Genomic DNA, 56,167 nt, shown 5'->3' with positions numbered 1-56,167 from the left:
GTCGCGTAAGCGACTCAGTACGGTCGCGTCTGCACCTGCATTCGCATCCGACCGCATAGCGGCAGAGTGCGGAAAGACGTGCAGACGCGACCGTAATGTCGCGCACCCGGGTTCTCCGTTTCCTCATCGCTCCCTAGCGGGACTACTCGGAACGGGGACTAAAGGTGCGCAGTTGAACTAACGCGCCGGGACAAAAGAGGGTTCCGACCCGACCGGTGCGCGGCCGGTTCAGACCGTGTACTCGGACTCGTTCAACTGGACGTACTTCCCCTTTCGGTACTTGAACTTCGCCTTCTTGTAGGACGTGACGAGGCGGGCGGCGTTGAGGCCCGCCCCGATTTTCGACGTTTTGAACAGTTCCGGTCCCGACTCCACCTGCAGTTTCTTCGCCGTCGAGAACGCCCAGTCCCAGTCGTCCGGGCCGTAGTCGCGGACGATATCGGCGAAGGAGACGTTTCGCAGGACTTCCTCGCCGATGGCGTCCTTCCAGCGAGCGTTGTACGGAGTCAGGTCGCCCTCCGCGGCGAGTTCGCCCGCGATTGCCCCCGTCCTGACGGCCACGTGGTCGCCGCCCTCGTGGAACGCCGAGGTTGCGCCCATCGCGCCGCCGACGACCGCGATTCCGGCCGTCGTCGGCGAGTCGATCGGTCGCGTCGAGGAGATGGCGTACGTCTCCGTCCCCTTCGTCTTCCCGCGGTCCTCGACGAGGGGGAAGTCCTCGTCGACGTCGTACTCGTCGCCGTACTCCTGTTCGAGGAGGCGGCGGACGTACTCCTTCCCCTGCGGGATTCGCTCGTCGTCCTCGCGGAGGAGGGCGTACTTCTCTCCGTCCTCGATTTCGTCGATGTCGAGGCCGATGGGCATCGTCAGGCCGACGCGGGCGACGTTGCCGTCGTTCGGGAATATCCACGGGTAGGCGGTGTGGCCCGGCATGTACCCCCACCAGAACTTGATGGCGCCCGACACCTCGTCGTACACCTCCTCGGGGAGGCGTCTGTGCTCTTGGTAGGCGATGTGGTTGACCTTCGTCGTCGCCAGTCGGTCCGTGATGTCGAACGGGACGAACCGGTCGAGTACCTTGTTCGTCACCGTCCGTTGGGGACCGTCCGCGAGGACGACGAAGTCGGCGGCGATATCCTCACCGGACGCGAGGCGGACGACGTGGCGCGGGCCGTCCGAATCGCCGTCGGGGTCCGTCTCCACGTCGCGGACGGACGCCTTCACGCGGTACGCCGCGCCCGCCTCCTCGGCCCTGTCGCGCATCCAGTCGTCGAACTTCGCGCGGTGGAAGCAGTAGCCGAACTCGTCGTACGACGACTCGATGCCCGTCTTCCGCAGGACGATGGACTCGTTGGGACCGACGAACTCCGCGCGGTCGAGGTGGCTGAGCACGACGTCGTCGGGCATCTCGTCGGGATGGATACCCATGATATCCACCCAGTAGTCGAGGATTCCCGCCGCGTCCGTCGAGTCGGGGCCGAGTCGGTCGGGCCGGTCGGCCCGGGGAACCCCCTTCTCTAACACCACCGCCGACGCGCCCCGCGACGCCGCGGCGTGCGCGGCGGACGACCCTGCGGGGCCACCGCCGACGATGGCTACGTCGAATCGCTCCATACCGCTAACCGAACCCTGCGGCGATAATAAACCCCCTGAACTGGCACGCGTACTGACGGGTTCGGCCCGGACGACGCCCCCGGTCGGCGCGTTCGAGGGAGGGGGTCGCTCCGACGGGCGGTCGGTTCGGCGAGTAGTCGGTTCGACGGGCGGACGCCGTTCGCCCGGGGTGAACATTTACCACCCCTCCCGGAGCGTATTCTACCCGATGAGCGACGCCGACATCGTCGTCTTACGGCAGAAGATTCACGGACTGTCCGCCGAGGGCTACGCCGAGGAACTCCGCGCGCGACTTCCCGAGAAGAACGTCGTCCTCGCGCGCACCCCCGCCGAAGAGCGCGAACTCCTGCGCGAGACGTCGGTTGCGACGGGCCTCTCCCTCGAGGAGGGCGCTCTCGCGGCGGCGGAGAACCTGCGCCTGTTCGCGTGCGTCTACGCCGGGACGGGCCACCTCCCGATGGACGCCCTCGAAGAACGGGGCGTCGCCGTCACCAACGCTTCGGGCGTCCACGGCCCCAACATCGGCGAACACGTCGTCGGAGCCATCCTCTCGTTCACGCGCCGGTTCCACGTCGCGTGGCGGCAACAGCAACGGCGTCAGTGGCGGTCGTTCCACACCCGCGAACTGCAGGGCTCGACGGTGACCGTCGTCGGACTCGGCGCACTCGGGCGGGCCATCGTCGAACGACTCGACTCCTTCGGCGTCGAAACCATCGGCGTGCGCTACTCGCCGGAGAAGGGCGGCCCGACCGACGAGGTGGTCGGCCTCGAAGACGAACGGGGCTTCCACGACGCCCTCGCCCGGAGCGACTACGTCGTCGTCGCCTGCCCCCTGACGGAGACGACGCGCGGTCTTATCGACGCCGACGCCCTCCGGTCGATGCCGCCGGACGCCGTCCTCGTCAACGTCGGGCGGGGCCCCATCGTAGAGACGGACGCCCTCTTGGACGCACTCCGGTCGAACGCCGTCCGCGGCGCGGCACTCGACGTGACCGACCCCGAACCCCTCCCGGAGGACCACGAACTGTGGAACTTCGAGAACGTCCTCATCACGCCCCACAACGCGGGCCACACGCCGAAGTACTGGGAGCGACTGGCCGGCATCGTCGCACGAAACGTCGAACGCGCCGACGAGACGGGCGCGTTCGAGGAGTTGGAGAATCAGGTGATATAGCGTCGCCCGCCGCCTCGTAAACGCAGGGAGACGCCGCTCACGTCGCGTTCCGCGACTCGGTGAACACGAGCACCACGTACAACCACGCGAGAACCATCCCGGCGAGCAAATCGACGCGAACGTACGTCTCGACGCGCAACGGGCCGCCGATGAAGAACAGAAGCCCCGCGAAGTAGACGAGTAGGAGGCCGACAGCGGCCGCGATTCCGAACTTTGTGTCTTCGCGTATTTGTCGAATATCTAAATGGATACGTAAGTTCTTACTCTATTGTCAACTGAGTGTCGTAACATGGTAGTCGCACCCGAATCGATCTGGGAGATGTTCGAGGACCTCTTCGTCCGCGAATACGAGAACGCCGTCGTGTACGCGGATTTCGACCGGGAGACGGTCCTCCACGAGGGGGAGGTGCGCGTCCTCGCGAACGGATGGGTCGAACTGCCGACCGGTCGCGTCCTCTCGCCGGAGTCGGTCCACCACATCGACGCGAAGTGAGGCGGCCGTCGGGGCGGCGCGGTCGGACGCGGTGACGGCCTCATCTTATCCGTCTCACGGACGAGATAACGGTATGGACGAGCACACGGCGACGTTCGAGATCGAGTCGAAAACGGACGCGAGAGCCGTCGAACGACTGCTGAGTCAGCTCTACGACTCGGTCCGCGAGGAATCGAGGACGGTTCGCGACGAGACCGGCGATTCGACGGCGACGTTAGCCCAGTTCGAGACGCTCCGCGAGGCCGCCAAGGACGGGAAGCCCGGCACACTGACCGTCGTACTCGAACAACGGGAGGAAACGTTCGGCGGGGGCGACGACTCGTAATCCGTCGTTCGTCGCGGGACCCGACTCAGTCGGCGTCCTCGGTGAGGTTCCGGAGGTAACGGTCGCCGAACGCGACGACGAGGCCCGCGCCGACGACGTTGAACAGGAGGTCCTTGACGGTGTCGTAGGGGCCGTAGTAGACGAGTACGGGTTCGATGCCGAGGCGGTCCGACACCGAGTGGACGGTGTACTCCATCGCCTCCCAGAGGAGGCCGCCGCCGACGACGGCCGCGAAAACGTCCCGTGGGGAGTTGCGGCCGCGGCGGCGTGAGACGACGTGGGTGAGGCCGCCGAGGAGGGTCGCAGAGAACGCGTGCGTGACGTGGTCCCACCACCACGTTTCGTCGTAGGGACCGAGCATCCCGACGGCGTGAGCGAGCATCGCGGCGTCCGCGTACGCTCGCTGCCACGGCCGAAACTCGACGTCGTACAGACGTTCGGCGATGTCGGGGAGAAACGTCGCCGCGAACATCAGAACGCCGTTCACCACCGCGTTCGGGTCCCGTCGGCGAAAACCCTCGACGAACACGGCGAGCGTCGCGCCTTTGATACCCTTCTCCGCCGGGGTTCGCGTGTCTCTCGTCATGAGACTCACCGATACGAACGACGCCGGGACGGATAGCCCCGTCGGCCCCCGCGGCGCGGTTCGCGCCGCGGCGGCGGCGGGGCGAGAGACGCTTAGAGGTAGCCCTCTTCCACGAGGAGTTCGCCGTTGAGGACCGAGGCGCCGGCCGCGCCGCGAATCGTGTTGTGCGCGAGGCAGTTGTACTTCAGGCCGTCCGCCGTCTTCTGGATGCCGCCCGCCGAAATCTGCATGCCGTCGCCGCGTTCGCGGTCCATGCGGGGTTGCGGCCGACCGGGGTCCTCGAAGACGTGGATGAGTTGGTCCGGCGAACTGTGGAGGTCGACGCTCGGATACTCGCGCATCGCCTCCGCGGCCTCCTCGGGCGAGACGTCCTCCGTCGTCTCCGCGAAGACGTTCTCCAAGTGGCCGTCGAGCGTCGGGATGCGGTTACAGGAGGCGGCGACGTCCATCTCGTGGAGGTGCAGTTCCGCGCCGTCGAAGTCGCCGAGCAGTTTCCGGGACTCGGTCTCCATCTTGTCCTCCTCGCCGCCGATGTGCGGGATGGCGTTGTCGATAATCTCCATCGACGTGACGCCGGAGTAGCCCGCGCCGGAGACGGCCTGCAGCGTCGAGACGTTGACGTTCTCCAGACCGAACTGATCGAGGGCGGCCAGCGTCGGCACCATCGTGATGGTCGAGCAGTTCGGATTCTTCACGAGTGCGCCGTCCCACCCGCGTTCCTCGCGTTGCACCTCGATGAGTTCGAGGTGGCCCGGGTTCACCTCCGGGATGGTGAGGGGAACGTCGGGGGCCATCCGGTCGTTCGAGGAGTTCGAGGAGACGACGTAGCCCTCCTCTAAGAACCCGGGTTCGACGTCCGCGGCGACGCCCGACGGGAGCGAAGAGAAGAGTAAATCCACGCCGTCGGGAACCGCCTCGGGCGTGGTCTCCGTGACGGTCATCTCCGCCACGTCCTCGGGAATCGGCGTGTTGACGCGCCACTTCGCAGCCTCCTTGTACGTCTTGCCCGCGCTCGATTCACTCGCGGTCAGCGCCGCGAGTTCGAAGGTCGGGTGATCTTCGAGTAGTTGGATGAATCGCTGTCCGACCGCCCCGGTTGCGCCGAGAATACCGACTCGTACTGCCATTACCGTGAGGTACCGTACCACGGCCATAAGGCCGTTTGGATTCGGGACGTATTTCACGAACGTTCAGAACGCTCGCTCGTCGGCCGCGGAATCAGGACGTTCGTCCACCACTCTCCTGTCCGGTAGTTCGACGAACGTCGAACCCCGTTACGTACGGAACCGATAGAATGAGGTGCCGCGTTCATGAATACGTCCGTAAATGTTCAGTAAGGTTCTCGTCGCCAACCGAGGGGAGATAGCCGTCCGCGTGATGCGGGCCTGCGAGGAGTTGGGCGTCCGGACCGTCGCCATCTACAGCGACGCCGACAAACACAGCGGGCACGTCCGGTACGCCGACGAGGCCTACAACGTCGGCCCCGCCCGTGCCGCGGACTCCTACCTCGACCACGAGGCGGTCATCGACGCCGCGCGGAAGGCCGGCGCGGACGCAATCCACCCCGGGTACGGCTTCCTCGCGGAGAACGCCGAGTTCGCCCGCAAAGTCGAGCAGACGGACATCAAGTGGGTCGGTCCCTCCGCCGACGCGATGGAACGACTCGGCGAGAAGACGAAGGCGCGCGCCCTGATGCAGGAGGCCGACGTGCCCGTCGTCCCCGGAACGACCGAACCCGTCGAGTCCGTCGAGGAGGTAAAGGAGGTGGCCGCAGAGTTCGGCTACCCCGTCGCCATCAAGGCCGAGGGCGGCGGCGGCGGCCGCGGCCTGAAGGTCGTTCGCAACGAGGAAGAGGCCGAAGAGCAGTTGGAGACGGCCAAGCGCGAGGGCGAGGCGTACTTCGACAACGCCTCCGTCTACGTCGAGAAGTACCTGGAAGCGCCGCGCCACATCGAGGTGCAGATTCTCGCCGACGAACACGGCAACGTCCGCCACCTCGGCGAACGCGACTGCTCGCTTCAGCGTCGCCACCAGAAGGTCATCGAGGAGGCACCCTCGCCCGCCTTGGACGAGGACCTCCGGGAGCGAATCGGCGAGGCGGCGCGCCGCGGCGTCCGCGAGGCCGACTACTACAACGCCGGGACGGTGGAGTTCCTCGTCGAGGACGGGAACTTCTACTTCATGGAGGTCAACACCCGGATTCAGGTCGAACACACCGTCACCGAACAGGTGACGGGCATCGACGTGGTGAAGTGGCAACTGCGCGTCGCCGCCGGCGAGGAACTGACCTTCGAACAGGACGACGTGGAGATAGAGGGTCACTCCATCGAGTTCCGCATCAACGCGGAGAAGGCCGACAAGGAGTTCGCGCCCGCGACAGGCGGTACCCTCGACACGTACGACCCGCCGGGCGGCATCGGCGTCCGCATGGACGACGCCCTGCGGCAGGGCGACGAACTCGTGACGGATTACGACTCGATGGTCGCCAAACTCATCGTCACCGCCTCGGACCGCGAGGAGTGTCTCGCGCGGTCCGAACGCGCCCTCGCGGAGTACGACATCGAGGGCATCGAGACCATCATCCCGTTCCACCGCCTCATGCTGACCGACGAGGCGTTCCGCGCGGGCGAGCACACGACGAAGTACCTCGACGAGGAGTTAGATAGAGAGCGCATCGCCCAAGCCGTCGAGAAGTGGGGTCCCGAGGAGAGGGGCGGCGAGGAGGAAGACGAGGAGGTGACCGAACGCGAGTTCACCGTCGAGGTCAACGGCAAGCGCTTCGAGGTGAGCCTCGAAGAACGCGGCGCGCCCGCCATCCCGACGCCGGACGTGAGCGCCGGTGCCGCAAACGGCGGGTCGGCCACCCGTTCGCGCCCCGACGAGGCGACGAGCGACGACGGCGGCGAGGTCACAATCGAGGGCGACGGCGAGCAGATTACCGCCGAGATGCAGGGGACCATCCTCTCGGTGGACGTCGAGGAGGGCGACGAAGTCGCCTCGGGCGACGTCGTCTGCGTACTGGAGGCGATGAAGATGGAGAACGACGTCGTCGCCGAACGCGGCGGCACCGTCTCGCAGGTTCTCGTAGGGGAGGGCGAGAGCGTCGACATGGGAGACCCCCTCGTCGTCCTCGAATAGGCGCGTCGGCCCCGATTTCAGTCTAGTTCTTTCACCACTTTCGCGGGATTTCCCCGCACGACGACGTTGTCGGGCACGTCCTCGGTCACCACCGCGCCGGAGGCCACCACCGCGTCGTCGCCTATCGTCACGCCCGGATTCACCACCGCCCGCCCGCCGAACCACACCCTGTCGCCGACGGTGACCGGCTTTCCGTACTCCCTGCCGGAGACGCGCTTCTCGGCGTCCAACGGGTGCGTGGCGGTGTAGACGTGGACGCCCGGCCCGAGCATGCAGTCGTCGCCGAACGCGATTTCGCAGACGTCCAAGAACACGCAGTCGAAGTTCGCGTAGAAGTCGTCGCCGACGCCGATGTTGTAGCCGTAGTCGCACTTCAGCGTCGGTTCGACGAGAGGGTTCTCGCCGACAGACCCGAACAGTTCGGAGAGCAGTCGCTCCCGTTCCTCGTCCTCGCCGACGTCCGTCGCGTTGTAGCGGTCGGTCAGGCGGCGCGCCTCGCGCCGTTCGGCGAGAAGCGTCTCGTCCGCGGGGTCGTACATCTCGCCCGCGAGCATCTTCTCCTTCTCGGAGGACATCGTTCCCTCCACCCACGGCGGACGCGGAGATAGGTCTGGCGGAGGCCGACCCGCCGACTCCCGGCCGGAGCGAATCCCCGATATTCATCCCGTTGCGCCGGCTTCCCCCGCGTATGAACGAGACGCGACGCGCCCTCCTCGACGCCCTCGCGGACGGACCGGTCGCCGGGCCGGAACTCGCCGACCGACTCGGCGTCTCTCGCGCGGCGGTGTGGAAACAGGTCGAGGCCCTCCGCGAGGACGGATTCGGCGTCGAGAGCGGCGACGGCGGCTACCGCGTGACCGACGTGCCCGAGTACGGCGAGTCGGCCATCGCGTTCGGTCTGGACGCTCCCTTCGAGATAGAGTACCACGACTCGTTCGGGAGCACGAACGACCGGGCCCGGGACCTCGCCGTCGAAGGACGCTCGGATATCGCCATCGTCACCGACGAACAGACCGGCGCACGGGGCCGCCTCGAACGCCAGTGGACCGCGCCCTCGGGCGGCGTCTGGATGAGTCTCCTCGTCCGGCCGGACCGCCCGCCCGCGCACGTTCCGGTGTTCACGTTGGCGGCGGCGGTGGCGACGACGCGCGCCGCGCGCGAGGCGGGCGTGGACGCCCACATCAAGTGGCCCAACGACGTGCTCGTCGGTGACGGCGGCGGCCCGGACGCCGCCGATTCGGTGGCGACGGGCCGCGGCGGCCGGAAACTCGCGGGCGTCCTCACGGAGATGGAGGGGGAGGCCGACCGAGTCTCGTGGTTGATCGTCGGCATCGGCGTCAACGCGAACGTCGATACGGCCGACCTCCCGCCGGGCGCGACGAGCATCCGCGAGGAGGTTGGCGACGTGGACCGCCGCGCGTTCGTCCAACGACTCTTAGAGGAGTTTCACGCGCTTCGGGCGGACACCGAGGCCGTGCTCCCGGCGTGGCGCGAGTACGCTTCGACGCTCGGGCGGCGGGTGCGCGTCGAGACGCCCGGCGGAACGGTCGAAGGAGAGGCGGTGGACGTGCGGTTCCCCGGCGCGTTGGTCGTCCGAACCGACGACGGGGAGGAAGTCGTCCACGCGGGCGACTGCGAGCACCTCCGCTCTGCGTGACTCGAACTGGGGTTCGGACTCCGACGACTCTCCGGCGCGGGGTCAGTCGGCTTCGACGCCCGGCCCGGCGTCGGGTTCGCGTTCGCCGTCGGTCCCGACGGGTTCCTCCCCGGTGGCCCGACTCGGAGTCGCCGCTTTCTCGTCGCTCTCGCCGACGTCGGGACCGACTCTGACGGTGAGGACCGGCACGTTCGAGGCGCGAACGACCTTCTCGGCGACGCTCCCGAGCAGGAGTCTGTCGATTCCGCCGCGTCCGTGGGTGCCCATCGCGACGAGGTCACAGCCCTCCCGTTCGGCGTACTCGACTATCTCTCGACTCGGTGCGCCCTCGATGACGTTCGTCTCCACCGGGACGCCCGCGTCCGTCGCGACGCGCCGCACCTCGCCCACCGCCTCCGCGGCGTCCGCGCGGAGCATCTCGTCTAACCCCTCCCACGACGACTCCATCGGAAGCCCGGCGAAGCTTCCGCTATTGACGACGTAGAGGGCGTGAACGGCGGCCCCGTGGACGTCCGCGAGACGGACGGCGTGTTCGACCACTCGATCCGACCCCTTCGAACCGTCCGTCGGGACGAGTATCCGTTCGTACATCACCATTGTTAACTCATCTCACACTCTGTCGCTCACGGTCTTAACTGTTCGCGTCGTCGAGTTTCGAAACGAAGTCGTCGGGTCCGCGCCGGGTGCGGAACTGCGTCTCTCGGTTACAGAATCACGTCTTTCACGTCGTCGACGCCCGCGCGTCGGACGACGGCGCGGACGGTGTCCTGCGCGCCCGCGAGGTTGTCGGAGTCGCCGTCCAACACGAGGAGTTTCGCCTCCCGGCCGGGTTCGATGCACCCGTAGTCGAGTCCGGCGATGTCCGCGCCGTTGACCGTCGCCATCTGCAGAACTTCCCGCGCCGACACGTCGCCTAACTTCGCGGCGAACTCCATCTCGCGGAACATCGACGGCGAGTTCAACATCACGTTGTCCGTCCCGAGGGCGACGGTGGTGCGGTCCACCAGTTCGCGCATCGGCGGGACGCCGACGTCGGTGACGAGGTTCGACCGCGGGCAGACGACGACGGGGATTTCGCTGTCCTCGATGCGTTCCAGATGGAGGGGTTCGGGGTGGACCATGTGGACGAGGAAGTCCGGGTCCAAATCGAGTGCGGGGTTGACGTCGTGGGAGTCGCGTTCGCCCGCGTGGATGCCGAACAGTTTGCCCGCCTCCCGCGTCGCGTTACGGTGGCGTTCGAAGTCGCCGTCCCGCGCGCCGGACGCGCCGAACCCGTCGGCCTCCCGCATCGCATCGACGGTTTCGCGGCCAAGCACCACCGGGTCGACGTCGAGTCCGGCCGTCGCCTCCCGGATGAGTTCGACGCCCTCGACGCCGCCCTCGCGGAACTCGACGCACGTCGCCGTCCCGGAGGCCTCCATGAACCGGAGCGACCGGCGCATCGCCTCCACTTTCTCCTCGCGACTCGCCTGCCGAAGGAGGCGGTGCTTCAGGCCGTCCGGCGGCGCGACGAGTTCGTCGAGCGACAGTCCCGCGCCGGCCTCCTTGGCTATCGAGTCGCCGATGTGCGTGTGCGCGTTGACGAAGGCCGGAAGGACGATGTCGTCGGAGTAGACGTCCGCCTCCTCGACGGCGTCGATTCGTCCGTCCTCGACGACGACCCGGCCCTTCACAGGTTCGAGCGTTCGTCCGCGTAAGATTGTCCCCTCGACGATCATGCTCGAATCTCCCGCGGGGAGACGCTTGAAACTCCCGAATCGGCGACTCTCCTGTCGGTTCGAAGAGGGGTTTCTCGCTCGCGGAGTGCCCCCGACGCCGCGCGGGGAGGCGACTCCAAACACGCCGAACGCGGTTCCGAGGCGCTACTCCGCGAACTCGTCCAACGTCGCGTGGACGCCATGGCGAACGTCGGTGACGAGGGCGCCGTCCACGTCGAGGCCCAACGCGTCCGCCGCCGCGCGCCCGACGGCGTCCGTCTCGTCGCCGGGGGCGTACACGCCGAGTCGCCACTGCTGTCGTTGGGCCGTCCGCAACGCGGAGACGAGGGGCGACTGCTTGCCGAGTTGTCGCATCTCGCCGCCGACCATCACCCGCGTCGTCGATTCGGTCATCGACGGTCGGCCGGGCACGTCCACGATGACCGACCCGGACTCGACGCCCGCGCGGTTCGCGATTCGGCGTTCGAGTTCCGCTATCTCCTCGTAGTCGGCGTCGATGACGCGGTCCGGAACGTCCGCCATCTCGGCCCACACCGCGCGCTTGAACAGGTCGCGGCAGTCGAGTCGGCGGGCGAACTCTTCCGTCTCCGGCGTCGTGCGGAGGGCCGTTATCAGGTCGGGGTCGTCCATCCGGCGGAGTCGTTCGGCCGTCAGGTCCGGTTGGTCGAGCAGTCGTTCCGACGCGCGGCGCAGCATCGCCTTCGAGATGCGGGCGACGTGGTGCTGATAGACGGTCGGGTTCATAAGGGCGCGCGCGAGGAGGAGGCTCTCGGCCGTCTGGACGTTCCCCTCGTCTAAGACGAGTTCGCCGTCCACGAACGTCAGTTCCCGAACGAGGCGTTCGGTGTCGATGGTGCCGTAGGGGACGCCCGTGTGGTGGGCGTCGCGGACGAGGTAGTCCATCCGGTCGACGTCGAGTTCGCCCGAGACGAGTTGGCCGTACTGGCCGTCGCCCGCGACGAGTTCCGCGACGCGCGAGGGTTCGAGGCCCTCCGACCTGAGCACGTCGCCGACTTCGCCCGTCGCGAGGAGTTCCTCGACGTCGTCGTGGTACTTGCCGGTGTGGCGGTGCGTGACCGACTCGACGTTGTGACTGTACGGGCCGTGACCCACGTCGTGGAGGAGGGCCGCCGCGCGGATTCGTTCGCCCAAGATGCCGTCGATGCCGAGGTGGTCGAGGGCGCGGGAGGCGAGGTGGTAGACGCCCAACGAGTGCTCGAAGCGCGTGTGGTTCGCCGAGGGGTAGACGAGTTGCACCGTCCCCAACTGCTTGATGCGGCGCAGGCGTTGGACCTCCTCGGTGTCCAAAAGCGCCTCCGCGACGCCCTCGACCTCGATGTGGTCGTGGACGCTGTCTTTGATGGTCGTCATACCGGGGGTTCGGCCGCCATCCGATAAAAGGCTCAGGGCGAGACGGTCGAGTGCGAGAAAAGGTGTCCGGTCGGTGGTCGGCGTCTTACGCGGTGGTTCGGGTGGCGTCGTCCCTGCGGCCGCCGTTGAGGTAGCCGCCGATTGCGCCGCCGATCGCGCCGGGGATGGCCGCGATGGCGACGGCGACGAGGAGGGCGATACCCGCGCCCAGACCGAAGACGCCGGCGCCTAACGTGCCGACGAAGGTCAGGACGAGGGCGACGACGAGAGCGCCGACGACGGTGGCGACGCCGCCGTGGAGGGCGTCGCTTCCGAGCGTCCAGTTGTTGACGTACCCGGCGACTGCGCCGGCGATGAGGCCGGTGACGCCCGCCCCGATGGCGGGAAGAGTCGCGTCCGTGAGGGGGAGGCCGAGTCCGCTGACGAGGCCGATGACGATGCTGGCGAGGAACCCGTAGAGCACTGCTTTCCAGTTCATGTTACTTATAAGGACTCCTCAGGGGATAACCTGTGTTCTCCTACCCCCGGAACGTCAGGGATAACGCTCCGTTTCTCGGGACGGTGAACGCCGGCGGCGGTGCCTGCGGACCGCCGGAGGAACCGGCCGCCGAAGGAACTTTCAAACCGACGGTCGCCGTACCGCGGAGCATGACTACCTTCCTCGCCGGCGGGACGGGGACGCCCAAACTGTTGGACGGTGCGGAGGGCGTCTTCGACCCCGCGGAGACGACAGTCGTCGCCAACACCGGCGACGACGTGGAACTCGGCGGTCACCTCGTCTGCCCGGACGTGGACACGGTGTTGTTCCACGGCGGCGGCGTCCTCGACACCGACCGGTGGTGGGGGATCGAGGGCGACACGACCGAAACCGACGAGGAACTGCACCGACTCGCCGACGCCGCGGGCCTCGAATCGGGGCCGCGCTACCTCCCCGAGGAGGCCCAGACGACCGGCCGCGACATCGCGCGCTGGCGGCGGTTCTCCGGCGTCTCGGAGTTCATGGAGATAGGCGACAGGGACCGGGCCGTCCACATCACCCGCACGTCGCTTCTCGACGAGGGACACAGCCTGACGGAGGTGACGCGAACCCTCGCCGAGGCGTTCGGACTCGACATCGACCTCCTGCCGATGAGCGACGACCCCGTGGCCTCCATCGTCCACACCGACGAAGGCGAGATGCACTTTCAGGAGTTCTGGGTCCACCGACGGGCGGACCCCGCGGTGGAGGACGTGGAGTTCCGGGGCACGGACGGCGCCGAACCGACTCCGGCGGTCCGCGACGCCCTCGCGGACCCCGTCGTCGTCGGCCCGTCGAACCCCGTCACGAGCATCGGCCCGATGCGTTCGCTTCAGGGGTTCGAGGAGGCGCTTTCGGAGACGCCCGTCGTCGCCGTCTCGCCGTTCGTCGAGGACCGCGTGTTCTCCGGCCCCGCCGCCGAGTTGATGCGCGGCGTCGGGTACGAGGCGTCCACCGCGGGCGTCGCGGAGGCGTACCCCTTCGCGGACGCGTTCGTCTTGGACGACGCCGACGGCACCGAACTCGACCGACCGGTCGTCCGAACCGACACGCGAATCGACGGCCCCGAGGACGCCGCGCGGGTCTGCCGCGCCGTCCGCGAGGCGTTGGAGGTGGTGTCGTAGTGTTCGAACCGCGCGTCGCCCTCGCCAGTCTGAGCGGCGAGTCCGACGCCGAGTGGGCGCGCGTCGGGTCCGAGTTCGCGGGCGCGGCGTTCCTCGGCGGCGTCGCACTCGACGAGAAGTCCCGCGCCGCCGCGCGGAAACTGGTCGAACGCGACAGGGAGGAGTTCCTCCCCGAGGACCCCCTCTCGTTCGTCGCCGCCGAACTCGACGCACTCGGGGACGAACCGGTCCGACCCGCGGTCAACGTCCGAAGCGCGACGCTCCCGCCCGTTCGGGAGGCGGCGCGACTCTGCGCGGACCGGGACGCGATTCTCGAAGTCAACGCCCACTGCCGGCAGGCGGAACTCTGCGCCGTCGGGTGCGGCGAGACGCTTCTCCGAGACACCGACAGACTCGCCGAGTACGTCGCCGCCGCGGCCGAGGCGGGGGCGACGGTGAGCGTGAAAGTCCGCGCCGAAGTCGAGGGCGTGGACCTCGGGGAGACGGCGCGGTCGGTGGCGTCTGCGGGCGCCGAGGCGATACACGTCGACGCGATGGACTCGGAGGCCGTCGTCCGCGACGTGACCGAGGCCGCTCCCGACCTGTTCGTCGTCGCCAACAACGAGGTGCGCGACGGGGAGAGCGTCCGCGAGTACCTCGACTACGGCGCGGACGCGGTGAGCGTCGGCCGACCCAGCACCGACCCGCGCGTCCTCCGCCGCGTCCGCGAGGCGGTAGACGAGTGGTTCGCGGAGTCGAACGCGGAGCGTCCGAGCGCCGACGAGTCGAACGCAGACGGGGTGGCGAAGTGACCGCCCCGAAGGACCGAACCCCCGCCGAGAACGCGCAACTCGCACTCCTCTTGGACGTCGCCGGGACGCCGAAACCCGGCAACGTGGACCGCGAACGCGACTTGGAGGACCTCAGGTTCGAACATTTCCTCGCGGGGGCCGTCGGGTCCGGCGAGGGCCTCCGCCGGGCGGAGTCCGGCGCGCCGGTCGGCGCGGCGTTCGAACGCGCGGTGGCAGGGATGAGTCGGCAACGCGGCGGGAACACGCAGTTCGGCTGTCTGCTCCTCCTCGTCCCACTCGTCCGCGCCGCGGCCGACGGGTCGCTCTCTCCGGAAGGAGCGACGGCGGTGGCCGAAGCGACGACAGTCGCGGACGCCGTGGAGTTCTACCGCGCCTTCGAACACGTGGACGTGGCCGTCGAGGACCCCCCGGAGGACGCCGCCGAGTTGGACGTGCGCCGCGGCGGCGACGCCGCGCCGGCCCTCCGGACGCGCGAACTGACGCTGTACGACGTGATGGCCCTCTCGGAGGACGACGGCAACGCCCGAGAGTGGACCGGCGGATTCGCGCGGACGTTCGACGCCGCCGAATCGATGCTCGAAGACGACGGCCCCGCCCCCGACAGGGTCGCGCGGGCGTTCGTGGACCTCCTGGCCGAGGAGGAAGACACCCTCGTGCGGACGAACCACGGCCCGGAGGTGGCCGCGGAGGCGCGCCGCCGGGCGGCCGAGGCGCGCGGCGACCCCGAGGCGGTGGCCGAACTCGCCGAGGCGTTCGTCGCCGAGGGTATCAACCCCGGAACGACCGCCGACATCGCCTGCGCGGCGACGTTCGTCGCCCTCGAACGGGGGATGCCGGTGTGACCGACTCCCCCGACGGGTGGCCGGTCGAACTCCGCGGCGTCACGGAGTCGGTGGTGACGACGCTCGGCCCGAACGACCTGTGGAACGCCGCCGCGTTGGGCCTGCACGCACCGGACGAGAGCGAGGACGGCGACGGCGGGAACGAGGGCGACGACGGCGACTGTGGCGTCGTGACGGCGACGACGTGGGGGAACACTCGGACGCGCCGGAACTTCCACCGTGAGGGCGGCGGCGTCGTCCAGTTCGTCTCGGACCCGCGGACGTTCGTGGACGCCGCGATGACGATAACCGAGTCGGAGTCGCCCGTCTCGGACGACGCCCACGCGTGGGTCGAAGTCGAAGCCGAGCGAATCGACGCGGGCGAGTCCGGCGGTACGCGGTGGGAGCAGTGGGAACTCCGCCCCGTCGAGTCGGCCGTCGTCGCCGAGACGGTGCCGACGATAAATCGGGGGTTCGCCGCCGTCGTGGAGGCGACGGTGGCCGCCTCGCGCCTCGACGTGCCCGCCTACGACACCGGGGAACTGCTCGCCCGCCTCCGGTACTTCGCCGACGTGGTCGAGACGTGCGGCGGCGCGGCCGAACGCGAGGCGTTCGCCACCGTCGAGGAGGTGTCGGGGTGGCGCGAACGCGCGGACGAAGGGAGCGACGGGACGCCGTGAGGAGCGGTGACGGCGACGCGGGCGGAACGAATCGTTTTAGTGCGCGCTGATGGAATCGTCGGACATGGCAATCAAGCCCAAGTACGTCAAGCAGCTCGGCAACGTGCTGCTAGAGGAGTACCCGCAGGCGTTCAACACCGACTTCGAGACGAACAAAGAGAGCGTCAGCAAGCTGACCAACGTCGATTCGAAGGGCGTCCGCAACCGAATCGCCGGCTACATCACGCGAAAGAAGGGCGGCCCGAAGCAAGCGGCGTAAACCGTCGATTTTTCTCTCTCAACGCCTGAACCGTCCGATAGCGACCGCACTCTCCGTCGGTGCTCCGGGCCGGCCGTCCGCGCGGTGGACGGCCCGACCGTCGGCCGGGGTTAGAACCGGTCGGCGCGGGAGGCGGCCGTCCACGCGTTCGTCGGCGCGCCGTTCGGAACGCGCGCGGACCGTCCGGAGACGCCTTCGAGGCGGCCGGCGAACGTCCAGCGCTTGCCGTCCCACGTCTCCTCGCCGCCTTCGGCGGCCGCGGCGGCCGCGGCGAGTTCGCCGTCGCGGATGTGCGCGGCGACGGCGGCGGCTATCGCGGCGGCCTCCGCCTCGTCGGCGTCGTCGGGGATGGAGAGGTCCGCCGCGACGTCCGATACGTCCGGTCCGACGGCCGATTCGGCGCTCTCTGCGCTCTCGCCGTTCATATCGGGATGTTGCCGTGCTTCTTGTCCGGCAGGTCGGAGCGCTTCGTCTTCAGCATCTCGAGGTCCGAGACCAACCGAGAGCGGGTCTCGGTCGGTGCGATGACGTCGTCGAGGTAGCCCCGGTCGGCCGCGGTGAAGGGGTTCGCGAACTCCTCGCGGTACTCCTCTATGAGTTCCTCGCGGCGGGCGTCCGGGTCGTCTGCCGCCTCCAGTTGGTCGCTGTAGAGGATGTTGACCGCGCCCTGCGGTCCCATGACGGCGATTTCGGCCGTCGGCCACGCGTAGTTCACGTCCGCGCCGAGGTGCTTCGACGCCATCACGTCGTACGCGCCGCCGTAGGCCTTCCGCGTGATGACCGTAAGCAGCGGAACCGTCGCCTCGGAGTAGGCGTACAGCAGTTTCGCGCCGTGGCGGATGATGCCGCCGTGCTCTTGGTCGGTCCCCGGGAGGAAGCCCGGCACGTCCACGAACGAGACGATGGGGACGTTGAACGCGTCGCAGAAGCGCACGAAGCGGGAGGCTTTCTCGGACGCTTCGATGTCGAGGGTGCCGGCGTTGACGCGCGGTTGGTTCGCGACGACGCCGACGGAGTGACCGTCGAGGCGGGCGAACCCGACGAGGATGTTCTTCGCGAAGTCCTCTTGGACCTCGAAGAACGACCCCTCGTCTAAGACGCCGCCGATGACGTCGCGCATGTCGTAGGGCTTCCGGGGTTGGTCGGGGACGACGCTCTTGAGCGATTCGTCGGCGCGGTCCGGGTCGTCCCACGGTTCGACGCGCGGCGGGTCCTCGACGTTGTTCGGCGGGAGGTACGAGAGGAGGCGTCGGATGTCGTCTAAGGCGTCCTCCTCGGACTCGCAGGCGAAGTGCGCCACCCCGGAGGTGGAGGTGTGCGTCGTCGCGCCGCCGAGTTCCTCGAACGTCACCTCCTCGCCGGTTACGGTCTTGATGACGTCCGGGCCGGTGATGAACATGTGGCTCGTGTCCTTCACCATGAACGTGAAGTCGGTGAGGGCGGGCGAGTAGACGGCCCCGCCGGCGCACGGCCCCATGATGGCCGAAATCTGCGGGATAACGCCCGAAGCTTCGGTGTTGCGCCGGAATATCTCGCCGAACCCGCTGAGCGACTGGACGCCCTCCTGAATCCGGGCGCCCGCCGAGTCGTTCAACCCGACGACGGGCGCGCCGACTTCGACGGCCTTGTCCATCACCTTGCATATCTTCTCGGCCATCACCTCGCCGAGCGAACCGCCGAAGACGGTGAAGTCGTGCGCGAAGACGAACGTCTTGCGCCCGTCGACTTCGCCGTACCCCGTGACGACGCCGTCGCCCGGGAGTTGCTTTTCCTCCATCCCGAACTTGTGGTTTCGGTGCGTCCGGAACTGGTCGAATTCGTTGAACGTACCGTCGTCGAGGAAGTAGTCGATGCGCTCTCGGGCGGTCATCTTCCCCTTCTCGTGTTGGGACTCGATGCGGTCCTCGCCGCCGCCCTTCTGCGCTCTGTCGCGCTTGGCTTCGAGTTCGTCGATTCGGTCCTCCATCGTCACGTCGGACCACCTGCGTTCATTGTCACGAACGACCGGACGGAGCACAAAAGGGTTTCCGCTATGGACAAAGGATGGTTCGACAACTGTCGAAAAACTGGACTCGAACGCCGGACGGCGGGTCAGGCCGCCTCGGGTTCGCCGCGGACGCCCGCGAAGATGACCACCGCGAGGGCGGCGGCGGTAGCGACGGTGGGCCAGAAGCCGAGGCGTGCGTCCATGCCGAACGTCGTCAGGAGCGTGAAGACGAGGAAGACGGGGAGCAGAGCGCCGGCGGCGAAGAGCCACGGCGTCGAGAGCGCCGTCGCCACCTCGCCCGCGCCCGCGCGGAACTCCTCGAGGGCGTCGCGGCCCATGACCCACCCGACGAAGACGAGGAACGCCGTCAGCCCCGCGGTCAGGAGGACGTCCACGAGCGTTCCCGCGACGAAGCCGAATATCGACTGGTCGAGGGCGCAGACGGACCCGGTGACGACGACGAGTGCGCCGACGCCCGCGACGGCGGTGCGGCGTTCGACGTCGTACTCGTCGACGAGGAACGCGACCGGAATTTCCAGTATGCTGATGGAACTGGAGAGCGCCGCGAGGGCGACGACGGCGAAGAACGCCGTCGCGATGAGCGTGCCGCCGGGGAGTTGCGAGAACGCGCCCGCCAACCCGACGAACAGCGCGCCCGCGCCGGTGCCCGTCTCGCCGGGCGAGATGCCCAGCGAGAACAGAAGCGGGAAGACGACGAGTCCGGCGAGGACGCCGACGAGGGTGTTGAGCACGGCGATGGTCGTCCCGTCGAACGCGAGCGAACGGTCCTCGCCGACGTAGGACGCGTAGGTGACCATCGTCCCCGCGCCCAAAGAGAGGGTAAAGAGCGCCTGCCCCGCCGCCGGGCCGAGGACGCCGAAGAAGTTCTGTCGAATCACAGAGAGGTCGAAGCGGAGGTAGAACGCGTACGCCTCGGCGGCCCCCGACTGGGTGGCCGCCCACCCCGCGAGGGCGACGAGGAGGACGAGGACGGCGGGCATCATCACCTTCGTCCCGAGTTCGATGCCGCGGCGGACGCCCGCGAAGACGATTATCCCCGTCAGCGCGAGGAACAACACGTGGAAGCCGACGGCGTCGAACCCGGCGGCGACGCCGCCGAAGTACTGCCCCGGACTGGCGAAGTACGCCGGTTCGGTGCCCGCGAGTGCGAGGCCGCTCTCGACGAAGTACCGGAGAATCCACCCGCCGACGACGCTGTAGAAGGAGAGCAACGCGACGGCGGTGCCGACGTAGAACAGCCCCCACGCCCCCCACGCGTCGGAACCGGACAGGGAGCGAAGTGCGCCCGCGGGGCTTCGATTCGAGCGCCGGCCGATGACGAATTCGGCGAGCAGTCCGGGGACCCCGACGAGCAAGACGATGCCGAGATACACCACGAGGAATGCGCTGCCGCCGTTTTCGGCGGTGACCCACGGGAACCGCCAGATGTTCCCGAGGCCGACCGCGCTTCCCACGGCGGCGAGGATGAAGCCGATTCGTGTCGCCCACGTCTCTCGTGTCATTGCGTCGCACTCCCACCTTGGCGGTAAAGTGACTTTCGGACCGAAGATTCGTCAGACCGGTATTGTAACGGTTGTTAAGGCGTCAACGCGCCGCTATCGGTTCGGGAACGGTCGGAAGAAGAGAGGGTCGGCCGACGATTCGTAGGCTTACAGCGGCGGAACGATGGCGGGTTCCGAACCGAGGAACAGCGTCTGGATGCCGAGCGCCAGCGTTCCGAGGACGGCGAGGATGACGACGATGCGGACCATCCAGAGCCACGTCACCCCGAAGCCGTTACCGACTCCCGCTCCCTTCAGCACCTCCGAGAGCGCTTCGTCGCCGAGGACCCACCCGACGAAGAGCAGGACGAGAAGCACCGAGACGGGAAGGAGCAGTTGGTACGCGAGCGTGTCGAACCAGCCGAGCCACGCGGTGTCGAGCGCCGAGGGGAGGCCGAGGACGAACAGGCTGACGCCGATGGCCGCCGCCGTAGGCGCGCGCCCCACGTCGTAGTTGTCGATGACGTAGGAGGTGACGACCTCGAGCAGGCTGATAGCCGACGAGAGCGCCGCGATGAGGACGACGAGGAAGAAGACGAGGCCGACGATGCGGCCCGCCGGGATGTTGGCGAACGCGCCCGCGACGCTGACGAACACCGCGCCCGGACCGGAGGTGTTCGGGTCGATGCCCTGCGCGAACAGCAGGGGGAACACGACGAACCCGGCGAGGACGCCGACGAACGTGTTCAGCACGACGATGGTGCTACCGTCGGCGACGAGGCTGTCGTCGCGGTCGATGTAGGAGGCGTACGTTATCATCGCGCCCATCCCGAGCGACAGCGAGAAGAACGCCTGCCCCACGGCGAACGGGACGATGTCGCCGAGATTGCTCATCAACGCGCCGAAGTCGGGCGAGAGGAAGTAGTCGTAGCCCGCCGTCGCGCCGGAGAGCGTCGTCCCGTACACCGCCAGTCCCAGGAGGATGACGACGATGGAAGGGACCATCACCTTCGTCGCCTTCTCGATGCCGTCCTCGATGCCGAGGGCGACGATGACGACGCAGAGGAACATGAAGACGGCGTGAAGCGCCACGGCGTCGAGACCGGCCGAGACGGCGCCGAAGTAGGTCGCCGGGTCGCCGAAGTACGCGCCTTGGAGACTCCCCCAGATGTACCGAATCACCCACCCGCCGACGACGCTGTAGTACGACAGAATCCAAAAGCCGGTGAGCAGTCCCAACGCGCCGACGAACCGCCACTGGCGGTGACCGATTCTGCCGAACGCGCTGATGGCGTTGAGTTTCGCCCGCCGACCGATGACGAACTCCGCGAGGATGGCTGGGAGGCCGATACCGAACACCGCGATGAGGTAGACGACGAGGAAGGACGCACCTCCGAACTGCGCCGTCTTGAACGGGAACTGCCAGATGTTCCCGAGGCCCACGGCGGACCCGACGGCTGCGAGGATGAACCCTGCCCGCGTCGCCCACGTCTCTCGTTCACTCATGTCTCTGGACGATACCGTCCGTGTTATTGAAAAACACCCCGATGTTCTCCCGAATAACCGGTAATAAATGAATACATTAACGAGAGCATATAAAGATAGGATGACATTTATTCGGTCGAACGGTGGTCCGGCGGGGTGGCGGGCGAAGGTCGATCAGGCCTCGCCGTAGACGGGCACCGCCGCGCCGGAGGTGACTTCGGCGGCGTCGGAGCAGAGAACGGCGACGACGCGCGCTATCTGTTCGGGGGCGACCCACGAGTCGTGGTCGGCGTCGGGCATCATCTCGCGGTTCGCGGGCGTGTCGATGACGCTCGGCATCACCGCGTTCGCGCGCACCGTCCCGAGGTTCTCCTCGGCGACGGTCTCCGTGAGAAGTCGCACCCCCGCCTTCGAGGCGCGGTACGGGCCGTCGCCCTCGCCGCCCTCCAGCGACGAACGCGCCGAGACGGAGACGATGGCTCCCTCCGTCTCCCGGAGGTGCGGGAGCGCGTGCTTCGAGGCGAGGAACATCGTCTTGAGGTTCACGTCGAACAGGAAGTCGAACGTATCGACGTCCGTCTCCTCTATCGGCGTCCCGCCGCGCCACGTCCCCGCGATGTTGGCGAGGTGGTCGAGTCGCCCGTGGTCCTCGACCACCTCCTCGACGACCCGGGACACCTCCTCCTCGTCGGTGAAGTCGGCCTGATAGAACTCGATGTCGCCCTCGGGCTCTAAGAGGGCGTCCTCGTCGTCCGGTTCGACCACGTCCGCGGCGGCCACCGTCGCGCCCGCGTCGCGGAAGGTTCGAGCGACTGCGCTCCCGAGAGCGCCGCTCGCGCCGGTCACCAACGCCACCGTTCCGTCGAAGTCGAACTCGACTGACATACCGCTAGGTGGCGCACGAGTGACATAAATTGACACGGCGGGCGCGGCGCAAGCGGGGACGACGCCCTCCTCAGGGAACGAGGACGACTTTGCCGAGGAAACTCTCTTCGAGGACGGTTCGTTGGGCCTCGACGGCGTCTTCGAGGGCGTACGTCTCGTGGACGACGGGTTCGACTTCGCCGCGTTCCAGAAGCGACCCGAGTCGGGTCAGGACGGCGTCCTTCTCGGCGGTGTTGTACATGGTCATGAACTGGTAGCGCAGTTCCTTCCCCTTCGTGACGCCGATGTCGGTGAAGCCCCCTTCGGCGGTGTCGTTGCCGATGCCGATTATCCGGCCGTCAGTGGCCGCGACGTTCGCGTTGAACTGGAGGTACCGGTCCATGTGGGTGTCGAGAATCACGTCCGGCGCCCCCGCGGCGAGGACGGCGTCCGCCAAGTCGTTGCGGCGGTAGTCGAACACCTCGTCGGCCCCGAGTGCGCGCACGTCGTCGTGGAACTCCTCGGAGGCGGTGGCGAGCACTCGCGCGCCCATCGTCTCGGCGAGTTGGACGGCGACGTGGCCGACGCCGCCGTTCCCGCCGTGGACGAGGACCGTCTCAGCGGGTTCGACCTTCGCGTGGTGGACGAACGCCTGCCACGCCGTCGTCCCGACCAACGCGAGGGCCGCGGCGTCCTCGAAGGAGACGCCATCGGGGACGTGCGCGAGGAAGTCCGCGGGCGCGGCGACTTCCTCGGCGTAGGTGCCGGACATCCCGTTGCCGAGGCCGGTGCCGAACACCCTGTCTCCGGCCTCGAAGCGTTCGACGCCGTCGCCGACGACGGTTCCCGCGAGGTCGGACCCCGGAACGAAGGGGAGGTGCGGCACCGGGTACTCCCCCTCCCGGAAGTACGTGTCCACCGGGTTCACCCCGACCGCTTCGACGTCAACGAGAACCTGTCCGGGTTCGGGGTCGGGCGACTCAGTGTCGTCCACTCGCAGTACGTCCGCGTCGCCGTGTTCGTGAATTCTGACTGCGCGCATGTCGTCCGTGGTATCGGCGCGGGAGTGCAATAAATTCGGAGGCGGCCGAGCGAGGACTCGGGGACTCCGGCGGGGTAGAAGCAATTCTTGCGGGGTATTTCCCGAACGAAGATGAACGGGATTTAAGCGCGTGCCCCACCCTCCCACGGATGGAATGAAGCTTCACGAATATCAGGCGAAGGATATCTTCGCCGAGGCCGGGATTCCGGTGCCCGAGTCCCGCCTCGCGTCGTCCGTAGACGAGGTCATGGAGGCCGTCGAGGATATCGGATACCCCGCGGCCATCAAGGCGCAGGTTCACGTCGGCGGACGCGGCAAAGCCGGCGGTATCAAGATAGCGACAGACGAAGAGGAGGCCCGAGAGGCCGCCGAGGACATCCTCGGCATGGACCTGAAGGGCTACACCGTCGAGGAAGTCCTCGTCGAGGCCGGCGTCGACTTCGAGAACGAACTGTACGTCGGTATCACGATGGACCGCGGCGAGGGCAAGCCCGTCGCGATGGTCTCCACCGAAGGCGGCGTCAACATCGAGGAAGTCGCCGAGGAGACGCCCGAGGCCATCGCCCGCGAGCACATCGACCCCGCGTTCGGCCTGCACCCCTATCAGGCCCGCAAGGTCGTCTTCGAGGCCGGCATCCCCGACGACGTGGCGATGGACGTGGCGTCGTTCCTCTCGACGCTGTACGACCTCTACGAGTCTAACGACGCCTCCGACATCGAAATCAACCCCGTGATGATAACCTCCGACCGGGAAGTCGTCGCCGCCGACGCGGTCATGAACATCGACGACGACGCCCTGTTCCGGCACCCGGACCTCGCGGAGATGGAAGAGGACGCCTACCAGAACGACTTAGAGCGAAAGGCCGGCGAGTACGGCTTCGACTACGTCCGCCTGTCGGGTAACGTCGGCATCATCGGCAACGGTGCGGGTCTCGTGATGACGACGCTCGACATCGTCGACCACTACGGCGGCGAACCCGCCAACTTCCTCGACATCGGCGGCGGCGCGAAGGCCGAACGCGTCGCGAACGCCCTCGACATGGTGTTCTCCGACGACAACGTCGACGCGGTCGTGTTCAACATCTTCGGCGGCATCACCCGCGGCGACGAGGTGGCCAAGGGTATCAACGAGGCCTTAGAGCAGTTCGACGAGATTCCGAAGAAGGTCGTCGTGCGCCTCGCCGGCACGAACGCCGAGGAGGGCATGGAGATACTCAACACGGACCTCGTCGAAGTGGAGAAGACGCTCGAAGACGCGGTCCAACGGGCCGTCCAGAACGCGGAGGAGGCAAGCCAATGAGCATCTTAGTCGACGACGACACTCGCGTGGTTGTACAGGGCATCACCGGCGGGGAAGGAAAGTTCCACACCCAGCAGATGATGGAGTACGGAACGAACGTGGTCGCCGGCGCCGTCCCCGGCAAGGGCGGCCAAGAGGTCGAAGGCGTCCCCGTCTACGACACCGTAGACGAGGCCGTCCGCGAGGAAAACGCCGACGCCTCCGTCGTGTTCGTCCCGCCGGCGTTCGCCGGCGACGCCGTCTTCGAGGCCCTCGATACGGACCTCGAGTTCGTCGTGGCCATCACCGAGGGCATCCCGACGCAGGACATGGCCAAGGTGAACAAGCGACTCTCCGAGGTGGACACGCGCTTGCTGGGTCCGAACTGTCCCGGCATCATCACGCCCGGCGAGTCGAAACTCGGCATCCTCCCCGGCAACATCTTCGAGTCCGGTAACGTCGGTCTGGTCTCCCGGTCGGGCACCCTGACGTACCAGGTCGTCTCGAACCTCACCGACCGCGGCATCGGCCAGACCACCGCCGTCGGCATCGGGGGCGACCCCATCATCGGCACGTCGTTCATCGACGCCCTCGAACTGTTCGAGGAGGACGAGGAGACGGAGGCCGTCGTCATGTGCGGCGAAATCGGCGGCGAGGACGAAGAGCAGGCCGCGAAGTACATCGCCGAGAACATGGACACGCCCGTCGCGGGCTTCATCGCGGGCCGCACCGCGCCGCCGGGCAAGCGCATGGGCCACGCGGGCGCCATCGTCTCGGGGTCCGGCACGGGCACCGCCGAGTCGAAGATTTCGGCGCTGAACGACGCCGGCGTCCCCGTCGGCGACACGCCGGAGGAAGTCGCAGAACACGTCGAAGACTTCCTGTAACGGCGCCGAAACTCCCGTTTTCTTCTATTTCGACGCTTCCGAGTCGCCGTCGAGTGCCGAGAGGCACGTTCCGCAGTACGAGGCGTACGCGGGGTTCGGCGCGCCGCAGACGCCGCATGCGACCGTCTCGGCCGCCCGTCCGCCGTCGCTCACCGCCGAGGTGAACGGGGCGCGCCGGTACGTCGGCGCGGTCGCGTCGTCGTCGTCCATCCGTTCGAGAACCTGTTCGACGAGGCGGTCGTCCCGGAGTTTGTCGAGTCCCCTGACGAGGCCGACGAAGAGAACCGAGGGGGCGACGACGCAGAACGCCGCCACGAGGAGTCGAACCGCTACCTCTACGTCCATGGCCCGGGTACGGATGCGAGCGCCTTACCTCTGCCGCGGGTTAGCGCCCGAGAGAGTGTTCCTACCGGACGGATTCGGCCGCGACGGCGCGCGAGGACCCGATTCGGACGACGGCGCGGCGACCGAAACATGACGTGTTTCGTACATCTCCCGAGAGCGTTCCTGCGGCGGTTACAGGGTTTATATCCCGTCACCCCGTCTCGATATACCATGCACGAAGAGCTACTACCGCAATCCGCTGGGGGTTCTCTTGCGACTACGCTCGTCTCTCTCGTCGCCGACGTCTCCGGCACCGACGCCGTCGACCTGCCGCCGTTGGCGGCCGTCGTGGACCCCGACGCGCTGAGTTCGCTAGTGGACGGCCCCTCGGCCGTCGAGGGTCTCACCGTCTCGTTCGACTACGCCGGATTCCACGTCGTCGTCCACGGAAACGGCCGCATCCACCTCACCGAGGCGGACGCGATTCCCCAGCGAAACTGACCGCCTCCGTCCGTCTCCTCTTCTCTCGGTCGAAGCGAACGACTCGAACGTCCCGTCGTTCACGATTGTCACGATTGTAACGAGATAATGTTGAACCACCGTCGGGAGGAAGCAACGAGTGCGCGTCGTCGTCGGCCCCGACCGCCGACCGGTCCCGTGCCGGGGTTTCCCCGGTAAGTCGGCGATGCGACGGCGCGCGCGCCGCGGACGCCGCCTCGGTGCCCGCGGAACTCCCTCCGCCCTCACCGACTCCCCTCCACTCGCCCGCCCCCTCACCCCCTCCGCTTCGGCCCTCCAACCACCTCCGCCCTCTCCCTTTCTCTTCCCCCGTTCTCCTCCGGTCCGTCCGTCGGACCGTCGAATCACGTCCGAAGATTGATATACCTGTTCGCTCCACTCGTGGCATGAACGCGACACTTCCGTCGGGGCGACGCGTTCACATCGCCCCGTTGGGCTACGAACGGGACCGGGTGGTCGAACCCGCCCGCCGGGAGGCCGCGGACGTGGTGTACCTCCTCGTGAACGACCCGGGACGCGGGCCCGACGAGTCGGGCGACCTATCCGTCGATACGGCGTGGACGCCGGAGGCGGAGGCGGTGGACTGGGACGCCGCGACGCCGTACCAACTCGCCGTCCGCGAGGAACTCGACGAGTTCTGCGACGCGCGCGGAGTTCCCGTACGCATCCGCGACGTGTACGACGTGATGGGCGTCGCGACGACGATCGCCGCCAGACACGACGACGACCAGGTGTTCGTCAACATCTCCTCCGGACCGAACGTCGCCGCCGTCGGCGCGGCCATCGCCTGCATGACGACGGACGCCCTCCCCTACAGCGTCACGCCGGAGTCCTACGGCCACGACGTGGCCGAGACGCCGCTTACCCGCGGCGTCGCGGAGGTGACCACCGTGCCCGACTACCCCATCGAGTCGCCGACGCGCGAACAGGTCCACATCATGGGGTACCTCTACGAGATGACCGTCGAGAAGCCCTACTCCGTCAACAAGCGCAACCTCATTGACAGGGCCGAGGACTACGACCTACCGTTTCTCGACAACTACTCGACGGAGAGTCGCCAGTCGGAGTACCGCCGCCTCGACGCCGCCATCATCGACCCCCTGCGCGAGAAGGAGTACATCCGCCTCGAACCCGCTGGCAAACAGAAGAACGTCGTCCTCACGGAGACGGGCATCAGCGTCTACCGCGCCTTCCAGCACAAGATTCTCGACGAGTAGTCCGCAGTCCGTTCGTCGCGCCGCCGTTCGGTCCGCGAGTCGAACCGCGCGCCCCCTTCGCAAACGTCATCCCCGTCGGACCGTAAGAGGGCCCATTGGCGTCGTCCGCCGCCGCGGACGGCAGTCTCGCACCATGTCACCTAACCTCTCCCGCCGCGACGCTCTCAAGGCACTCGGGGCGGGTTCGCTCGTCGGCACCGCGGGGTGTCTCGGAACGCTCGGGTTCGAGACGCAGTCGGCGTGGCGCGACCCGCCGTTGGTCGAGGACCGCCCGAACGCCGTCTACCGGCCCGCCCTCACCGAAGGGATGAAGACGTACGGAACGACGACGACGGGACCCTACGGCGTCGCGTTGACGTACTCGTACCCGCACCGCTTCTGGACGCTCACCGGCACCGAACTGACGAAGACGGTCGTCGAGTCGGATGATTCGCTGCACCTCATGGTCTCGCTTTGGGACCGCGAGACGCGGACGGTCCTCCCCCTCGACTCGGGGGTGACCATCGAGATAACTCGCGACGGGAGTCTCGTCACCGAGGAACTCGCCTACCCGATGCTCTCCCAGCAGATGGGTCTCCACTACGGGTCGAACTACGTCTTAGAGGGCGAGGGCGAGTACGAGGCGACGGTGAGCGTCGGCGGCGTCTCCCTCGACCGAACCGGGGCGTTCGCCGGACGCTTCGAGTCGGCGCAGACGGCCTCGTTCGCGTTCACCTTCGACACGGACGACCTGCACGACGTTCCGCTGAACCGCCTCGAGGACGCGGGCGAACGCGGCGCGGTCGAACCCATGGACATGGGGTTCCCCGTCGGCGTCGTACCGAAGAAAGACGCCCTTCCGGGCCGACATCTCGGCCGGGCGACCAGCGGAGACGCCGTCTTCCACGCCTTCGCCGCGAAGAATCGGGATAGCCGGTTCGGCGACTTCGACGGTACCTACCTCTACCTCTCGGCTCGCACGCCGCACAACCGAATCGCCCTGCCGATGATGGGACTGACCGCGACGCTGACCCGCGACGGCGAGACGGCGTTCGAGGGCTCTCTCGCGCGGACGCTGGACCCGGAACTCGGCTACCACTACGGCGCGGGCGTCGGCGAGGTGCGCGGCGGCGATACGCTCGAAGTGACCGTGGACGTGCCGCCGCAGATAGCCCGCCACGACGGCTACGAGACGGCGTTCCTCGACATGCCGCCGGTGACGTTCGAGGTGAGCGAGTGAGGTGCACCCCGCCGACGAGACGAAACACCTGAGAGACGGTCGCTCCTACACCGACGCACGGACGGAAGACGACCGACGACCACATTCACAACCCATGACGGAGACGACGAACGCCACGACGGACGCGCCCGACGAGACGACCGGAACGGACGGGGTCGCCTGCCGAACCTGCGGGCGGACGTTCCCGACGGACCGACTCCGCGTCCTCCACCGCGGGGTGCGCCACCCCGCGGAGATGACGGAGGCGGAGCGAGAATCGTACCGCGAGGCGTACCTCGAAGAGGAGGCGGAGATTCGCTCGTTCCGCATCCGCGCGCTGGGCGTCCTCGTTCTCCTCTACTTCGGATTCCTCATCGCCTATGCCCTCATCGCGTGACGAACTCCTCGGACGCGCACTCGCGTGCTGTCTCGCCCTCGTCGGAACGCTCCTCGTCGCGGAGGGCGTCGCCGCCAGCAACGCCGCCGTCGGCCTGCAGGGAGCGTCGAGGGACGCGCTGTCGATTCCGCGGTGGCTCTACGTCGCCACCGGCGGCGCGACCATCGGCGCGTCGGCGCTGTTGGCCAGTTTCGTCACCGACCGGCGGTTCGTCCGCGACATCCACCGGACCCACCGCGACGTCGGCGTCCGGTCGCTCTACCGCGTCGGCGTCGTCTCGCTTCACCTCCTCGGACTCGTCGGCCTCGTCCTCGTCGCCTACAGCGGTCTGACCGGTCCGCGGGTGCCGACGGTCAACTTCGCCGTCGTCGTCGTCTTCGCCGGCCTGCGCGCGGGTCTCACGATGGTCTCCTACGCCGTCGGGAACGTCTGGCCCGCGCTGAACCCGTGGCGGACCGTCGCCGCGCGCCTCCCGAACGGATTCCTCGACTACCCGGCCCGATTCGGGCGGTGGCCCGCCGTCGTCGGCCTCCTCGGCCTCGTCTGGATGGAGACGACGACCGGAATCACCTCCCGGCCGAGACTGCTCGGCGCGGCCGTCGTCGCCTACTCGCTACTGACCGTCTCGGGGGCCCTCGCCGTCGGCGCGGAGACGTGGTTCCGGAACGTCGACCCCGTCTCGGTGTTCTTCCGGTTCTACGGCCGCGTCGCGCCGTTCTCGTGGGACGAGGGACGCCTCCGCGTCCACCTGCCGGGGATGCGACTCGTCGGCGGCGACAGCGACGACGCGTACGCCAACGGCCTCGTGACCGGCCTCGACGACGCGGCGATAGCCGTCGCCCTCGTGTGGGAACTCACCTTCAGCGGGTTCGTGACGACTCGGCAGGGCGCACAGTTCGTCCGCGCCGCCGTCGGCGTCGGCGTCCCGCCCCTCCTCGTCTACGGCGGCCTGTTCGTCCTCGGCTTCCTCGTCTTCTACGGCGCGTACCTCCTCGCCTCCCGCGCCGCCGCCGACCGCCTGCGGACGCACCGCACGGCGCACGAACTCGCGGTGGGCTTCGCGCCGCCGCTTTTGGCCATCGCGGCGGGCTATCACCTCGCGCACTACTTCGGCTTCTTCGTCTCGCTCGCGCCGTCGTTGGTCGCCGTCGTCGGGACGCCGCTGTCGCCCCCGGCGAATCCGCTGGTGCTGACGCTTCCCGCGTGGTTCAGCGCGCTCGACATCGTGTTCGTCCTCGGCGGCCACGTGCTGGCCGTCTGGGTCGCCCACTCCATCGCCTACCGCCTGTTCCCGAGTCGGATGCAGGCCATCCGGAGCCAGTTCCCGTTCGTGTTCGTCATGGTGGGGTACACCGCCGCGAGCCTCTGGCTCATCTCGCTACCGACGGCGCAACCGCCGTTCCTGCCGTGAGTCGGCGCGCGCCCGAGAGACGAGAAAACACTTATCAGACGACCGGAGACTGTCGGCGGAGATGTCCTCGAAGCGCACGGTCCGCGTGCTCCTCCTCGTCGGGTTACTGCTCCTCCCGGGTCCCGTCTACGCTATCGAGGCGGAACGACTCGACGGCCCGGAGCGACACCGCGTCGCCAACGGGTACACCGCGACGCCGATAGACGCCGAGAACGACTCCCGCTTAGCCGACCAGTACGCGGTACGACTGGCGTTCAACCCCGAGGACGTGGAGTACCGCCACGTCGCGTCGGGGCTCCGCGCGCCGAACCGGACCCGCAGCACGCTCGAACGGGCGATTCGGAACGGCTCCGCGACGGTCGATAGCCTGGCGGTCCGGTCGGACGTTCGGCGACTGCGGCGCAACTACACGTTCCTCACGGAGTCGTACGACGCCTACTACGCGTACTCGCTCTCCTCGGGGACGGTAGCGACGACGCGCGCGAACGACTCCGAAATCGCGGCCGCAGTCAGGGACGAACTCGTCGTCGAGTACGAGACGCTCTCGGCCGCCGAGCGAGCGACGTTCCGGAAGGTACGGAACGCGACGGTGTCGGAGGACGCGTACGACTACCGCCCGTGGCAGGACGAACCGATGCCCTCGGCGGCGATAGTCGAACGGAACGGCACCCACTACGCCGTCGAGACCGCCTCTCACACGGACGACTTCGACTTCCCCGACGGACTGCTCCTCGGCGTCGTCGCCTCCGCCGTCGGAGTCGTCTGCCTGCTCACCTCCGGCGGCATCTGGCTCTCCGGTCTGTGGCGGGACTGAACGACCCCGAACCGTCCGACCCGGGGTCTGAGGTATGCAACGCGACACGTGCCGAAGAGAATCCCCTCGACATCGGCGAAAGGAATAATAATGTCGTCTAAATAACAACTATGGAGATGGTCTCCGCTAGTAGTATCGTGGAAGTACTGTTCTTAGCCGCCTGCTTGACACTCGCCGGTAACAGCGGTTGGCAGGCGGTAACAGCGGACAGAAACCGACTCTGGAGAACTCTCTGCGCGTTCGGGTGGTTAGCGCTCGCACTCTCCGGAGTAACCGACGGAATCGTCGGAATCGGTGTTTGCGCCGTTTCACTCGCCGCGTTCGCTCTGGCGGCTTCGTCCCGTCGGACGGATAATGCGAACGTGGATACGGCGTAACGTCGTCCTGGTAGCGGCCGAGTCACGGGCCGACCGCCGGTTGCCGCGTCGAGATACCTCGTAACCGGAGCGGTTCCGGGAGCGATCGTTGTCGAACGGCGCTCAAACGTCGCCGCTCGCATGCCGTCGTCAGACCGTCATCGGCTGGTGAGAGACGCGTCTCTGCCCGTCCGACGCGGGTCGGCCGGACGAACGCCGCACGGCGGCGTGGAGGGCGTCTACCGCATCACCGGTCGCCGTCGCTCTATCGCTCGTCGGCACACCCCCGGAGGGTGCAGCCGATTCGGAACCCCTATCAGTCGGACTCCCCACCACCGTGAGGGAAGATGCTACTCGCCGGAACCGTCATCGCCGACTCGGCAACCGTACACGACGACGGCGCGGTCGTCGTCGAGGACGACCGCATCGTCGCCGTCGGCGACAGAGCGGCGGTCGAAGACGCCCACCCCGACCACGAGGTTCGGGAGTTCGACCTGCTCGTCCCGGGCCTCGTCGGGGGCCACATCCACTCCGTCCAGAGTCTCGGGCGGGGCATCGCCGACGACACCGCCCTCCTCGATTGGTTGTTCGAGCACGTCCTCCCGATGGAGGCGTCGCTGGACGCCGAGGGGATGCGGGCGGCCGCGGAACTGGGTTATCTCGAACTGTTAGAGAGCGGAACGACGACGGTCGTAGACCATCTCTCGGTGGCCCACGCCGACGAGGCGTTCGAGGCGGCGGCCGAGATGGGCATCCGCGGGCGTCTCGGCAAGGTGCTGATGGACAAGCGCGCGCCCGACGGACTCGCCGAGGACACCGACGCCGCGCTGAGAGAGACGGAGCGACTCGTCGAGAAGTACCACGGCGCGTGCGACGGCCGGATTCGCTACGCCGTCACGCCGCGGTTCGCGGTCAGTTGCACCGAGGAGTGCCTCCGCGGGGCGCGCGACATCGCAGACCGGTACGACGGCGTGACCATCCACACCCACGCAAGCGAGAACCGCGACGAGGTCGAAACCGTCGCCGAGGACACCGGGATGCGCAACATCGAGTGGCTCCACGAAGTCGGCCTCACCGGCGAGGACGTCGTCTTGGCCCACTGCGTCTGGACCGACGAGAGAGAGCGCGAACTGCTGGCGGAGACGGGGACGAACGTCACCTACTGCCCCTCCTCGAACATGAAACTCGCCTCCGGCGTCGCGCCCGTCGTGGACTACCTCGACCGGGGCATCAACGTCGCTCTCGGCAACGACGGCCCGCCGTGCAACAACACGCTCGACCCCTTCACCGAGATGCGACAGGCGAGCCTGCTTCAGAAGGTCGAACACCTCGACCCGGAGGCCACGCCCGCGCAGGTCATCTTCGAGATGGCGACGGTCAACGGCGCGAAGGCCGCCGGGTTCGAACGCGTCGGCGAACTCCGCGAGGGGTGGAAGGCCGACGTGGTCGCCCTCGATACGGACGTGACGCGCGCGACGCCGCTTCACGACGTGCTCTCGCACCTCGTCTTCGGCGCGCACGGCGACGACGTGGAGTTCACCATGGTCGACGGACGGGTGGTGTACGACGAGGCGGCGGGCGGCCTGCAGACGGGCGACGCCGACGAGATACGGCGGCGCGCCCGCAGCGTCGACTTCGAGGGCGCGTCCCAGCCTTGATCTACCGCTCCAGCGGTTCGTGCCGCGCGCGGTACCCCTCGTCCGTCTCAGTCACCTCGTCGACGACGTAGAGCGTCAGCGACTGCTCCTGTTTCGTCGTCACGGGGAAGTCGTACGTCTCCGACTCGTACCCGAGTTCCTCGCCCTCCTCGCGGCGTCGGGCGACGAACTCGCGGTGGTCGTCGAGTCGCCGCGTCGCAACCTTCCGGGAGAGGGCGGGCGCGTCCGCCGCCCGCCGGCCGAAGGCGTCCGCGAAGCCCGCTTCCAGTTCGACGCCGACGGAGTTCCGACCGGCGACCATCGCCGCCAGCGACGTGGTTCCCGTCCCCCAGAAGGGGTCGAGGACGGTGTCGCCGTAGACGGAGTACATGTTTATCAGGCGGTACGGCACCGCGAAGGGGTAGGCGGCGCTTCGCTCTCGCAACTCCCCGAGCGAGTCGCCCCCCTCCGAGGATGCACCGCCCGCCCCCTCCATGCGCTGGGAGGTGCCGGTCACGTCCGTCCACACGTCCGAGAACCAGCGGTTCCGCTCCTCCCAGAAGTACGCCGACTCGTACCGCGCGGTGTCGCCGGGGTCGAACCCGCGGGACTCGGACCCGTTGCGGAACACGAGGACGTACTCGTGTTCGAGGGTGACGTAGGCGTTCGGCGGAATCATCCCGCTCCCCATGAACTTCGCCGCGCTGTTCGTCGGTTTCCGCCACAGGATGTCCGGAAGCGGCTCGAATCCGAGTTCCGCGAACGCCTCGACGATGCGCGCGTGGTTCTGGTAGACGCGGAAACTGTCGTCCACCTTCCGCGTCGCGTCGCCGACGTTGACGCAGGCGATGCCGCCGGGGACGAGGACGCGCTTTACCTCGCGCCACACCTCGGTCAGAACCTCGTGCATCGCGTCGAAGGCGGCGGCCCCGTCGCCGGCCGCGAGGGCGTCGGCGGCGTCCGCGGAGAGTTCGGCGAACTGGTCGTCCCACATCTCGATCATCGGGTACGGCGGCGACGTGACGACGAGTTCGACGGCGTCGTCTTCGACGTCCATCTCGCGGGCGTCGCCGACGACGACGCGGTGGCGCGACTCCATTGCGTCCACCGTACACCTCGAAATTAAATACGCTTTCCCCGCCGCGGGCGCGTCGAGAGGAGGGACGCGCGAGTCCGACTACCCCAACAGGTCGGCGGCGGCCCGAGTCACCACGTCCGCCACCTCCACCACGTCGTCGAGGCGGACGAACTCGCCGGCGGCGTGGATGTTCCCCCCGTCGGGACCGAGGATGACCGTCGGGAGGCCCGCCCTGTCGCCGAGGTAGTTGAAGTCGCCGACGCTCGAGAAGTAGCCGTACGCGGGGTCCTCGCCCGTCACCTCGCGCGTCGCCGCCGCCAACGACGTGACGAGGGGGTGGTCCTCGTCGGTGACGTACGGCCCGTAGCGGATGTCGTCGGAGGGGGCCTCGCGGAACCCCACGTCCACCTCGCTCTCGACGCCGAGTTCGGAGACGACGCGTTCGGCGTCCGCGCGAACGTCCTCCTCCGTCTCGCCGACGACGACGTGGCGGTCCACCATCAACCGGGCGCGTTCGGGCACCGAGAGCGTCTGACTGCCGCCCTCGATTTTGAGGGGACAGACCGACCCGTCGCCGAGTTTCGGGTGCGTCCCCGTCTCCATCTCGGCGAGTCCGGCGGCCAACCGCCCGGCGTCCGCGACGGCGTTGACGCCCTCGCTCGGTTTCGACCCGTGGGCGGCCTTCCCGCGCACCTCGATGTCGTAGAGGAAGCGCCCCCGCGCGCCGAGGAGGAGGGCGGGGTTCTCGACGTCCTCCTGCGCCAGAACCGGACCGGGTTCGGTGACGACGGCCATGTCGCAGTCGTCGGTGTAGCCGTCGCGTATCAGGCGGTCCGTCCCGAGGCCGTACGGCCCCTCCTCGTCCACGACGGCCGTCAGAAGCACGTCGCCGCGGAGTTCGGCGTCCGATTCGGCGAGTGCCTCGAACGCCTTCATCACGGCGGCGAGGCCGCCCTTCATGTCGCAGGCCCCCTGCCCGTACAGTTTCCCGTCCTCGATGCGCCCCGAGGTGGGGTCCTCATCCCAGTCTTCGACGATGAGGACGGTGTCCATGTGCGCGTTCAGGAGAAGTGTCGGCGCGTCGGAGTCGGATCCCGCCAGTCGCGCGACGACGTTTCTCCCCTCGTACTCGGTGATATCCGGTTCGCTCACGCGGTGGTACTCCGGGTCGAGTCCGCGTTCGTCCAACCACTCGTAGACGAACTCGCTCATCTCGTCTTCCTCGAAGTACGGGCTCGGAATCCGCACGAGGTCCTGCAGGAGCGACACCGTCTCGTCGTAATCGACGGCGAGAGAGTTCGGTGCGTCGGACACGGAGGCGTCGCGTCCGTCAACGTCGCGTCCGTCAGTCATCGTCGGCCACCCCCTTCGTGCGCACCTGCGGGTCGTACTCGTCGGAGGGGACGCCCGGAAGCGTCGCCAAGATGGCCTCCACGTCCACCCCCTTCTTCTGTCCGCGGTACCAGAAGACGGAGAAGACGACGAGGCCGATAGCCACCCACGGCACGTAGACGGAGAGCGACCCCTGATACGCCCGCGTCAGGAGGCCGACGGAGCCGAGTGCGCCGACGAGTCCGGTCACCGAGAGGAGCGTCGGGCGGGTGAACCCGGCGCTCTCTGCGAGTCTGGACTCGGTCCAGAGGATGTAGAGGACGGTGATGGAGACGGCGGCGTAGGCGATGAGGTAGCTGAACGTCGCGATGGCGATGGCCTGACTCAGGCCGGTGCTCCAGAACGTCAGCGCCGAGGCGACGGCGTAGAGGGTCAGAAGCGACCAGTGCGGCGTTCCGAACCGCTCGGAGACGGAGGAGAACCACTTCGGGAACACCTCGTCCCACGCCCACGAGTACGGCATCTTGATGCCCGCCGCCATCACCGCGTGGACGCTGGAGGCGGTGGCGAGGAGGCCGCCGAACGCGACTATCGCCGTCGCGCTATCGCCGAGGAACGCCTCCGCCGCCGTCGCCAGCGGTCGGGCCGAGTTCGCCAACACCGTGTAGTCGGAGACGACGCCGTAGATGACCGCGGAGGTCCACATGTACAGGACGATGAGGATGGCCGTCCCGCCCGCCATCGCCAAGGGGAGGTTCCGCGAGGGGTTCTTCACCTCCGCGCCCATCTGCCCGGCGACGGCGATGCCGATGTACGCGTAGAACAGGGGAACCGCCGCGCCGAGGAAGCCGTCGAACCCGCCGGTGAAGAACGGCCGGTAGTTCGCTGGTTCGACGCTTAACGACCCCGGAATCACCAACACGAGGATGGAGAGGATGAGCACGCCGAAGATGGCGTTCTGCGAGACGCTGTACCCTTTCGTCCCCACGAGGTTGACGAGAAAGAGGACGGTCAACAGGCCGAACCCCGCCAGCGTCGGGTCCACCGCCGGGTAGAACACCTGCAGGTACGACCCGAACCCGATGGCGAGTGCGGCGTCGGCCGCCATGTACCCCAACCACTTCGACCACGTGACGACGAAGCCCGGAAGCCGACTCTCGAACGTCCGCGAGACGTACGCGTACGACCCCGCGGCCCCCGGGAAGATGGTGGCGACCCACCCGTAGTTGAGCGCGATGCTCATGGCGAGGACGCCCGAGAGGGCGACGACGAGGATGACGCTCGGCCCCGTCGTCGCACTCGCCGTCCCCAACGTGACGAACAACCCCGCCCCGAGGGTGCCCGCCACGACGGTGCTGAGTGCGCCGAACAGCCCCATGTTCCGCTTGAGACTCCGCCCGTCGTTTACGTCAACAGATGACATGCTACTTCGTCTCACTCTACTGCCGCATAGCGACCCTCCCTAGTATGAGAGGGCGGCCGCGAGGCGAGACAGCCGTCGTCTGCGAACCGCCGACGTATCGGGGACTGTCTATGAAAATGTGGGTGAAAGGTACCATTATCGGTCCGGCCCGCCTCGGAACGAAGTACAGTACCCGAGAGTACATAGTACGTGTCCGCCTCGGTTACGGACGGGAGACGGCAGCGTACCGTCCCTTCGGCGGTCCAGACGGGTCGCATACACAGTTCACACGGATACTGTGAGAGGTGATCTACTACATGGCTCCCCGACAATCGATCGACCCCGACGAGTTAGACCGGCTTCTCACCGTGCTCGCAGATCAGTACTGTCGCAGCGTCATCTTTCACTTCCGAAATTCGTCCGAGAGCGTCGCGACGGTAGCCGGCCTCGCGCGCGAGGTACGAAGAGAGGTAGAAGCCGACTTGGGGGCGATCGCCGTCCAACTCCACCACTCTGCGCTTCCGCGGTTGGACGACGTCGGTATCGTGGAGTACGATGCGAGGAGCAACACGGTCCGGTATCTGGACGGTGTCGCCCCGAGGGTACTGCTCGAAGAAGTCGAAACGCTCTCCCGCCGGCCCGGGCCCTGACGCGACGGCCTCGAACAGTATCGGTCCGCAGGACGCTACACACGCAGACGAACGTCGCAAACCGAGCGATTCGGTTTCGGACGATAGAGTCCGCGTTACCGACCCCGAGAGTCAGTCCACGTCTCCGAGCAGTTTCGACTCCGCCTTCCGAAGGTGTTCGAGCAACGTCGCCTTCGAGACGCCCGCCTCCGCCGCGAGTTCGCCCGCCGACACTTTCCGCGGCCACGTGTAGTACCCCCGCCTGCGGGCGAGGCGGTACACCTCGCGTTGCCGTTCCGAGAGGGCGTCCGTCCGGAACATCCCCGTCCCGTCTACGGGCGCGGTGATGAGTTCGACGCGCACGTCGGCGTCCATCTCCTCGCGGACCTCCTCCAACCGGTCGTGGACGGTTCGGCGCGTCTCGTGGACGAGGACGGTCCACCGTTCGCGGCCGTCCTGCATCCGAACCGGTTCGTCCGGGATGAACCCCCGCGAGACGAGGGCGTCGTTGATGCTGTTCGAGAGATCGTACCGGACGACGAGTCCGCGCGTCGCACTCCCCGCCACCGGCGTCTCCGCGCCCGCCTCCTCGTCCGTCTCCCACACCGACTCGGTGAGTTCGGAGTCGCGTACCGCCGCGACGAGGGCGTCGAGTTCGGCCGTCGAATCGGCGTACGCCGTGAATCGCCCCGTCGCCGTCCCGTCGATGCTGTGGACGCCGTGGCCGAGGAGTCCCGCGTCCGTCTCCTCGGTCACCTCGAGCGTCCAGCAGTCGGGATGCCAGATGTCCAGCGTGACCCGAACCCCCCGTTCGGTCCGTCCCCCGCCCTCGGCGTCCTCACCCTGTGTCGCCATTACGTCCCGTACCACGGGAGGCAGCGGAAAAACGTTTCCTCACGGTTCTCGACGGCTCTCGGCCGGGCGACGGCGGGCGAGTCGCCCCGGGAAAATCGCATCGTACTTCTCCTTCGAATCCGAGGTGGGCGACGGATGACGGGACGGTTCGCCATCGACATCGAGACGGTGAGTCCGACGCTCGACCGCTACGAGAGGCCCCCGGACTTCGGTGACCCGCGGTACTTCGAACTCCTCGCCGTCGTCCTCGGGTACGAGTCGCCGGCGGGGGACCGGGAGACGGAGATGCTCTTTCGGACCGCCGACTCCCCCGAAGACGAACTCGCCCTCTGCGGGCGCGTCGCCGAGTGGATGGACGCGCGCGAGGGGGAGACGTACCTCACGTACGGCGGCGGGAGATTCGACCGCCCGCAGTTGCTCGGCCGAATCGAACGGGCGCGGGAGGCCTGCGACGACGACGGGGAGGCGGCGTCGAGGCTCGCGCGGTTGCTCGAAGACGAACTCGAACACGACGACGTGCAACCGGACGCGTGGGACGCGTTCGGCGAGTACACCCGCCTCGAAGACGCCTGCGAGCGCGTCGGTATCGACCCCGAGGAGACGCGCTGGACCGACTACGAACACGGCATCGACCTCGACGAGGTGCGGCCGTCGAAGTACCGGGGTTTCGAGAAGGTGCTCAACGCGGACGTCCCCGTCTTCGGCGAACGATACGTCGCACTCGCGGACGCCGGCGCGACGGAGACGCTGACGTTCCGCGCCCTGCGTGACCTGTTGGACCACTACGGCCGCGAGGACATCGTCCACCTGTTCGACCTCGCCGACGCTCGGCCGTTCGACGGCGACTGACGCCCTCGTGCGGTCGGACTCGGCGTCTCCGGTTCGGTAGAAAATAGCGCGGGTGTGGACAGTACGCGTCGTCTCGTCCGAGGGGCGGCGTCAGGCCTCGCCCTGCAACTGGTCGTAGTCGTAGTCGTTCGCGAGGTTGACCAGTTTGGTGAGCGTCTGCTCCTCCTCTTCGAGGGTCTCGTGGAGGAGGTCGCCGGCGTCGTCCATGCCGAGTTGGTCGGCGAGTTTAGCGAGGCTCCCGTACGAGGCGATTTCGTAGTGTTCGACCTTCTGGGCCGAGACGTTGTCGAAGATTTCCAGCTCCGACGTGGAGGGGTCCTTCTGGGTGAACTCCTCGTGCTCTTCGATGAGGCCTCCTATGGCCTTGCACTCGTCGGCCTCGGGTTCCATCCCGACCTTCTCGAACACCTGTTCGAGTCGGTCTATCTGCCCTTGGGTCTGCTCGCGGTGCTGGGAGAACGCCTCCCGAAGCTCTTCGTCCTCCACCTCCTCGGACATCTCCTCCAGCGCGTTCAGAATCTGCTGTTCGGCGCTGTACATGTCCTGCAGTTCGCTCTTAAACAGTTTGTTGGGGCTGTTGGCACTCATAGAACCACCACCGAACTGAGGACGTCGTACGTCTGTAAACTGTTTGGCCAATCCGACGGATAGTACAGCGTCGCTCGATGGAAACCGTAGTTCAGTTAGAATGTGTCACTCGCGTGTGTTTCAGGCTCGAATCGGTCATCGAAGACCTCGGTCGGAGGGGGTAACCGACCGGGGGACGGACTGGTCCGCTCCGCCGCCCGACTCGGCGCGACGGGGCACACCGCAGCGAGGCTTTCAGACCGTCGAGAAGGGGTGGTCCGACCCGACGAGGTCGTCGGCCGCCTCGGTGTCGTCGGTCGGAGCGACGTGCTTCTCTCCGGACGCGTACGCGACGACGCCCGCCTCGTCTAACTTCGGCAGGTGGTTGTGGTGGAGCGACAGTTCCACCCGTTCGACGTCGCTTGCAGGGAGGCCGTCGAGTGAGACGCCTCGCGTCTCCGCGGCGACCCGTTCGGCCAACTCCGAGAGGCCGACCGAACTCCCTTCGTCCGCGAGAATTTCGACCACGGCGTCTCGGTGCTCCTCTCCGAGGACGGCGAAGTAGTCGCCGAACGCCCCGTCGAACCAGTTTCCGCCTTCTTTTGCAGCCATCGTTTCTACTTCGAGGAACGTCCTCCACCCCCCAAAGTGTTGTACCTAAATATGTTGAGAGTCGATAACTGCCTGTCAGATAGACCGTCTCTCCGAGAGAAGAGTGGGCACCGCGGCGTCGGGTGGACCGCCCCGCCTTCCAAAGGTCGAAGGGTCGTCCGGTAGTACGCCAGACGAGACTGGCATGGAACCGCTTCTCACTTTCGACGAGGACCTCCTGACGGGGACGGTCGTGGACCGCCCGAACCGCTTCGTCGTCCGCGTCCGCTTCGACGACGCGCCCGAACGCGCGTTCCTCGGCGACCCCGGCGCCCTCGAAGGTACGGTCGAACCGGGACGCGAAATCCTCTGTTCGCCCGCGGACGACCCCGACAGGGCGACGGACTACGACGCCATCGCGGTCGACGTCGAGGGGGTGTACGTGAGCGTCAGGACCGCTCTCGCGAACGACCTCTTCGAACGCGCACTTTCTCGCGACGCGATACCGGCGTTCGACGGGTACGCGACCCGAAAACGGGAACCCTCGCTCCCGGACCACGGCCGAACGGACTTCCTCCTCGATTCGCCGGACGAAGAGACCGCCTACGTGGAGGTCAAATCCTGCACGCACGTCGAGGACGGCGTCGCCAAGTTCCCGGACCGTCAGACCGAACGCGGCCGTCGCCACCTCCGCAGTCTCGACGCACTCCGCGAGGACGGGTACGAGACGCACGTCGTCTTCGTCGTCCAACGGCCCGACGTGGAACGCTTCCGCCCGTACCGCGAGGTGGACCCCGAATTCGGCGACCTACTCGCACGCGTGCGGGACGCCGGGGTCGGCGTCCACGCCGTGACGACCGCGTTCGAACCGCCACACTACCGGCTTCGGAACGACGACCTGCCCGTCGAACTCGGCTAATCGGAGGTGCAGAGAGGGTCGAGTGCCGACTCGGAGGCGTTCTCGCGGCGGACGCAGCGAATAACGACTCTACGGCGACAAACGCTCGGCACAGACGGCCTATCTCTCGGTCAGTTCCATCACGGTATCCGCGATGACGTACGACGGTGCGAGAATCATCACGGCAACGGAGACGGCAAACGCGAGAGAGCCGAATACGCTGGCTGGGAACGTAAGCGACGAGAGATCACTCGCTAGCGTCACCATCGCCAAGAGAAATAGTCCGACGACGCGGTACAGTTCGTTTCTATCCATAGGCGACGTTGACAGGATTCGACGAAGACTGTTTCCATCGAAGAACTGCTCATCGTCCACCGGTGAGGGGCCGATTCCTCGCTGAGGTGGTCTGAGCGGTGCTTCGGCGCGGAAGTGTGACTTGCCGATATCTATTCGGAGCGTCTCTTCTTCGAAACGCGGACGACGGTATACGCTGCGTCTTCGGGGTTCTCGGTTCCAAACCGAGCATTTACCGCGTAGAGGGCGTCCCCGCACTCGGCAATCGTCGTCGGTACGTCGAAATCCGAATCGGTGATCTCACACACTACTTCCCCCTCCTCTTTTCCCGATTCGAGGTCCACAACCGCGATGAGATTGTTTTCGTTTCGGACGACGTACAGCGTTTTGCAATCCAACAGGATTCCGTCCCCGTTCGTCACCGTCTCTCCGCCGAGATCGATCTCACTCGCGTCGCCCGACTCCGGATCCACTTTGTACAGTAGTCCGGTGGACGAATTCACGATGATCAGGAACTCTCCGTCGGGCGGGGCGTCGATGCCGTTGGTGTTGAACCCCTCGACCGACCGGAAATCGCCGCCCAGTGGGATCTCTTCTACCTCGCTTTGCTCGGGTAACTGCCCGGCCGGACCGAGTGGCACCTTGTAGAGGTAAGGGCGGGACGAATCGGTAAAGTACGCCGCCGACGACGTTACGACGACGTCGTTCACGAACGTTCCCGGGTCGGTGAGGGTGTAGGTAGCGACCGACTCTCCCGTCTTCGCATCGTACACGAAACCCTTCCCCGTCTCGCCCCCGGAAACGAAGAGGTTGTTGCTCCGGTGGTCGTGCGAGAGACCGATCGCGACCCGGTCTTCGGCCGCCGGTACGAAGACCTCGCCTTCCCCGGTACGCAAGTCACCCCGGTAGACCGCCCCCGAGACCCGTGACCCGACGAAAAACGTCGTCCCCCGGCCGGTGACGATCCCTTCGGGCTGGAATCCTTCGGGGAGAGGGATCGTATCCGGGAACGCAGGCTTCGCCGAAGCCGTTCCGCTACCGATTGCGACGGCTCCGGCCAGTGGAATCGCTTTCAGGAGTTTGCGTCGGTCGTAATCGATTCGTTCGCGTCCGGCCCGTTTCGGTGACATCGGTTTTCTGTTGTGGCTTTTAGGTGCTCCAACGGTCGGCGCTGGAACTGTTCTCTGGATCTATCCGGCTTCGGAACCGTGCCAGTATGTAGCACGGTGTGCACGTAGAGCCAATGGTGTCTATGATATTATAATTTCCCGTCCGTTATATTGACTTCCCGAATCAGCGGAGAATACGGTCACTTCGATACACGGTCTCCTCGCTATCGCTCGTCGGTGGTCTCGAAGAGAAGTGGGTTGGGGCGGGATACACACGGCCCTCATGCTCCACCCCCCTCAGAATCGCCGAAGGAAAGACGATCGACGTACTCACGACGGCGCTCTTCGAGGTCCTCCAGCTCGGTCGGCTTGTCGTAGTGCTTTTTCAGTACGCGAACTGAGGTGTTCACCCGTTTCGCCACCTTCTCGATTGGCACTCCCCGATTCAGCTGCCACGTAATCGAGCCGGTCCGAACCTGGTGCGGGCTTCGGGACGATGGACATTGACTGGCGGTGGAGTACGAGAGGTAGTCGCACGTCTCCGGGTTGTTCCCGTGAGGACATGCACCGTAAATACACGGAACGGTCGCGATGTACGTCCACGCTCGGACTGCGTTCCTCGACGGACGACCAACCTCGCTGGTTACCAAGGGACGCCGACCGTTGTCGTCGTGCACCGCGTGCCGATTCTCCGCGAGGTAGGTGTCGATAATCTCGCAGATGTCCGTCGGAAGACCGACAGCCCGCTCTCCGTCTTTGCCGTTCTTTAGCGGTGTATCGTCGGCCGGTCGGTGGAAGAACTGCAGGTACTCCCTCTCCGAATCGTAATCGTCGATGTCGAGACCGCGGATCGCCCCGAGACGGGCGCCGGTGTACCACTCTAATGCGAGTAGTACGTGGGCACGCGAACCGTACTCGTTCGCTTCGTAGTAGTCGAGTAGTGATTTCGCGTTATCCGAGTGGAGTCGAGTGTCATCAACGAACTCGTCTCGCGAGACGTCCGGCGGGTCGACCTTCTCCGGGAGCGAATCATCGACGAGCTCGACACGGGCGCAATATTGGAGGAAACTGCGCAACGTGAGGAACTCCTTGTTCAACGTCGCGGCCTTCATCCCCGTTGAAAGGCGGTAGTTCTTGTACTCCTCGAGGTCCCATCCCGACACATCGCTGATCGAGACGATTTCCTCCTCCTCGCAGAACTCGGCAAAGTGCTTGAGTTGATACCAATACGCTGAGACAGTCGACTCTGCCTTTGAGACGCGAATGCTGCTCAGCCACCTCTCTAATGCTTCCCGCGGTGAGAGGTCAGGGATCCGGTCTCCACTACCATCGGTTTCACCGGCGATAGGTACCTCGTAGGTCGGTGAGTCGCTCAAACCCACTCACCCCCCGTACCCCAGTAACTCTCCAAGATGCCTCTCGATACGTCCATCTGATCAGAGACGAGCTCTGACGATGTCCCTCGGCGAAGGAACCACGCCATCGATCCGCGGCGAATACTATGAGGTGAGCGCGAGCTCGGACACTTCTGGGGCGAACCAGAATCCATAGCTTCGCATGTTTTCGGATCCTGATCGTGGGGACAGCTCCCAATCACGCACGGGCGAGTAACCCGATAAACTGCGTCTCGGACTGCTCCTCTACTAACCCGGCCTTGTTGAGTCGTGATCAGAGGATTTCGATCGTATCTGTCGATGACATCACATCGATGATGGTTGATGTAGTCCAGAATTACGTTACTGGTACTACTACTGATGCTAATTGACCGCTCCGCGTCACTTCCGTTCTTTAAGGGCGTCTCCGTCTTCGGTCGATGCCGAATACGGAGTAACTGTGCTCCAGCGTCGAAATCGCCGACGTCGAACGATCGCAACGTTCCAAGTCGAATTCCTGTTCGCCAGAGAAGTGTGAACAGGGCGTGGTCACGGCTGGCGTACTGGAATTGATGAAGATAGTCCAGTACTGCCTTTCCTCGATCCGGCCCTAAGAAGTGGTTTCGTGTCTCCTCTTCAGGCTCTACTGTCGGGATGTGAACCCGCTCAGAGATCCCGTTCGGAACTACGCTTCTCCAAGCACAGAACTCCAGAAACTCTCTGAGAGTCTGCAAATGGCCCGCAAGAATTACTGGCTCAACACGCTCTTCAATCCACATACGGAAGTAGTGGATATCTCGTCCGCTGAGTGAACTCATATTCTGGAGCCCGTTCTCTTCTGCCCATTCAACGAATGCCTCCAGCCGATTTCGTTGACTCTCTATAGTCGTTTCCGATAGTTTGGACTCCCTCGCATTGAGGTACTCCTTTACAGCCTCGGCAGGTGCCTTGGGAGTTAGTCCGTTACTCATAGACTTCAACCTCCAGGTGTGCTTCTTCTGCAATGGTGGACCTGCGAGGTCTACAGCGGACTCTACTTCCACGTTGTCGGATCTGTCGTTTGGTTTTGATCTGCATTCGTTCAGTCGTTCGTCGAATTAGGGTACGACGAGGCCCAGGAACGAACGCAATAGGTTGATGGAAAACGCACTTACCGTACGCTCCCCTCTGGGAACATACGGAGCACCATCCTACTGGCTCGCTCCGTGATCGATCATTCCGATGTCCGGGGCCTGGTTAGTGGCCGTGCCCCGGACGTCGATCGGTTCTATTGTGGTCAACTGCTCGCATTGGCAGTAGACGGATTGGCACGGTAAATATATTTGCTCTGATGGGTTAAGCCAAATTGGCTTTACTATGTCTGACCGCAATGAGCGCCCTCGAGGTATACTCACCCCAAAGGATAGAGCACTTCTTAGGGGCGAAATCAAATACGAGTATACACAGCAGTATTCCAATCGGCGAAAGACCATCCGTGAACGGATCACAAACGGAATTCTCGATTTTGACACCATACAATATCTGCTCGGTGATGATGATCGTAAGCGGATTTTCCTTGACCCTTCTCGCGAGGCCAACGTAGAAGATGCTCAGTTTCATGAGGCCGTTCGTGCACTTCTATACTGGACATATTTCGGCCTCAAAGAGCAGAATTACGACTTTGAAGGGCTACTTACTGAGGCAATTGAGGAGGCTGAAGAGGAATTTGCACAGAAATACTGGGGTGAGCATGTTGACGTATCTGTGCGGTTCGATGTCGACATAGCACGGATCCATAGCACCGAGAATCTCATCGCCGCCGTAGAACAGGGGGGGCCAGTTAAGGCAAATCGGCTTTACGATTTGCTCACTCTATCGGGTGGAGTCCCAATTGATACTTCGAAATTAGACACGGTACGCGTTTGGTTCCAGTCCTCATATCCGAAAGGAGAGAAAGCAGTTCTCGAAACGCTATTTTCCCAATACTTAGACACGGAAGTCGAAATCAAAGATGCAGTAGCCCGAATCACCTCGGAAGATCTTGGTATTGACAAAAATAGCGCAGTCGTCGATAAGGGTCAATCACCGTCCAAACCAGGTGAAATCAAGAATTACAGATCCTCAACGAAGCCGGAGGTGAACATGGATGCATTAGAGGAGGAGATTCATCAACAGGCAATACTGGACGAGTTACCAGATCTAGACAGTCATACCGCCGAGGGAGATAAGTCGGTTCTGGAGTCAGCTATTGACGACATCGTTGAAGATGCAGATAGCTTTCCTCCATCGATCCGTGATATCATAGAAGACAGAAAGGATAGTGATGATCCTAATGAAGAGGTCTCTCCAGAGAGGGTGCTAGAGTTACTAGAGCAAATCCGGGATCCATTTGCAAGTACTGTTGAAATCGCTGCTGCACTTGGTTGTGCTCCAGATGCGGCTCGGCATGCCCTATCGTCTCTACTCAGCTCTGGGCAGATCAAGTGTCATCCAGTAACCGAAAAGAGTGGGGATCAAGTTCCTATTTGGTGGGTTGAGGAAAACTCCGAGTAAAGGTATAGAGAGTCGATCTCAAAGGATCTTTGACTGGGCTTGGATAGTGAGTAAACCAGATTACCACGGTCGTTAGGTGCGGACGCCGTGGAGAAAACCATCTCATATCTTGCACTACTGGCAGTCTCCAAAGAAGGGACACAATCGGTCCAAGGGTTCAAACTAGAGGCACCCCCACTATACCCATCGATGGCAATCTCGAGAGACATGGAATTGCGTATCCACGGACACCTACGTGAGATCGGACTTGTGAATGATGATCTGATCGGTGGGCGGCAAGGGTTTCCATCGTCTATTGCCGGCTATGAACGATCACTTCGCAGCGTGGCAGAGTGCGCGACTCAAGATGAAGTGGACGAGGTTGCGGAATACATCAAGTCTACGATTAGTGAGGAGGGAGAACGGCCCACGAATAGAACAGTCCGCCGCAGGGCCCGAACGATTGTCTCTAAGGCAGGGTATCCTGCGAACGAGTTCCTCAACACCGCTTAATACAGCAATCGAGCTGCCGTTCCTGATACGATGCAGCCTTTCTGAACGCGGGTTTTAAGAGGACATTCAATAGAGATGAGATAATGGCGGGTACCCCCAGTTTCGGAGAAGTGCTCAAACAAATTCTTGAACAGTATCCTTCTCCCAAACGCATTGGCAGAGGGAGAGAATATACACGAGTCAATACGGACGAGGATCTACTTGATCTCGTCACAAATAAAGCAGAACAGGCAACGAAAGGAGTTCTTGGTGACCTGGATGATACGTTCCACGTTCGACCCTCAATGGGGCAGGGGGATATGTCTGATATCCCCTATATCCCTATCCAAATACCAGAGGAAACACAGACAACTCAGAAGGGAATCTACGTCGTATATCTCTTTGACACCGATGCAGAGACGCTCTATCTTACGCTAAACCAAGGCGCGACTGAGGCACAACGAGCCTCAGGCCTTACTGGACCTCCATACTCCAAAGAGATACTCTCCCGGCATGCAGAATCCTATCGCTCACAAATTGATTGGCCAAATCGGTTCACAGGTGGTCCATCTCAACTAACGGAGGAAGTGGTCTTAGATAGTGAGGAGGAACCTGTGAATAGAGCTGACAAATATAATGCGGGAACCATCGTCTACCGGGCCTATGACATAGACGATCTTGGTGAAGATGCAAACGACACCCTCACTAAGGACTTAATTGAGATCGTTGGGCTGTATCAGAACCTGCTCGATATCTTGTATTCTGTCCCTGAATTCGAAGAGGATAGTGCGAACGTGTGGAAAATTTCGCCAGAGGGTGGTGATGACCCTTATTGGACCACTTGGCAGAAGGAGGGAATTGCATCGATTGGATTCACAAAAGAGGCGGTTTTCCGTCCAGATGAGGAAATCGATTCTCCTCCAGAAACGCACAATTCCCCGGAGCGGCAGGCATACAACGTCCAAAAGGAGATTGAAGAGGGAGACATTGTCGTCGCTGGGGCCCCGAAGACCAAGATTGACGTAGCATTCGGTGTCGGACGCGTTACTCAAGCACATTTCGAGACGATGGCTGAATTAGATGATCCCTCCGCTGTAGGGCCATCTGATTTTGATCATGAGGTTTTGATTAGTGTTGACTGGTATCCCTTTTCGGACCACGGAATTGCGGTAAACTGCCTCAAGGAGGGTAAGAAATTATTCCACAACTGGACTGTAGAGGAGTTCAATGCTCAACTTGATCACTTCGTCGGTGCGGTTGCTCGACGTATGGTAGTCCAAGAGTTAGCAGAGAATGAGGACACGGTAATCAATGAGACGGTAGATCGTTTGGATCTCACCCGAGTAGATAATGGGCACAGGGATTCCTCAACCCGTTACTTCTGGGTGAACTCAGCGAGTGAGAGTTGGCACCGCGAAGATGGTGAAGCGTTCTACAAAACCACCACGAGTGAGGGTAGACAACGGCGGAACCAGTCCGCATATAAACAAGCACGTCCGGGCGATAAAGTCCTAATATACCGGAATGCGCCTACACAGGCAATTGTCGGCCGGGGGCACATTGAGGCTGGACTCCACGAAGAGTATTCCGAGACCCGTGATGAATCAGTTGAGGGTATTACCATTGGATGGGATGACTCACTTGAGGGAGTCGACTGGGACCAAATACAGTCAATTCCGCAATTGGAAGGAAGCGAGCTCATTGAGACGAACAACAACTACGTCATCACAGAACTCTCAAAACCGCAGTATGAGTCGATCTTAGAGCTCGCAGAGGCAGGCGGGCCGAATTATTTCTGGATGACCGCAAGTCCAGAAATTTGGGATTTAGAGTCTATCGACAAAGGGGAGGAGGTCTTCTATACGGCCTATAACGAATCTGGGAGGAAACGACGGCTCTACGAAGAATTCGAGAGAGCCCGTCCTGGGGATCGAGTGCTATTCTACGAGTCCTCACCTGTCCAGCAGATAGTTGGGGAGGGAACTGTGGCTGAGGGACTCCATAAGGAACAGCCAGAACATCGCAATGAACCAGTCGAGGGAATCACCATCCGATACGACGACTCCCTCGCGCCAGTCGATTGGCAGATGCTCTCTTCACTAGATGAATTGAAAGGGACAACGGTGATCCGGGATAATGCACGAGGAACATTATTCCCACTATCTAAACGCGCGTTTGAGGCTATCCGTTCAGTATTCCCACTCAATGAGCGTATCGAGGATCTTCGAGCGCGTCTCTCATCTCTGAACGTCTCTGTCGAGCTCCCTGACGAACTCTACTACGAGTCGGAGGCTGACCTCCGACGTCAAATCCAATCATCACTCAACTCAGGGAAACACATCATATTTACTGGTCCCCCAGGGACGGGGAAGACTAAACTGGCAAAGCACGTCAGCAAGACTGTTTCTAACCAGCATGGAGATATCGTTGATGGATATCGATTCACTACAGCGACTGCTGAGTGGACCACCTTCGATACTATTGGTGGATACATACCAAACCGATCGGCGGAGGGCGACGAACTTGTCTTCCAACCACGTATCTTCCTAGACTGCTTCCGGAAAGATGGCTCTATCTGCAATGAGTGGCTTGTGATTGACGAAATCAATCGGTCAGATATCGACAAGGCATTCGGTCAACTGTTCTCGGTACTCTCAGGTGACTCCGTTCAATTACCCTATGAACGGGAGTCTCCTATCGAGATTGCTTCACTTGATGAATCAACTACTGACGATGTTCTGGAGTCTATCGTTACAAACCAAGATATCTTCCCGGTTACACCCTCATGGCGACTATTGGCGACGATGAATACCTATGACAAGACGTCACTTTACGAACTCTCCTACGCGTTCATGCGACGCTTCAACTTCGTGCACGTCGGCGTGCCGTCACTATCAAAGGATGGTCGTGTACGAACATCGCTTCTGAATCCAGACGCAGAAGAGAACTACGGGACCGTATGGACTGAGGCTGATGAATCCCTCCTCAAACCCTTAGAGGCAACGTACAAACAATTATCCGTAATCTGGCATAGGGTCAACAAACACCAGACCATCGGTCCATCGATTGTCCGAGATATGCTCGGTTATCTTGCTGCGAGTGGCCCTTCGACACTCGAAGATCCTGGTCCCGCATTGACAGACGCCGTCATCGCACTAGTATTCCCGCAACTTGAGGGGATGTCACCCCAAAATCAGCGGAGTCTGATCGACTCACTTACTGCCACGAGTGTGCAGACAGAAGCAGGCATTGTTGATCTAACGCTTGATGAATCCCGGCTAAAACAGAAAGCTGAGGACTTTTTCGACCTGCCACCTCGATCTGATGAGTAAGTTAGAGCACGCAGAATTGGTTGATGGTGTCCGGGAAGAGCTGATCACCTACCTTCAGAATGGGACGGTAAACAAGCAGGCGGTCGCTCGTACGCTCGACATTACAGAGCTAGGCATTGACGAGATTGATCGCCTCAAACGGATTCACTTCTGTCTCAGTAGCGATGTAGTCGATTTCATCGAGACGCTGCAAGGGCGACTTCGGCGTATCAAGACGGCTAACCAGCGGGATCGAGAAATCACCCGAGGAGAGGTTCGCGGCGGTATCGACTGGCAGGCAACAACCCGAGTTCGGTACACCGAGTCGGCTGGTGACCGAACGCGGTTCGCCTGCAAGACTCCCTACACCGAGTACGATATCGGAGAAAACCTCGTCCTCAAAAAATTGCTCTGGTTAGTGCATTCGACGGTACAGGAGGATATCTCTGACATCAACTATGACTGGCGGAGAGAAGCCTGGCCTACAGAACGCATCGCTATGTTTGACCGCATCTATGCTCGGAATGTCCATCTGAACCGAATCCGTGATGGAGAGGATATTAGGGTTACAAGGCGAATGCTGAATACTGCTCGGACCGCTCGGCAATCACTCTACACCGATGCTTACAGGCTCTATGATCGATACCGTCGGCTACTGGCGGGTAAGTACGAGGATGAAGACGTGTCACAACTATTGTCGAACACCCTCGTCATTCCAGAGCGGTTACCACGGTTATTCGAACTGTTCTGTATTTTCCAACTCCTGCGTTGTCTCAGCTCGCGAGGTTTGAGACTACAGCCTATCGAATCTGGGGCAAAACAGCTAGCCATCCTCGAGAGTGATCAGTATACAGTCGATATCTATCATGATCAGAATGGCGGCCTTTCATTTCACGTTCCTCTCTCGGAGCTTGAGGGAATTGAGGCAGACTACATCGACCGCTACCAGAACGTACAACGACGACACGGAGAGTTGGTCGATGCTTTCCTTGGAAACGATACACAACCATCTCTATTTAGCGGACGACCCGATCTCGTCCTCGAAGTATACGAATCTCGAGCACGAGAGGTTCTGACTGCGGTCGTCCTCGGTGAGATCAAATACAGCGATAACCAGCAGACCTTCACTCGAGGGCTGGAAGAACTGCTCAAATACATTGAGTTCGCACAGTATGAAGAGTACCTCTCTGACTTAGACATCGATATACAGGGATTGATAATTAGTGATGGTGTCGAAACGAATCGAGACTCGCCATTAGATGGGGAAGTTACTCACATCTCCGCGTCTGATTTAATCTCTGTAGGATATCCTGAGAGTTGGATACCAACCCAAATTCGTTAGCTACCTTTTCGCTGTTACCCTCGACCGGTGGCCGCTTGATTCACTTTTCTCTCCGCTACTGGGCCATTCTTAGTAGTGAAGACTACCGAACATATATGACAAAATACTGCCAACAATAGGCTATGGATGAAGTAGTGTTTGACCCTGACAATGGTCACAGAGTAGAACTTAGTGTGGATGGGTCTGTTATACCGGGCCGATACAGGGTCACCATAACCTCAAAAAGAGAGGGTTCTGCGAAAGGAAGAATTGAGCCCTCAGGAAGCGGTTCAATAAAACGTTCTCACTTTCATGACCTAAATAAAAAGAACAAACAATTGATGATGAATCTGAGAAATGAAGATGGGAATTCCTACAGGATTACGCGCGTTACCCCTATCGATATTAGCGGATCTCAGATTGAGTGGAGAGCAGACAAAATAATACAGGTGTAATCCATATCTGGCTAATTTACTATTTCTGATAAAATCCTATTCTCCGAAGCTCACCAGGGTTCAAGCTGTCACATAGATATACGTAATCACGAGTAACGCAATTCCGATTACCCAAGGTACCCATTCGTACTGGATTTCCATGTTCTCGTTTCCGAGCAGCTTGCCAAGCATATCGATCAACGAGATGATTGCACCTGAGATTAGGAACACGACGCTCCCAATACCGGCAACAAGTCCGACCGCCTGAGAGCCACTTACCTCGTCGACAGTCCGTTGGATACTTTTGAGGGTGGAGTCAGACTGAACCGCCGACTGTTGGACTGAACTCGACTCTGCTGCTTCTACGGTTTCGCCACCGCTCTTAGTTTCATCTCCGCTCTTACTTTGGTATTCCGTGGATTTCTCAGACGGTCTCTTTTCGTCACGAGACGGTGTCTGTGTCGGATTTTCTGTACTCTGGTCTTCCTCTACGGTTGCAGTCACCGTTATTGACTGCCACTCTGACTGTGACGACAACTGTTGTTCTTGGATGTACTCTCTGACTGTCGAGGCGTACTCTGTCGCCGTACTGCTCTCAATGCTTAGACGATCAACTCGTTCACGGTCGTAAACGATGAGAGCAGTTCCTTCTAACCGTGGGTCAAGTTGACTTGCGTCGACGACACGGCCCGTTACTTTGTATCTGCCAGTTTCAGGCTCAACAGGAGTATCCTGAACCGTATTTGAGACGCCGGCGTAGTAGACCAACTGGTCTGTGTTTTGGGGTGGTGAATCGAAGAGAACTCCACCGTGAACGACTCCATCTGTCGGAACGGGGAGACAACCAGTAGCCGGATTTGTGATTGAGGACGGTGCGCATTTCGCGGCCGATAATAGTGTTTCCTGAGTACTTAGTGAACTTCCGACCACGTTTGTGGTGACTGTAACTACCTCTCCTCGGTGTGCCGAGAGCTCCTCCAGGTTAGAGACCGTAGTCGATTTCGGAGTAGTCTGGCCGACAATGGCGGAGACACCACCATCTCCACCGCCAACAACGACCATATTGACTGTTGCATTGGTCGACATCCACCACCGGGTTTGTTGGCTTGCTCGACCGATGCTACTAGTAGAGAGGGGAAGACGACCAGTAAGTTCGCTACTTAGTTCGCTGTTCTGTTTGGCGAGAGAGAGGTTTACTGTTGACCACTTACCCTCCCGACCTGGGCTTTTGAATGCGTTAGACGAGGACCGCTCTTCGCCCAGTCCCAATAACGAATCTTGGAGTACCAGCTCTCCTTCAGTTGCGTCAACCGTATGTGTGATTTGGGTGACTGACGCAGAAACTTGTACGAACTCGTACTGATACTTTTCAGGGTTTTTCTCAAGTTCGTCAAGCAAAACTTTTGTTCCCTCTGGGTTGACGTTGAGGCTAGTCGCGACGAGCAGACCAGTCCCACCTTCCGGTGGCAGAATCTCAACGCCGGTTATAGATGCTTGACCAACAGCTGGATCTGATTCTGATAGCACTATGTACTTGGTCCCGCTGTCGGTGAACAATAGAGAGGCGTGTTGTATAGAATCGAAGCCATACGATTCGACTATAGATGATGTCTCAGAAACGTAGTTTGCCTCTGCTTGAGCGGAGACGTTGACGATCGCTCCTTCGTAGGTTGAAGAAGACTGTGCATGAGTTGAGGTTGGAACGGCAGAAAGAGCCAACGAGATCACAAGCAGTAAGATAACTAGTTTACGCATAAGGTTGGTTAGAACACAGTCATGTAGGGATACTAATTATTCTTCCGAAGAGTATACTCTTGAGAACCGTCTCTGGGATGCTTCCGAGAATAGCCTATCCCTGGCGGTCGTAAGATTGGGACATCTGTTCTTCAAGTTCTGACCATATCCCGTCAATGATCATAATGAGAAGAATCATAATCATCATTCCAATACCGTGCCAGAGAGAGGCCTGAACTGCTGCCATGAAATATGGTGGCTGAAATAGGGATAATTCAACTTCTGGGGCAGAGACTGCCCAATAAAGAACAATAAACGAACTATATTTCGACTTCTCTATGGCCCACTGAGTTGATTTATGAAGTCCATCTGTAGGAATATCATAGTGGCGGATGATTGTGAAATACGCAATACCCACTAGAACTGCACCAATTGAATCTAAGATTGGTTGAGCAGTCTCCTGTCTCGACAAGACGGCTTGGAATACTGCAGAGGCTAAAATAAGAAATGAGAGACCAGTAGCAGTGTACCAAAGTGACCTCAATACTTTCCCTTCTGCACTAGCCGCTCCTGCCTCACCTGAAATCCGATCTAACAATATCACTCCTGTCAGCGAGAACAGGGACACCCCACCTACTACGGCATATGTTCCTGCCGAGGTACTATCCGGTACAATTCTAGGAACAGAGGTAGTAACCGCAGCAAATATCCCAATTACCGCAAATATCTCCGAATTCTTTTGGAGAAAATCTGCAACAGGCAATGACCTCTGTCTCTGTCCGTTACTCTCAGAGTACACTCCTCGCCGTTCTCTTGATTCCCGCTTCAGAGGGTCATTCAATTTGGTCATCCGATGTATACCTTCCAATCCTCAGCTTGTTGATTAAGATATCCCTGAATTATCCCCGTACCATTACTTCCGAGAATGGCCCATACGAAGAAACATAACTCACATCTCAATTGTTCTCCCTTGATCTGGTTTAATCGACGAACTCACATCGTCGTACTTCCACTGAGCAGTATTATTCTCCGTCTGAATACGGAGTGCTGGAGCCTGATCATCTTCGATGAGGCCCCAGACCCATCCCTCGTGTGTAGTGTTTGGGCCGACAGCTGGACCTATATCTCCAACCCCGTTTGAATAGACATATAATTGTCTGCCGTAAACATTGATTCCATCAATACCCAGTGACTGGTATCCGAGATCAGGCAGAACAGCCCCTTCGTTACCCCCATACACACGGATGTCATTGATGCCAGTCAAATAGAGTGTATTTGGGTCTTCTTTCAGCGTATCGTAGTTCTGTAGATTGAACGCAGGTGCCTCATGTTCTGTGATATCGTCGTTGACAGCCGCGAGTTTGAACAGCGCAAGTTTCCCGCCGTCTGGCGCTTTCCAGGATCGGGGCTTACTACCAATGATGAATTGAGCCTCCTTAGCCGTCGCTACGTCAACCACAGTCACCGTTAGCTCACCAAACATTGTGCTCTCACCGACGCTCAGATATCCTCCAGGGAGAAGTGAACGTAATTCAGCCGGAAGCCTTGGAAGATTCCCAGTTGAATATGACCAGCCCCCAGCACCTCCAATTCCTAATAAACTCATTCCTGAAATGAGTCTCCTACGTGATACCATAATATACATTCAATACAGCTGTTAGATATGTCTTCCCCAAATCTTCCGTTGCTTAAGTTCAATCCGACCCTTTGACTAGTTCCGAGAATACCCCATTCAAGGAAGAGAAGCCTTTGGAGATGCTAAGTCAGAGACCGATTGGTGGGTTTGCTGAATACAGAGCCCATATTGGTCACCAACTTGGCACTCAATGTGAGCTAATTGAGTCGGTAAGTACGTCTGCGCTACTGAGCGGCTGATCCGGATCTCTAACGGCTAGAAAAAAAGGGTCGTGAGTTTAGAAACTCACGTAGATGTACGCGGCAATCCCGATGAACAGGACAGTCATCACCAGTCCCACGAACTGGTTCAGTCGGTACGTCTGATACCGTCCTGCGCTGTCACGGGGTTGACCGAATAGCGCATCGATGCCGCCGAGGACGAGTGCTATCGCGACGAATGCACCTGCGGCCAGTTCCACCAAGCCAGCCATATCTTTCACCTCCTCATTACAATCCTATTTTATGATATTTAACTGTTGTTGGCCGACGCTAAGCCACCGAATCCGCCCGCGTCACCTCGTTC

General features: G+C 63.3%; 54 protein-coding genes. 26 read left to right on the top strand and 28 right to left on the bottom strand.

Annotated features, from left to right (window positions below):
• Positions 1 to 228 precede the first annotated feature (228 nt).
• Positions 229 to 1,614, bottom strand: coding sequence for an NAD(P)/FAD-dependent oxidoreductase (locus tag BLS11_RS04310; RefSeq protein ID WP_092533452.1), 1,386 nt, complete (start codon positions 1,612 to 1,614; stop codon positions 229 to 231).
• A 208-nt stretch (positions 1,615 to 1,822) separates the two neighbouring features.
• On the opposite strand from BLS11_RS04310, the gene BLS11_RS04305 reads away from it, so the two are divergent.
• The 3 genes from BLS11_RS04305 (at position 1,823) to BLS11_RS04295 (ending at position 3,606) form a co-directional block, all read left to right on the top strand.
• Positions 1,823 to 2,788, top strand: a complete 966-nt coding sequence (locus BLS11_RS04305; RefSeq protein ID WP_092533449.1) for a D-2-hydroxyacid dehydrogenase — start codon at positions 1,823 to 1,825, stop codon at positions 2,786 to 2,788.
• A gap of 289 nt (positions 2,789 to 3,077) precedes the next feature.
• Entirely contained in the window at positions 3,078 to 3,281 is a 204-nt protein-coding gene (locus tag BLS11_RS04300; RefSeq protein WP_092533446.1) for a hypothetical protein, read from the top strand.
• Between the two features lie 73 nt (positions 3,282 to 3,354).
• Positions 3,355 to 3,606 carry a hypothetical protein gene (locus tag BLS11_RS04295; RefSeq protein WP_092533443.1) on the top strand — a complete coding sequence of 84 codons (252 nt, stop codon included), beginning with the start codon at positions 3,355 to 3,357 and terminating at the stop codon, positions 3,604 to 3,606.
• A gap of 25 nt (positions 3,607 to 3,631) precedes the next feature.
• On the opposite strand, the gene BLS11_RS04290 is transcribed toward BLS11_RS04295, so the two are convergent.
• Complete coding sequence (locus BLS11_RS04290; protein WP_092533423.1) at positions 3,632 to 4,192, bottom strand: DUF2238 domain-containing protein; 561 nt, start codon at positions 4,190 to 4,192, stop codon at positions 3,632 to 3,634.
• 92 nt (positions 4,193 to 4,284) lie between these two features.
• A complete protein-coding gene (asd, locus tag BLS11_RS04285; protein WP_092534493.1) occupies positions 4,285 to 5,319 on the bottom strand; it encodes an aspartate-semialdehyde dehydrogenase in 1,035 nt (344 codons plus the stop codon).
• Between the two features lie 199 nt (positions 5,320 to 5,518).
• Between asd and pccA the strand changes: the two genes are divergently transcribed.
• The gene (gene pccA / locus BLS11_RS04280) at positions 5,519 to 7,330 is read left to right on the top strand and encodes a propionyl-CoA carboxylase biotin carboxylase/biotin-carboxyl carrier subunit (RefSeq protein ID WP_092533420.1); all 1,812 of its coding nucleotides are present in this window, start codon (positions 5,519 to 5,521) and stop codon (positions 7,328 to 7,330) included.
• A 17-nt stretch (positions 7,331 to 7,347) separates the two neighbouring features.
• Here the strand turns inward: pccA and BLS11_RS04275 are convergent, their stop codons facing one another.
• The gene (locus BLS11_RS04275) at positions 7,348 to 7,905 is read right to left on the bottom strand and encodes a maltose acetyltransferase domain-containing protein (protein ID WP_092533417.1); all 558 of its coding nucleotides are present in this window, start codon (positions 7,903 to 7,905) and stop codon (positions 7,348 to 7,350) included.
• 113 nt (positions 7,906 to 8,018) lie between these two features.
• On the opposite strand from BLS11_RS04275, the gene BLS11_RS04270 reads away from it, so the two are divergent.
• Complete coding sequence (locus BLS11_RS04270; protein WP_092533414.1) at positions 8,019 to 8,987, top strand: biotin--[acetyl-CoA-carboxylase] ligase; 969 nt, start codon at positions 8,019 to 8,021, stop codon at positions 8,985 to 8,987.
• Positions 8,988 to 9,029: 42 nt separating this feature from the next.
• Here the strand turns inward: BLS11_RS04270 and BLS11_RS04265 are convergent, their stop codons facing one another.
• The 4 genes from BLS11_RS04265 to BLS11_RS04250 all read right to left on the bottom strand — a co-directional run bounded on the left by BLS11_RS04265 (position 9,030) and on the right by BLS11_RS04250 (position 12,554).
• A complete protein-coding gene (locus BLS11_RS04265) occupies positions 9,030 to 9,584 on the bottom strand; it encodes a universal stress protein (protein WP_092533411.1) in 555 nt (184 codons plus the stop codon).
• 107 nt (positions 9,585 to 9,691) lie between these two features.
• The gene (locus BLS11_RS04260; protein ID WP_092533408.1) at positions 9,692 to 10,705 is read right to left on the bottom strand and encodes an amidohydrolase family protein; all 1,014 of its coding nucleotides are present in this window, start codon (positions 10,703 to 10,705) and stop codon (positions 9,692 to 9,694) included.
• Positions 10,706 to 10,849: 144 nt separating this feature from the next.
• Positions 10,850 to 12,076 (bottom strand): HD domain-containing protein, encoded by a 1,227-nt coding sequence (locus tag BLS11_RS04255; protein WP_092533405.1) that lies wholly within the window; start codon positions 12,074 to 12,076, stop codon positions 10,850 to 10,852.
• Between the two features lie 85 nt (positions 12,077 to 12,161).
• Positions 12,162 to 12,554, bottom strand: coding sequence for a DUF5518 domain-containing protein (locus BLS11_RS04250; RefSeq protein WP_092533402.1), 393 nt, complete (start codon positions 12,552 to 12,554; stop codon positions 12,162 to 12,164).
• 170 nt (positions 12,555 to 12,724) lie between these two features.
• On the opposite strand from BLS11_RS04250, the gene cofD reads away from it, so the two are divergent.
• From cofD to BLS11_RS04225, 5 genes are all read left to right on the top strand, one after another.
• A complete protein-coding gene (gene cofD / locus BLS11_RS04245; RefSeq protein ID WP_092534490.1) occupies positions 12,725 to 13,717 on the top strand; it encodes a 2-phospho-L-lactate transferase in 993 nt (330 codons plus the stop codon).
• Positions 13,717 to 14,508 (top strand): tRNA-dihydrouridine synthase, encoded by a 792-nt coding sequence (locus BLS11_RS04240; protein ID WP_092533399.1) that lies wholly within the window; start codon positions 13,717 to 13,719, stop codon positions 14,506 to 14,508. The genes cofD and BLS11_RS04240 overlap by 1 nt, the downstream gene beginning before the upstream one ends.
• On the top strand, positions 14,505 to 15,350 hold the full coding sequence (locus BLS11_RS04235) for a triphosphoribosyl-dephospho-CoA synthase (RefSeq protein WP_092533396.1): 846 nt from the start codon (positions 14,505 to 14,507) through the stop codon (positions 15,348 to 15,350). The genes BLS11_RS04240 and BLS11_RS04235 overlap by 4 nt, the downstream gene beginning before the upstream one ends.
• Positions 15,347 to 16,009 (top strand): DUF447 domain-containing protein, encoded by a 663-nt coding sequence (locus BLS11_RS04230; protein WP_175454371.1) that lies wholly within the window; start codon positions 15,347 to 15,349, stop codon positions 16,007 to 16,009. The genes BLS11_RS04235 and BLS11_RS04230 overlap by 4 nt, the downstream gene beginning before the upstream one ends.
• A 64-nt stretch (positions 16,010 to 16,073) precedes the next feature.
• Positions 16,074 to 16,268: a 30S ribosomal protein S17e gene (locus BLS11_RS04225; RefSeq protein ID WP_092534484.1), complete on the top strand. Its 195-nt coding sequence runs from the start codon at positions 16,074 to 16,076 to the stop codon at positions 16,266 to 16,268.
• A 110-nt stretch (positions 16,269 to 16,378) separates the two neighbouring features.
• Here the strand turns inward: BLS11_RS04225 and BLS11_RS04220 are convergent, their stop codons facing one another.
• From BLS11_RS04220 to BLS11_RS04195, 6 genes are all read right to left on the bottom strand, one after another.
• Entirely contained in the window at positions 16,379 to 16,693 is a 315-nt protein-coding gene (locus BLS11_RS04220) for a DUF8022 family protein (RefSeq protein ID WP_092533393.1), read from the bottom strand.
• Positions 16,690 to 18,234, bottom strand: a complete 1,545-nt coding sequence (locus BLS11_RS04215; protein WP_092533390.1) for an acyl-CoA carboxylase subunit beta — start codon at positions 18,232 to 18,234, stop codon at positions 16,690 to 16,692. The genes BLS11_RS04220 and BLS11_RS04215 overlap by 4 nt, the downstream gene beginning before the upstream one ends.
• A gap of 125 nt (positions 18,235 to 18,359) precedes the next feature.
• Positions 18,360 to 19,778, bottom strand: coding sequence for a sodium-dependent transporter (locus tag BLS11_RS04210; protein ID WP_092533387.1), 1,419 nt, complete (start codon positions 19,776 to 19,778; stop codon positions 18,360 to 18,362).
• A gap of 147 nt (positions 19,779 to 19,925) precedes the next feature.
• Complete coding sequence (locus tag BLS11_RS04205) at positions 19,926 to 21,263, bottom strand: sodium-dependent transporter (RefSeq protein ID WP_092533384.1); 1,338 nt, start codon at positions 21,261 to 21,263, stop codon at positions 19,926 to 19,928.
• Between the two features lie 153 nt (positions 21,264 to 21,416).
• Positions 21,417 to 22,127: an SDR family oxidoreductase gene (locus tag BLS11_RS04200; protein WP_092533381.1), complete on the bottom strand. Its 711-nt coding sequence runs from the start codon at positions 22,125 to 22,127 to the stop codon at positions 21,417 to 21,419.
• Positions 22,128 to 22,197: 70 nt separating this feature from the next.
• Complete coding sequence (locus BLS11_RS04195; protein WP_092533378.1) at positions 22,198 to 23,148, bottom strand: NADPH:quinone reductase; 951 nt, start codon at positions 23,146 to 23,148, stop codon at positions 22,198 to 22,200.
• Positions 23,149 to 23,302: 154 nt separating this feature from the next.
• Between BLS11_RS04195 and sucC the strand changes: the two genes are divergently transcribed.
• Together sucC and sucD are read left to right on the top strand one after the other, a co-directional pair.
• A complete protein-coding gene (gene sucC / locus BLS11_RS04190; RefSeq protein ID WP_092533375.1) occupies positions 23,303 to 24,448 on the top strand; it encodes an ADP-forming succinate--CoA ligase subunit beta in 1,146 nt (381 codons plus the stop codon).
• Entirely contained in the window at positions 24,445 to 25,314 is an 870-nt protein-coding gene (gene sucD, locus BLS11_RS04185) for a succinate--CoA ligase subunit alpha (protein WP_092533372.1), read from the top strand. Before sucC ends, sucD begins: the two co-directional genes overlap by 4 nt.
• 24 nt (positions 25,315 to 25,338) lie before the next feature.
• Here the strand turns inward: sucD and BLS11_RS04180 are convergent, their stop codons facing one another.
• Positions 25,339 to 25,659, bottom strand: a complete 321-nt coding sequence (locus BLS11_RS04180) for a hypothetical protein (RefSeq protein WP_092533369.1) — start codon at positions 25,657 to 25,659, stop codon at positions 25,339 to 25,341.
• Positions 25,660 to 25,869: 210 nt separating this feature from the next.
• Between BLS11_RS04180 and BLS11_RS04175 the strand changes: the two genes are divergently transcribed.
• From BLS11_RS04175 to BLS11_RS04145, 7 genes are all read left to right on the top strand, one after another.
• Complete coding sequence (locus BLS11_RS04175; protein WP_092533365.1) at positions 25,870 to 26,139, top strand: HalOD1 output domain-containing protein; 270 nt, start codon at positions 25,870 to 25,872, stop codon at positions 26,137 to 26,139.
• Between the two features lie 404 nt (positions 26,140 to 26,543).
• Positions 26,544 to 27,374 carry an HFX_2341 family transcriptional regulator domain-containing protein gene (locus BLS11_RS04170; RefSeq protein WP_092533362.1) on the top strand — a complete coding sequence of 277 codons (831 nt, stop codon included), beginning with the start codon at positions 26,544 to 26,546 and terminating at the stop codon, positions 27,372 to 27,374.
• Between the two features lie 133 nt (positions 27,375 to 27,507).
• Positions 27,508 to 28,593, top strand: a complete 1,086-nt coding sequence (locus BLS11_RS04165; RefSeq protein ID WP_092533359.1) for a DUF7350 domain-containing protein — start codon at positions 27,508 to 27,510, stop codon at positions 28,591 to 28,593.
• 94 nt (positions 28,594 to 28,687) lie between these two features.
• Entirely contained in the window at positions 28,688 to 28,969 is a 282-nt protein-coding gene (locus BLS11_RS04160; protein ID WP_092534481.1) for a C2HC-type zinc finger protein, read from the top strand.
• A complete protein-coding gene (locus tag BLS11_RS04155) occupies positions 28,953 to 30,380 on the top strand; it encodes a hypothetical protein (RefSeq protein ID WP_092533356.1) in 1,428 nt (475 codons plus the stop codon). Before BLS11_RS04160 ends, BLS11_RS04155 begins: the two co-directional genes overlap by 17 nt.
• A gap of 61 nt (positions 30,381 to 30,441) precedes the next feature.
• A complete protein-coding gene (locus tag BLS11_RS04150; protein WP_092533353.1) occupies positions 30,442 to 31,194 on the top strand; it encodes a DUF7979 domain-containing protein in 753 nt (250 codons plus the stop codon).
• A 703-nt stretch (positions 31,195 to 31,897) separates the two neighbouring features.
• Positions 31,898 to 33,208, top strand: coding sequence for a 5'-deoxyadenosine deaminase (locus tag BLS11_RS04145; RefSeq protein ID WP_092533349.1), 1,311 nt, complete (start codon positions 31,898 to 31,900; stop codon positions 33,206 to 33,208).
• 1 nt (position 33,209) lies between these two features.
• On the opposite strand, the gene BLS11_RS04140 is transcribed toward BLS11_RS04145, so the two are convergent.
• The 3 genes from BLS11_RS04140 to BLS11_RS04130 form a co-directional block, all read right to left on the bottom strand.
• Positions 33,210 to 34,286, bottom strand: a complete 1,077-nt coding sequence (locus BLS11_RS04140; protein WP_092533346.1) for a DNA-methyltransferase — start codon at positions 34,284 to 34,286, stop codon at positions 33,210 to 33,212.
• Positions 34,287 to 34,364: 78 nt separating this feature from the next.
• Entirely contained in the window at positions 34,365 to 35,618 is a 1,254-nt protein-coding gene (locus BLS11_RS04135; RefSeq protein ID WP_092533343.1) for a M20 family metallopeptidase, read from the bottom strand.
• Entirely contained in the window at positions 35,611 to 37,020 is a 1,410-nt protein-coding gene (locus tag BLS11_RS04130) for an APC family permease (RefSeq protein ID WP_092533340.1), read from the bottom strand. Before BLS11_RS04130 ends, BLS11_RS04135 begins: the two co-directional genes overlap by 8 nt.
• A gap of 296 nt (positions 37,021 to 37,316) precedes the next feature.
• On the opposite strand from BLS11_RS04130, the gene BLS11_RS04125 reads away from it, so the two are divergent.
• A complete protein-coding gene (locus BLS11_RS04125) occupies positions 37,317 to 37,649 on the top strand; it encodes a DUF7344 domain-containing protein (RefSeq protein ID WP_139172769.1) in 333 nt (110 codons plus the stop codon).
• Between the two features lie 111 nt (positions 37,650 to 37,760).
• Here the strand turns inward: BLS11_RS04125 and BLS11_RS04120 are convergent, their stop codons facing one another.
• Positions 37,761 to 38,483 carry a helix-turn-helix domain-containing protein gene (locus BLS11_RS04120; RefSeq protein ID WP_092533334.1) on the bottom strand — a complete coding sequence of 241 codons (723 nt, stop codon included), beginning with the start codon at positions 38,481 to 38,483 and terminating at the stop codon, positions 37,761 to 37,763.
• A gap of 135 nt (positions 38,484 to 38,618) precedes the next feature.
• Here BLS11_RS04120 and BLS11_RS04115 point away from each other — a divergent pair, with 135 nt between their 5' ends.
• Positions 38,619 to 39,332, top strand: a complete 714-nt coding sequence (locus tag BLS11_RS04115; protein ID WP_092533331.1) for a hypothetical protein — start codon at positions 38,619 to 38,621, stop codon at positions 39,330 to 39,332.
• 90 nt (positions 39,333 to 39,422) lie between these two features.
• On the opposite strand, the gene BLS11_RS04110 is transcribed toward BLS11_RS04115, so the two are convergent.
• The gene (locus tag BLS11_RS04110) at positions 39,423 to 39,920 is read right to left on the bottom strand and encodes a YciE/YciF ferroxidase family protein (RefSeq protein ID WP_092533328.1); all 498 of its coding nucleotides are present in this window, start codon (positions 39,918 to 39,920) and stop codon (positions 39,423 to 39,425) included.
• Between the two features lie 234 nt (positions 39,921 to 40,154).
• Positions 40,155 to 40,511 (bottom strand): DUF7344 domain-containing protein, encoded by a 357-nt coding sequence (locus tag BLS11_RS04105; protein ID WP_092533325.1) that lies wholly within the window; start codon positions 40,509 to 40,511, stop codon positions 40,155 to 40,157.
• A gap of 184 nt (positions 40,512 to 40,695) precedes the next feature.
• On the opposite strand from BLS11_RS04105, the gene sfsA reads away from it, so the two are divergent.
• Positions 40,696 to 41,409 carry a DNA/RNA nuclease SfsA gene (gene sfsA / locus BLS11_RS04100; RefSeq protein WP_092533322.1) on the top strand — a complete coding sequence of 238 codons (714 nt, stop codon included), beginning with the start codon at positions 40,696 to 40,698 and terminating at the stop codon, positions 41,407 to 41,409.
• Positions 41,410 to 41,508: 99 nt separating this feature from the next.
• On the opposite strand, the gene BLS11_RS04095 is transcribed toward sfsA, so the two are convergent.
• The 3 genes from BLS11_RS04095 to BLS11_RS04085 form a co-directional block, all read right to left on the bottom strand.
• Entirely contained in the window at positions 41,509 to 41,703 is a 195-nt protein-coding gene (locus BLS11_RS04095) for a hypothetical protein (RefSeq protein WP_092533319.1), read from the bottom strand.
• Between the two features lie 131 nt (positions 41,704 to 41,834).
• Positions 41,835 to 42,812, bottom strand: a complete 978-nt coding sequence (locus BLS11_RS04090; RefSeq protein WP_092533316.1) for an SMP-30/gluconolactonase/LRE family protein — start codon at positions 42,810 to 42,812, stop codon at positions 41,835 to 41,837.
• A gap of 260 nt (positions 42,813 to 43,072) precedes the next feature.
• Positions 43,073 to 44,167, bottom strand: a complete 1,095-nt coding sequence (locus tag BLS11_RS04085) for a tyrosine-type recombinase/integrase (RefSeq protein WP_175454370.1) — start codon at positions 44,165 to 44,167, stop codon at positions 43,073 to 43,075.
• A gap of 1,353 nt (positions 44,168 to 45,520) precedes the next feature.
• Here BLS11_RS04085 and BLS11_RS18985 point away from each other — a divergent pair.
• From BLS11_RS18985 to BLS11_RS18980, 4 genes are all read left to right on the top strand, one after another.
• Positions 45,521 to 46,696 carry a DUF8102 family protein gene (locus BLS11_RS18985; protein ID WP_139172768.1) on the top strand — a complete coding sequence of 392 codons (1,176 nt, stop codon included), beginning with the start codon at positions 45,521 to 45,523 and terminating at the stop codon, positions 46,694 to 46,696.
• A gap of 575 nt (positions 46,697 to 47,271) precedes the next feature.
• A complete protein-coding gene (locus BLS11_RS04070) occupies positions 47,272 to 50,499 on the top strand; it encodes an MrcB family domain-containing protein (RefSeq protein WP_092533304.1) in 3,228 nt (1,075 codons plus the stop codon).
• Entirely contained in the window at positions 50,492 to 51,820 is a 1,329-nt protein-coding gene (locus BLS11_RS04065) for a hypothetical protein (RefSeq protein ID WP_092533301.1), read from the top strand. Before BLS11_RS04070 ends, BLS11_RS04065 begins: the two co-directional genes overlap by 8 nt.
• Before the next feature lie 122 nt (positions 51,821 to 51,942).
• A complete protein-coding gene (locus BLS11_RS18980; protein ID WP_139172767.1) occupies positions 51,943 to 52,254 on the top strand; it encodes a hypothetical protein in 312 nt (103 codons plus the stop codon).
• 60 nt (positions 52,255 to 52,314) lie between these two features.
• Here the strand turns inward: BLS11_RS18980 and BLS11_RS18975 are convergent, their stop codons facing one another.
• The 4 genes from BLS11_RS18975 to BLS11_RS04060 all read right to left on the bottom strand — a co-directional run bounded on the left by BLS11_RS18975 (position 52,315) and on the right by BLS11_RS04060 (position 56,075).
• On the bottom strand, positions 52,315 to 53,961 hold the full coding sequence (locus BLS11_RS18975) for a hypothetical protein (protein WP_139172766.1): 1,647 nt from the start codon (positions 53,959 to 53,961) through the stop codon (positions 52,315 to 52,317).
• Between the two features lie 121 nt (positions 53,962 to 54,082).
• Positions 54,083 to 54,817 (bottom strand): hypothetical protein, encoded by a 735-nt coding sequence (locus BLS11_RS18970; RefSeq protein ID WP_139172765.1) that lies wholly within the window; start codon positions 54,815 to 54,817, stop codon positions 54,083 to 54,085.
• A gap of 99 nt (positions 54,818 to 54,916) precedes the next feature.
• The gene (locus tag BLS11_RS18965) at positions 54,917 to 55,603 is read right to left on the bottom strand and encodes a hypothetical protein (RefSeq protein WP_139172764.1); all 687 of its coding nucleotides are present in this window, start codon (positions 55,601 to 55,603) and stop codon (positions 54,917 to 54,919) included.
• Positions 55,604 to 55,880: 277 nt separating this feature from the next.
• Positions 55,881 to 56,075: a hypothetical protein gene (locus BLS11_RS04060; protein WP_092533298.1), complete on the bottom strand. Its 195-nt coding sequence runs from the start codon at positions 56,073 to 56,075 to the stop codon at positions 55,881 to 55,883.
• Positions 56,076 to 56,167 lie beyond the last annotated feature (92 nt).

Origin of the sequence: Halopelagius longus, from assembly GCF_900100875.1 — an archaeon.
Lineage (GTDB): Archaea > Halobacteriota > Halobacteria > Halobacteriales > Haloferacaceae > Halopelagius > Halopelagius longus.
Note: the sequence above shows the minus strand (reverse complement) of the source record. Positions and strands in the feature narration are given on the sequence as shown.

What these genes read in the sequence shown, in the direction of transcription:
- BLS11_RS04310 (WP_092533452.1), bottom strand. Translation starts at nt 1,614, where the DNA reads ATGGAGCGATTCGACGTAGCCATCGTCGGCGGTGGCCCCGCAGGGTCG.
- BLS11_RS04305 (WP_092533449.1), top strand. Translation starts at nt 1,823, where the DNA reads ATGAGCGACGCCGACATCGTCGTCTTACGGCAGAAGATTCACGGACTG.
- BLS11_RS04300 (WP_092533446.1), top strand. Translation starts at nt 3,078, where the DNA reads ATGGTAGTCGCACCCGAATCGATCTGGGAGATGTTCGAGGACCTCTTC.
- BLS11_RS04295 (WP_092533443.1), top strand. Translation starts at nt 3,355, where the DNA reads ATGGACGAGCACACGGCGACGTTCGAGATCGAGTCGAAAACGGACGCG.
- BLS11_RS04290 (WP_092533423.1), bottom strand. Translation starts at nt 4,192, where the DNA reads ATGACGAGAGACACGCGAACCCCGGCGGAGAAGGGTATCAAAGGCGCG.
- asd (WP_092534493.1), bottom strand. Translation starts at nt 5,319, where the DNA reads ATGGCAGTACGAGTCGGTATTCTCGGCGCAACCGGGGCGGTCGGACAG.
- pccA (WP_092533420.1), top strand. Translation starts at nt 5,519, where the DNA reads ATGTTCAGTAAGGTTCTCGTCGCCAACCGAGGGGAGATAGCCGTCCGC.
- BLS11_RS04275 (WP_092533417.1), bottom strand. Translation starts at nt 7,905, where the DNA reads ATGTCCTCCGAGAAGGAGAAGATGCTCGCGGGCGAGATGTACGACCCC.
- BLS11_RS04270 (WP_092533414.1), top strand. Translation starts at nt 8,019, where the DNA reads ATGAACGAGACGCGACGCGCCCTCCTCGACGCCCTCGCGGACGGACCG.
- BLS11_RS04265 (WP_092533411.1), bottom strand. Translation starts at nt 9,584, where the DNA reads ATGGTGATGTACGAACGGATACTCGTCCCGACGGACGGTTCGAAGGGG.
- BLS11_RS04260 (WP_092533408.1), bottom strand. Translation starts at nt 10,705, where the DNA reads ATGATCGTCGAGGGGACAATCTTACGCGGACGAACGCTCGAACCTGTG.
- BLS11_RS04255 (WP_092533405.1), bottom strand. Translation starts at nt 12,076, where the DNA reads ATGACGACCATCAAAGACAGCGTCCACGACCACATCGAGGTCGAGGGC.
- BLS11_RS04250 (WP_092533402.1), bottom strand. Translation starts at nt 12,554, where the DNA reads ATGAACTGGAAAGCAGTGCTCTACGGGTTCCTCGCCAGCATCGTCATC.
- cofD (WP_092534490.1), top strand. Translation starts at nt 12,725, where the DNA reads ATGACTACCTTCCTCGCCGGCGGGACGGGGACGCCCAAACTGTTGGAC.
- BLS11_RS04225 (WP_092534484.1), top strand. Translation starts at nt 16,074, where the DNA reads ATGGCAATCAAGCCCAAGTACGTCAAGCAGCTCGGCAACGTGCTGCTA.
- BLS11_RS04220 (WP_092533393.1), bottom strand. Translation starts at nt 16,693, where the DNA reads ATGAACGGCGAGAGCGCAGAGAGCGCCGAATCGGCCGTCGGACCGGAC.
- BLS11_RS04215 (WP_092533390.1), bottom strand. Translation starts at nt 18,234, where the DNA reads ATGGAGGACCGAATCGACGAACTCGAAGCCAAGCGCGACAGAGCGCAG.
- BLS11_RS04210 (WP_092533387.1), bottom strand. Translation starts at nt 19,778, where the DNA reads ATGACACGAGAGACGTGGGCGACACGAATCGGCTTCATCCTCGCCGCC.
- BLS11_RS04205 (WP_092533384.1), bottom strand. Translation starts at nt 21,263, where the DNA reads ATGAGTGAACGAGAGACGTGGGCGACGCGGGCAGGGTTCATCCTCGCA.
- BLS11_RS04200 (WP_092533381.1), bottom strand. Translation starts at nt 22,127, where the DNA reads ATGTCAGTCGAGTTCGACTTCGACGGAACGGTGGCGTTGGTGACCGGC.
- BLS11_RS04195 (WP_092533378.1), bottom strand. Translation starts at nt 23,148, where the DNA reads ATGCGCGCAGTCAGAATTCACGAACACGGCGACGCGGACGTACTGCGA.
- sucC (WP_092533375.1), top strand. Translation starts at nt 23,303, where the DNA reads ATGAAGCTTCACGAATATCAGGCGAAGGATATCTTCGCCGAGGCCGGG.
- sucD (WP_092533372.1), top strand. Translation starts at nt 24,445, where the DNA reads ATGAGCATCTTAGTCGACGACGACACTCGCGTGGTTGTACAGGGCATC.
- BLS11_RS04180 (WP_092533369.1), bottom strand. Translation starts at nt 25,659, where the DNA reads ATGGACGTAGAGGTAGCGGTTCGACTCCTCGTGGCGGCGTTCTGCGTC.
- BLS11_RS04175 (WP_092533365.1), top strand. Translation starts at nt 25,870, where the DNA reads ATGCACGAAGAGCTACTACCGCAATCCGCTGGGGGTTCTCTTGCGACT.
- BLS11_RS04170 (WP_092533362.1), top strand. Translation starts at nt 26,544, where the DNA reads ATGAACGCGACACTTCCGTCGGGGCGACGCGTTCACATCGCCCCGTTG.
- BLS11_RS04165 (WP_092533359.1), top strand. Translation starts at nt 27,508, where the DNA reads ATGTCACCTAACCTCTCCCGCCGCGACGCTCTCAAGGCACTCGGGGCG.
- BLS11_RS04160 (WP_092534481.1), top strand. Translation starts at nt 28,688, where the DNA reads ATGACGGAGACGACGAACGCCACGACGGACGCGCCCGACGAGACGACC.
- BLS11_RS04155 (WP_092533356.1), top strand. Translation starts at nt 28,953, where the DNA reads ATGCCCTCATCGCGTGACGAACTCCTCGGACGCGCACTCGCGTGCTGT.
- BLS11_RS04150 (WP_092533353.1), top strand. Translation starts at nt 30,442, where the DNA reads ATGTCCTCGAAGCGCACGGTCCGCGTGCTCCTCCTCGTCGGGTTACTG.
- BLS11_RS04145 (WP_092533349.1), top strand. Translation starts at nt 31,898, where the DNA reads ATGCTACTCGCCGGAACCGTCATCGCCGACTCGGCAACCGTACACGAC.
- BLS11_RS04140 (WP_092533346.1), bottom strand. Translation starts at nt 34,286, where the DNA reads ATGGAGTCGCGCCACCGCGTCGTCGTCGGCGACGCCCGCGAGATGGAC.
- BLS11_RS04135 (WP_092533343.1), bottom strand. Translation starts at nt 35,618, where the DNA reads ATGACTGACGGACGCGACGTTGACGGACGCGACGCCTCCGTGTCCGAC.
- BLS11_RS04130 (WP_092533340.1), bottom strand. Translation starts at nt 37,020, where the DNA reads ATGTCATCTGTTGACGTAAACGACGGGCGGAGTCTCAAGCGGAACATG.
- BLS11_RS04125 (WP_139172769.1), top strand. Translation starts at nt 37,317, where the DNA reads ATGGCTCCCCGACAATCGATCGACCCCGACGAGTTAGACCGGCTTCTC.
- BLS11_RS04120 (WP_092533334.1), bottom strand. Translation starts at nt 38,483, where the DNA reads ATGGCGACACAGGGTGAGGACGCCGAGGGCGGGGGACGGACCGAACGG.
- BLS11_RS04115 (WP_092533331.1), top strand. Translation starts at nt 38,619, where the DNA reads ATGACGGGACGGTTCGCCATCGACATCGAGACGGTGAGTCCGACGCTC.
- BLS11_RS04110 (WP_092533328.1), bottom strand. Translation starts at nt 39,920, where the DNA reads ATGAGTGCCAACAGCCCCAACAAACTGTTTAAGAGCGAACTGCAGGAC.
- BLS11_RS04105 (WP_092533325.1), bottom strand. Translation starts at nt 40,511, where the DNA reads ATGGCTGCAAAAGAAGGCGGAAACTGGTTCGACGGGGCGTTCGGCGAC.
- sfsA (WP_092533322.1), top strand. Translation starts at nt 40,696, where the DNA reads ATGGAACCGCTTCTCACTTTCGACGAGGACCTCCTGACGGGGACGGTC.
- BLS11_RS04095 (WP_092533319.1), bottom strand. Translation starts at nt 41,703, where the DNA reads ATGGATAGAAACGAACTGTACCGCGTCGTCGGACTATTTCTCTTGGCG.
- BLS11_RS04090 (WP_092533316.1), bottom strand. Translation starts at nt 42,812, where the DNA reads ATGTCACCGAAACGGGCCGGACGCGAACGAATCGATTACGACCGACGC.
- BLS11_RS18985 (WP_139172768.1), top strand. Translation starts at nt 45,521, where the DNA reads ATGTCTGACCGCAATGAGCGCCCTCGAGGTATACTCACCCCAAAGGAT.
- BLS11_RS04070 (WP_092533304.1), top strand. Translation starts at nt 47,272, where the DNA reads ATGGCGGGTACCCCCAGTTTCGGAGAAGTGCTCAAACAAATTCTTGAA.
- BLS11_RS04065 (WP_092533301.1), top strand. Translation starts at nt 50,492, where the DNA reads ATGAGTAAGTTAGAGCACGCAGAATTGGTTGATGGTGTCCGGGAAGAG.
- BLS11_RS18980 (WP_139172767.1), top strand. Translation starts at nt 51,943, where the DNA reads ATGGATGAAGTAGTGTTTGACCCTGACAATGGTCACAGAGTAGAACTT.
- BLS11_RS18970 (WP_139172765.1), bottom strand. Translation starts at nt 54,817, where the DNA reads ATGACCAAATTGAATGACCCTCTGAAGCGGGAATCAAGAGAACGGCGA.
- BLS11_RS18965 (WP_139172764.1), bottom strand. Translation starts at nt 55,603, where the DNA reads ATGGTATCACGTAGGAGACTCATTTCAGGAATGAGTTTATTAGGAATT.
- BLS11_RS04060 (WP_092533298.1), bottom strand. Translation starts at nt 56,075, where the DNA reads ATGGCTGGCTTGGTGGAACTGGCCGCAGGTGCATTCGTCGCGATAGCA.